The sequence below is a fragment of the Streptomyces shenzhenensis genome (assembly GCF_003688995.1).
GTDB classification, from domain to species: Bacteria; Actinomycetota; Actinomycetes; order Streptomycetales; family Streptomycetaceae; genus Streptomyces; species Streptomyces shenzhenensis_A.
Genome location: NZ_PENI01000007.1, coordinates 226645 through 284144 on the forward strand (window position 1 = coordinate 226645; position 57500 = coordinate 284144).

At 73.4% G+C, this 57500-nt stretch carries 43 protein-coding genes and 5 pseudogenes (2 of these 48 only partly in view); 24 read left to right on the plus strand and 24 right to left on the minus strand.

The window, feature by feature from the left end:
* The 3 genes from CTZ28_RS14535 to CTZ28_RS14545 form a co-directional block, all read left to right on the plus strand.
* A protein-coding gene (locus tag CTZ28_RS14535) for a glycoside hydrolase 5 family protein (RefSeq protein WP_121889772.1) crosses the window boundary here: on the plus strand, nucleotides 1-460 show its end. The gene continues 1475 nt to the left of window position 1, outside the view; the window shows 460 of its 1935 coding nt (coding positions 1476-1935); its start codon lies beyond the left edge, outside the window; it ends in the stop codon at nucleotides 458-460.
* Nucleotides 457-2799: a glycoside hydrolase family 3 N-terminal domain-containing protein gene (locus CTZ28_RS14540; protein ID WP_259471612.1), complete on the plus strand. Its 2343-nt coding sequence runs from the start codon at nucleotides 457-459 to the stop codon at nucleotides 2797-2799. Before CTZ28_RS14535 ends, CTZ28_RS14540 begins: the two co-directional genes overlap by 4 nt.
* Nucleotides 2800-2917: 118 nt before the next feature.
* Nucleotides 2918-3364 (plus strand): universal stress protein, encoded by a 447-nt coding sequence (locus tag CTZ28_RS14545; protein WP_121889773.1) that lies wholly within the window; start codon nucleotides 2918-2920, stop codon nucleotides 3362-3364.
* A gap of 84 nt (nucleotides 3365-3448) precedes the next feature.
* On the opposite strand, the pseudogene CTZ28_RS14550 reads toward CTZ28_RS14545, so the two are convergent.
* From CTZ28_RS14550 to CTZ28_RS14595, 10 genes and pseudogenes are all read right to left on the minus strand, one after another.
* A pseudogene (locus CTZ28_RS14550) lies at nucleotides 3449-3936 on the minus strand (fumarylacetoacetate hydrolase family protein); the annotation flags it as partial.
* Between the two features lie 78 nt (nucleotides 3937-4014).
* Complete coding sequence (locus tag CTZ28_RS14555; RefSeq protein ID WP_121889774.1) at nucleotides 4015-5055, minus strand: hydroxyacid dehydrogenase; 1041 nt, start codon at nucleotides 5053-5055, stop codon at nucleotides 4015-4017.
* On the minus strand, nucleotides 5039-6115 hold the full coding sequence (locus CTZ28_RS14560; RefSeq protein ID WP_259471614.1) for a dihydrodipicolinate synthase family protein: 1077 nt from the start codon (nucleotides 6113-6115) through the stop codon (nucleotides 5039-5041). The genes CTZ28_RS14555 and CTZ28_RS14560 overlap by 17 nt, the downstream gene beginning before the upstream one ends.
* 4 nt (nucleotides 6116-6119) lie before the next feature.
* On the minus strand, nucleotides 6120-7193 hold the full coding sequence (locus tag CTZ28_RS14565; protein WP_259471615.1) for an NAD-dependent epimerase/dehydratase family protein: 1074 nt from the start codon (nucleotides 7191-7193) through the stop codon (nucleotides 6120-6122).
* A 177-nt stretch (nucleotides 7194-7370) separates the two neighbouring features.
* A complete protein-coding gene (locus CTZ28_RS14570) occupies nucleotides 7371-8306 on the minus strand; it encodes a carbohydrate ABC transporter permease (protein WP_121889775.1) in 936 nt (311 codons plus the stop codon).
* Between the two features lies 1 nt (nucleotide 8307).
* Nucleotides 8308-9216: a carbohydrate ABC transporter permease gene (locus CTZ28_RS14575; protein ID WP_121889776.1), complete on the minus strand. Its 909-nt coding sequence runs from the start codon at nucleotides 9214-9216 to the stop codon at nucleotides 8308-8310.
* A gap of 121 nt (nucleotides 9217-9337) precedes the next feature.
* On the minus strand, nucleotides 9338-10588 hold the full coding sequence (locus CTZ28_RS14580; protein WP_121889777.1) for an ABC transporter substrate-binding protein: 1251 nt from the start codon (nucleotides 10586-10588) through the stop codon (nucleotides 9338-9340).
* A gap of 73 nt (nucleotides 10589-10661) precedes the next feature.
* Complete coding sequence (locus CTZ28_RS14585; RefSeq protein ID WP_121889778.1) at nucleotides 10662-11972, minus strand: Gfo/Idh/MocA family protein; 1311 nt, start codon at nucleotides 11970-11972, stop codon at nucleotides 10662-10664.
* Nucleotides 11973-12037: 65 nt separating this feature from the next.
* Nucleotides 12038-13840 (minus strand): peptidase C14, encoded by a 1803-nt coding sequence (locus tag CTZ28_RS14590; RefSeq protein WP_121889869.1) that lies wholly within the window; start codon nucleotides 13838-13840, stop codon nucleotides 12038-12040.
* Between the two features lie 1005 nt (nucleotides 13841-14845).
* Nucleotides 14846-15697 carry an IclR family transcriptional regulator gene (locus CTZ28_RS14595; protein WP_121889779.1) on the minus strand — a complete coding sequence of 284 codons (852 nt, stop codon included), beginning with the start codon at nucleotides 15695-15697 and terminating at the stop codon, nucleotides 14846-14848.
* A gap of 200 nt (nucleotides 15698-15897) precedes the next feature.
* On the opposite strand from CTZ28_RS14595, the gene CTZ28_RS14600 reads away from it, so the two are divergent.
* From CTZ28_RS14600 to CTZ28_RS14640, 9 genes and pseudogenes are all read left to right on the plus strand, one after another.
* Nucleotides 15898-17235 carry an aspartate aminotransferase family protein gene (locus tag CTZ28_RS14600; protein ID WP_121889780.1) on the plus strand — a complete coding sequence of 446 codons (1338 nt, stop codon included), beginning with the start codon at nucleotides 15898-15900 and terminating at the stop codon, nucleotides 17233-17235.
* Nucleotides 17235-18422, plus strand: a complete 1188-nt coding sequence (locus tag CTZ28_RS14605) for a mandelate racemase/muconate lactonizing enzyme family protein (protein WP_121889781.1) — start codon at nucleotides 17235-17237, stop codon at nucleotides 18420-18422. Before CTZ28_RS14600 ends, CTZ28_RS14605 begins: the two co-directional genes overlap by 1 nt.
* A complete protein-coding gene (locus CTZ28_RS14610; RefSeq protein ID WP_121889782.1) occupies nucleotides 18419-19261 on the plus strand; it encodes an amidohydrolase family protein in 843 nt (280 codons plus the stop codon). The genes CTZ28_RS14605 and CTZ28_RS14610 overlap by 4 nt, the downstream gene beginning before the upstream one ends.
* Before the next feature lie 38 nt (nucleotides 19262-19299).
* A complete protein-coding gene (locus tag CTZ28_RS14615; RefSeq protein ID WP_121889783.1) occupies nucleotides 19300-20130 on the plus strand; it encodes an SDR family NAD(P)-dependent oxidoreductase in 831 nt (276 codons plus the stop codon).
* 45 nt (nucleotides 20131-20175) lie between these two features.
* Nucleotides 20176-22428: a peptidase C14 gene (locus tag CTZ28_RS14620; RefSeq protein ID WP_259471617.1), complete on the plus strand. Its 2253-nt coding sequence runs from the start codon at nucleotides 20176-20178 to the stop codon at nucleotides 22426-22428.
* 41 nt (nucleotides 22429-22469) lie between these two features.
* Nucleotides 22470-23414 (plus strand): GNAT family N-acetyltransferase, encoded by a 945-nt coding sequence (locus tag CTZ28_RS14625; protein WP_121889784.1) that lies wholly within the window; start codon nucleotides 22470-22472, stop codon nucleotides 23412-23414.
* Nucleotides 23415-23602: 188 nt separating this feature from the next.
* A pseudogene (locus CTZ28_RS14630) lies at nucleotides 23603-23848 on the plus strand (acetylxylan esterase); the annotation flags it as partial.
* 63 nt (nucleotides 23849-23911) lie between these two features.
* On the plus strand, nucleotides 23912-24550 hold the full coding sequence (locus tag CTZ28_RS14635) for a LysE family translocator (RefSeq protein WP_121889871.1): 639 nt from the start codon (nucleotides 23912-23914) through the stop codon (nucleotides 24548-24550).
* A 413-nt stretch (nucleotides 24551-24963) separates the two neighbouring features.
* The gene (locus tag CTZ28_RS14640; protein ID WP_121889785.1) at nucleotides 24964-25848 is read left to right on the plus strand and encodes a CAP domain-containing protein; all 885 of its coding nucleotides are present in this window, start codon (nucleotides 24964-24966) and stop codon (nucleotides 25846-25848) included.
* Nucleotides 25849-25932: 84 nt separating this feature from the next.
* Here CTZ28_RS14640 and CTZ28_RS14645 read toward each other — a convergent pair whose 3' ends face one another.
* The 3 genes from CTZ28_RS14645 to CTZ28_RS14655 all read right to left on the minus strand — a co-directional run bounded on the left by CTZ28_RS14645 (nucleotide 25933) and on the right by CTZ28_RS14655 (nucleotide 31192).
* Complete coding sequence (locus CTZ28_RS14645; protein WP_121889786.1) at nucleotides 25933-28200, minus strand: M4 family metallopeptidase; 2268 nt, start codon at nucleotides 28198-28200, stop codon at nucleotides 25933-25935.
* Between the two features lie 539 nt (nucleotides 28201-28739).
* Nucleotides 28740-29828: an NAD(+)/NADH kinase gene (locus tag CTZ28_RS14650; protein WP_121889787.1), complete on the minus strand. Its 1089-nt coding sequence runs from the start codon at nucleotides 29826-29828 to the stop codon at nucleotides 28740-28742.
* Nucleotides 29829-29986: 158 nt separating this feature from the next.
* The gene (locus CTZ28_RS14655; protein ID WP_121889788.1) at nucleotides 29987-31192 is read right to left on the minus strand and encodes a cysteine desulfurase-like protein; all 1206 of its coding nucleotides are present in this window, start codon (nucleotides 31190-31192) and stop codon (nucleotides 29987-29989) included.
* Between the two features lie 358 nt (nucleotides 31193-31550).
* On the opposite strand from CTZ28_RS14655, the gene CTZ28_RS14660 reads away from it, so the two are divergent.
* Nucleotides 31551-33836 (plus strand): FUSC family protein, encoded by a 2286-nt coding sequence (locus CTZ28_RS14660; protein ID WP_121889789.1) that lies wholly within the window; start codon nucleotides 31551-31553, stop codon nucleotides 33834-33836.
* A gap of 21 nt (nucleotides 33837-33857) precedes the next feature.
* Here CTZ28_RS14660 and CTZ28_RS14665 read toward each other — a convergent pair whose 3' ends face one another.
* Nucleotides 33858-35006 (minus strand): acyl-CoA dehydrogenase family protein, encoded by a 1149-nt coding sequence (locus tag CTZ28_RS14665; protein WP_121889790.1) that lies wholly within the window; start codon nucleotides 35004-35006, stop codon nucleotides 33858-33860.
* 82 nt (nucleotides 35007-35088) lie between these two features.
* Between CTZ28_RS14665 and CTZ28_RS14670 the strand changes: the two genes are divergently transcribed.
* Nucleotides 35089-35823, plus strand: a complete 735-nt coding sequence (locus CTZ28_RS14670) for a TetR family transcriptional regulator (RefSeq protein WP_121889791.1) — start codon at nucleotides 35089-35091, stop codon at nucleotides 35821-35823.
* A gap of 37 nt (nucleotides 35824-35860) precedes the next feature.
* Here CTZ28_RS14670 and CTZ28_RS14675 read toward each other — a convergent pair whose 3' ends face one another.
* Nucleotides 35861-36697 carry a chitosanase gene (locus CTZ28_RS14675; RefSeq protein ID WP_121889792.1) on the minus strand — a complete coding sequence of 279 codons (837 nt, stop codon included), beginning with the start codon at nucleotides 36695-36697 and terminating at the stop codon, nucleotides 35861-35863.
* A 154-nt stretch (nucleotides 36698-36851) separates the two neighbouring features.
* Between CTZ28_RS14675 and CTZ28_RS14680 the strand changes: the two genes are divergently transcribed.
* Nucleotides 36852-38042, plus strand: a complete 1191-nt coding sequence (locus tag CTZ28_RS14680; protein ID WP_121889793.1) for an AI-2E family transporter — start codon at nucleotides 36852-36854, stop codon at nucleotides 38040-38042.
* Between the two features lie 117 nt (nucleotides 38043-38159).
* On the opposite strand, the gene CTZ28_RS14685 is transcribed toward CTZ28_RS14680, so the two are convergent.
* From CTZ28_RS14685 to CTZ28_RS14695, 3 genes are all read right to left on the minus strand, one after another.
* Nucleotides 38160-38906 (minus strand): polysaccharide deacetylase family protein, encoded by a 747-nt coding sequence (locus tag CTZ28_RS14685; protein ID WP_259471618.1) that lies wholly within the window; start codon nucleotides 38904-38906, stop codon nucleotides 38160-38162.
* A gap of 140 nt (nucleotides 38907-39046) precedes the next feature.
* Entirely contained in the window at nucleotides 39047-39739 is a 693-nt protein-coding gene (locus CTZ28_RS14690) for a response regulator transcription factor (protein WP_259471619.1), read from the minus strand.
* Nucleotides 39736-40998, minus strand: coding sequence for a sensor histidine kinase (locus tag CTZ28_RS14695; RefSeq protein ID WP_472926668.1), 1263 nt, complete (start codon nucleotides 40996-40998; stop codon nucleotides 39736-39738). Before CTZ28_RS14695 ends, CTZ28_RS14690 begins: the two co-directional genes overlap by 4 nt.
* 135 nt (nucleotides 40999-41133) lie before the next feature.
* Between CTZ28_RS14695 and CTZ28_RS14700 the strand changes: the two genes are divergently transcribed.
* From CTZ28_RS14700 to CTZ28_RS14720, 5 genes and pseudogenes are all read left to right on the plus strand, one after another.
* Nucleotides 41134-41796, plus strand: a complete 663-nt coding sequence (locus tag CTZ28_RS14700; protein WP_121889796.1) for a class I SAM-dependent methyltransferase — start codon at nucleotides 41134-41136, stop codon at nucleotides 41794-41796.
* A gap of 65 nt (nucleotides 41797-41861) precedes the next feature.
* Nucleotides 41862-42071: pseudogene (locus CTZ28_RS14705) on the plus strand (GNAT family N-acetyltransferase); the annotation flags it as partial.
* A gap of 72 nt (nucleotides 42072-42143) precedes the next feature.
* On the plus strand, nucleotides 42144-43301 hold the full coding sequence (locus CTZ28_RS14710) for an FAD-dependent oxidoreductase (RefSeq protein ID WP_121889797.1): 1158 nt from the start codon (nucleotides 42144-42146) through the stop codon (nucleotides 43299-43301).
* A gap of 106 nt (nucleotides 43302-43407) precedes the next feature.
* Nucleotides 43408-43623 (plus strand): annotated as a pseudogene (locus CTZ28_RS14715) (GNAT family N-acetyltransferase); the annotation flags it as partial.
* Nucleotides 43624-43846: 223 nt separating this feature from the next.
* A complete protein-coding gene (locus tag CTZ28_RS14720) occupies nucleotides 43847-45013 on the plus strand; it encodes a S1 family peptidase (protein WP_121889799.1) in 1167 nt (388 codons plus the stop codon).
* A gap of 94 nt (nucleotides 45014-45107) precedes the next feature.
* Here CTZ28_RS14720 and CTZ28_RS14725 read toward each other — a convergent pair whose 3' ends face one another.
* Nucleotides 45108-46001, minus strand: a complete 894-nt coding sequence (locus CTZ28_RS14725; protein WP_121889800.1) for a serine hydrolase — start codon at nucleotides 45999-46001, stop codon at nucleotides 45108-45110.
* A gap of 237 nt (nucleotides 46002-46238) precedes the next feature.
* Here CTZ28_RS14725 and CTZ28_RS48245 point away from each other — a divergent pair.
* Nucleotides 46239-46478 (plus strand): annotated as a pseudogene (locus CTZ28_RS48245) (enoyl-CoA hydratase-related protein); the annotation flags it as partial.
* On the opposite strand, the gene CTZ28_RS48250 reads toward CTZ28_RS48245, so the two are convergent.
* From CTZ28_RS48250 to CTZ28_RS14745, 4 genes are all read right to left on the minus strand, one after another.
* Nucleotides 46470-47411: a carbohydrate ABC transporter permease gene (locus CTZ28_RS48250; RefSeq protein ID WP_259471620.1), complete on the minus strand. Its 942-nt coding sequence runs from the start codon at nucleotides 47409-47411 to the stop codon at nucleotides 46470-46472. The pseudogene CTZ28_RS48245 and the gene CTZ28_RS48250 sit on opposite strands and share 9 nt — an antisense overlap.
* A gap of 1 nt (nucleotide 47412) precedes the next feature.
* Nucleotides 47413-48318, minus strand: a complete 906-nt coding sequence (locus CTZ28_RS14735) for a carbohydrate ABC transporter permease (RefSeq protein WP_121889801.1) — start codon at nucleotides 48316-48318, stop codon at nucleotides 47413-47415.
* Between the two features lie 33 nt (nucleotides 48319-48351).
* Nucleotides 48352-49686 (minus strand): ABC transporter substrate-binding protein, encoded by a 1335-nt coding sequence (locus CTZ28_RS14740; RefSeq protein WP_121889802.1) that lies wholly within the window; start codon nucleotides 49684-49686, stop codon nucleotides 48352-48354.
* Nucleotides 49687-49826: 140 nt separating this feature from the next.
* Complete coding sequence (locus CTZ28_RS14745) at nucleotides 49827-51650, minus strand: glycoside hydrolase family 2 protein (RefSeq protein ID WP_121889803.1); 1824 nt, start codon at nucleotides 51648-51650, stop codon at nucleotides 49827-49829.
* A gap of 147 nt (nucleotides 51651-51797) precedes the next feature.
* On the opposite strand from CTZ28_RS14745, the gene CTZ28_RS14750 reads away from it, so the two are divergent.
* The 3 genes from CTZ28_RS14750 (at nucleotide 51798) to CTZ28_RS14760 (ending at nucleotide 55284) form a co-directional block, all read left to right on the plus strand.
* Nucleotides 51798-52811, plus strand: coding sequence for a LacI family DNA-binding transcriptional regulator (locus tag CTZ28_RS14750; protein ID WP_121889804.1), 1014 nt, complete (start codon nucleotides 51798-51800; stop codon nucleotides 52809-52811).
* Nucleotides 52812-53284: 473 nt separating this feature from the next.
* Nucleotides 53285-53950: an ArsR/SmtB family transcription factor gene (locus CTZ28_RS14755; RefSeq protein ID WP_121889805.1), complete on the plus strand. Its 666-nt coding sequence runs from the start codon at nucleotides 53285-53287 to the stop codon at nucleotides 53948-53950.
* Nucleotides 53947-55284: an MFS transporter gene (locus CTZ28_RS14760; RefSeq protein WP_259471621.1), complete on the plus strand. Its 1338-nt coding sequence runs from the start codon at nucleotides 53947-53949 to the stop codon at nucleotides 55282-55284. The genes CTZ28_RS14755 and CTZ28_RS14760 overlap by 4 nt, the downstream gene beginning before the upstream one ends.
* A 98-nt stretch (nucleotides 55285-55382) precedes the next feature.
* Here CTZ28_RS14760 and CTZ28_RS14765 read toward each other — a convergent pair whose 3' ends face one another.
* Nucleotides 55383-57500: the 3' portion of an amylo-alpha-1,6-glucosidase gene (locus CTZ28_RS14765; protein WP_121889806.1), read on the minus strand. Its footprint extends 21 nt past the window's final position; the window shows 2118 of its 2139 coding nt (coding positions 22-2139); the start codon falls outside the window, past its right edge — the gene reads right to left on this strand; the stop codon is at nucleotides 55383-55385.

Below are 57500 nucleotides of genomic sequence, written 5' to 3' on the forward strand. Positions count from 1 at the left end.
CGAGGTGCTGCGTTTCCCGGTCGCAGGCAACGCGGACAGCCGGGCCTATCTGCCGGTGGTCCCCAAGGAGGGCCGGGTGGTCGCGGTCGACGGGCGGGGCCGCCCGGCGCTGCTGGTCAACGAGAACGGCGCGGGCCGGACCGTGCTCGCCACCTACCCGCTGGAGCACATGGCCGCACGCACCCCGGGGGCCAACCCGGACCGGACACACCGGTTGTACGCCGCGCTCGCGGAGGTCGCGGGAGTGCGCCGGCCGGTGACGGTGGACGATCCGAACGTGGCGGCGGACCTGCTGGTCCACGCGGACGGCCGGCGCTTCGTCTGGCTGGTCAGCCAGTCGCCGCAGACGCTGCGGGTGACTCCGGTCAGCGACGGCACGCTGCATGTGCCGGACTCGGGTGCGCCGGTCACCGAGGTCACGCTGGAGCCGTACGGCGTCGCGGTCCTGGAGCTGCGGTGAGCGCGGCGGAGCCGGGCGTGGCCCGGCCGGAGACCGCGGGCCCGCGCTTCCAGGATCCCGCGGCGCCGGTGCCGGAGCGGGTGCGCGACCTGCTGTCCCGGATGACGCTGACGGAGAAGGTCGGGCAGGTCAACCAGCGGATGTACGGCTGGCACGCGTACGAGCGCACGGAGGGCGGGCACCGGCTGACCGAGGCGTTCGAGGCGGAGGTCGCCGCCTTCGGCGGGATGGGCGCGCTGTACGGGCTGCAGCGGGCCGACGCCTGGTCCGGGGTCGGCTTCGGCACCGGCATCGAGGCGGCGGACGGCGCCCACGTCTGCGACACGGTGCAGCGGTACGTCGTCGAGCACAGCAGGCTGGGCATCCCGGTGCTGCTGGTCGAGGAGATGCCGCACGGCCACCAGGCCCTGGACGGCACGGTCCTGCCGGTCAACCTGGCGGTCGGCGCGAGCTGGGACCCGGAGCTGTACGCCGAGGCCACCGAGGCCGCCGCCGCCGAACTGCGGGCCCGCGGCGGGCATGTGGCCCTGGTGTCGGCGCTGGACATGCTCCGCGACCCCAGGTGGGGGCGCGCCGAGGAGTGTTTCGGGGAGGACCCCTATCTGGCGGCGCGGCTGACCGAGGCGCTGGTCGAGGGGGCGGACCGGGCCGGGGTCGCCGTCGTCCTGAAGCACTTCGCGGGCCAGGGCGCCACCGCCGGCGGGCGCAACAGCGCCGCCACCGAACTCGGCGCCCGCGAGCTGCACGAGATCCATCTCATGGCGGCGCAGGCGGGCGTACGGGCCGGGGCGGCCGGTGTGATGGCGGCCTACAACGAGTTCGACGGCCTGCCCTGTGTCGCCAACCGCCCCCTGTTGTCCGGGCTGTTGCGGGAGCGCTGGGGTTTCGAGGGCATCGTGATGGCGGACGGCGATGCGGTGGACCGGCTGGTCCGGCTCACCGGCGATCCGGTGGCGGCGGGGGCGCTGGCCCTCGACGCGGGCTGCGACCTGAGCCTGTGGGACGCGTGCTTCCCCCGGCTCGGGGAGGCGGTCGAGCGGGGCCTGGTCGACGAGCGGACGCTCGACACCGCCGTGGCCCGGGTGCTCACCCTGAAGTTCCGCCTGGGTCTCTTCGACCGCACCGGCACCCCCGCCGCCGAGTCCTCCCGGCGCGGCCCCGATCCGGTCGAGCTGAGCGAACGGCTGGCCCGCGCCTCGATCACGCTGCTGGCGCACGAGGGCGACGTGCTCCCCCTGTCCCCGGCGGCGTCCCGCATCGCGGTGCTGGGTCCGAACGCCGACTCCGTCGCCCAGCAGATCGGCGACTACACGGCACCGCAGCGCCCCGGGACCGGCGTCACCGTCCTGGCCGGCATCCGCGCGGCGGCCGGCGCCGCCGAGGTGGTGTACGCCCCCGGCTGCGACCTGGTGGGCGGGGATGTCTCCGGGGTGCCCGAGGCGGTCCGGCTCGCGGCCTCCTGCGACGTCGCCGTGCTGGTCCTCGGCGGGTCCAGCGCACGCTCCGGGGACACCGTGTTCGACTCCAACGGGGCGGCGATCGTGACCGCCGGGCCACCGTCCGGTATGACCTGCGGGGAGGGCGTAGACCTGGCCGATCTGTCGCTTCCCGAGGGGCAGTCGGCGCTGTGGCGGGCGGTGGCGGCGACCGGCGTCCCGACGGTCGTGGTGCTCGTCCAGGGCCGCCCGCACGCCCTGCCGACACCGCCGGGTGCGGCGACGGCCGTGCTCAGCGCCTGGTATCCGGGGCCGTGGGGCGGCCGGGCCGTGGCCGACGTGCTGTTCGGCCGGGCCCAGCCGCGGGGCCGCCTTCCGGTCTCCGTGCCGCGCTCGGCGGCCCAGCTGCCCGTGTTCTACAACGCCAAGGACCACGGCTACCGGGGGTACGTCGACCAGCCCGCGACCGCCGCCTACCCGTTCGGCCACGGCCTGTCGTACACCACCGTCGTACACGGCCCGCCCCGGCTGTCCCGTGACCGGGTCACCGCGGACGACCCGGCGCTGACCTGCCGGGTCACCGTCCGCAACACCGGCCGCCATCCGGTGCGCGAGACGGTCCAGCTGTATGTGCGCCGGGTGTCGGGCAGCACGTCGTGGCCACGGATCCGGGAACTGCGCGGCTTCGCCGCTCTCGATCTGCCCCCGGGCGCGAGCGCGGAGGCCGTCTTCAGGGTCGACGCCGGCACCCTGGCCTCGCCGGGCCGGGATCTGGAACCGGTCGTGGAGCCGGGCGAAGTGCTCCTGGAGACGGGCCCCTCGGCCGACCGCACCCAGGGGTCGGCGCTGCGCATCGACCAGCCCGCGGGGAACTCCGGGCCGGCCACCCCGGGAAGGAAGTGAACCTCGGGCCAAGATCGGGGAAACCGGCCGGCCGGGCGGAACACTTCCGAGCCGTTGCGTTGTTGAGGCGCATGATCGGTCACGCCACCCGGTGTCCGGAAAAGGAAAAGAGAGATCCATGTTCCAGCGCATCCTTGTCGCCGTCGACTCCAGCCCCGCCCGCCACGCCGCCGTGCGGCTGGCCGGTGACATGGCCCGGCTGACCGGTGCCAAGGTCAAGGTCCTGCACGTCGCCGCGTCCGCGGCGACGCTCGCCGCCGTCGTCCCCCTGGAGGACGACGCGGAGGCCAGGGGTGTCCTCGACGAGGCCGTCGGCGCCCTGCGGGACGCCGGCGTCGAGGCCGAGGGCACCCTCGCCGAGGGTCTGACCACCCAGATCGCCGCCACCATCGCCGACACCGCCGAGGAGTTCCAGGCGGACCTCCTCGTCCTCATCCCGCACCACCGCGGCTCGCTCGAGGCGCTGTTCAACCCCCGTGTCAGCGACGCCGTCGCGCACACCAGCCGGACAGCGGTTCTCCTCGTGCCCGAGAACCCCGAGAGCGCCGGCAGCGACAAGGCCTGATCCGGTCGGGGCCGGGCGGGGCGGGGCGGTGACTCCGGCCCGCCCCGCCCGGCCCGTGCGCTCCCGGGCCGGCACCACGACTCAGCGCGCGGCGACTCGCTGCGGGTCGGGGATCTCGTCCGCGGTGACCAGCCAGGGGCCGAGCGGGTTGAACGTCTCGCAGCTCTTGCCCTTGGACCACTGACCGCCGGAGCGCTCCAGCTGGTAGGCGCGTTCGGAGACGTCGTTGCTGAGCGCGTAGCCCGCCACGTACGCCAGTGGGTCGTCGGCCTCGGTCAGGTAGCGGGCCGTGCGGCCGATGACGACGGCGAGTTCCACCTCCCAGTCGGTCTTCCGCGAGCCGGGCGGAATCAGCACATCGTCCTCGGGGCCGACGACCGTGCGCGGCGTAGTTCTGGCCGATGCAGAGCAGTGCGCCGGGCCAGGCGATCGGCGGTCCCACGCGCTCGCCCTCGACGCGGGCGGCGGGCAGGGCGCCCGCGGCCAGGGCCGCGGCGGTGCGGGCGATGCCGTCGGCGGCGAGGAACCCCGGGTCGATGTCCGGAGTGAGCGGGGACAGATCGAAGTCGCATGTGTCGGCTCCGTTCAGGTGGTCGTGGGGGTGGGACGGTGCCGGGACGAAGGGGTTCCGCCCGGCCCGGTACGGGAGTTCACTCCACGCGGGCGAGGGCGGTGCGGTCGACGGTGTGCCGCAGCGGCCGCCCGGTCACGTACCGCACGATCTCGTCCACGGTGCTGTCGCCCAGCGCCTGACGGCACTCCACCGTGGCCGCCGCCTGATGGGGTGTCAGCAGTACGTTGGGCAGCCCCCGCAGGGGGTGTCCGGCCGGCAGCGGCTCGGCGTCGTACACGTCGAGGGCGGCGTCGATGCGGCCGGTGCGCACCGCGGCGACCAGGGCCTCCTCGTCCACCAGCCAGGAGCGGGCGGTGTTCACCAGTCCCGCGCCGTCCGGCAGCAGCGCCAGTTCCCGGGCGCCGATGAGGTGGTGGGTCTCGGGCAGCGCCGGGGCGTGCACGGCCACGATGCGGCTCGTCGCCAGCAGGTCGGCCAACGCGGCCTTGCGCACCCCGAGTTCCGCGGCCTCCGCCTCGGTGAGCAGCGGGTCGTGGACGCTGACCCGGGCGCCGAGCGCTCGGGCGAGCGCGATGTAGGCGCGTCCGGTGCGGGAGGCGCCGATCACGCCGACCGGGCAGCCGAGGATCTCGTGCCGGGGCGGGGCCGCCGCGGCCCGGTCCCAGTCGGCGCCGCCGCGCAGCGCGTGGTCGAAGCGGTGGACGCGGTGCAGCAGGGCGAGGGTGAAGGCCAGCGCGACCTCGGCGACCGAGCGCGCCATGGCGGCGCCGGCCTGGGTGACCCGGATACCGCGCGCGAAGACCTCCTCGTCGGCGTAGGGGCTGACCGCGCCGCCGGTGTGCGCCAGCAGCTCCAGGTGCGGTGCCGCGGCGAGCAGGTCGGCGTCCATGCGGGCGGTGCCCCAGGCGGTGACCAGGATGCGGGCGGCCGGCAGGACGGCCGCGAGGGCGTCCCGGTCCGTGTGCTCCTCCAGCACGGTCACGTCCGCCACGGAGCGCAGCCGGTCCCAGGCGGCGGGCGTGAACAGCTGCTCGCGCAGCGCCGCGGGCACCGCCACCACGGTCGGCGGCCGCCCGCCGGGACCCGGTCCGGCCGCGGGGTCAGCGGAGCCAGTCATCGAGGTGCTCCGCCACGAAGGTGTCGTCGGTGACGCAGGGGTGGGCCTTGCATACCCGGGTCAGCTCCTCGGCCTGTCCGGGCGACAGCTGCTCGGCCGGGTCCAGGCACCAGGTGCCGTCGAGCAGGCCCTGGCGGCGCAGCACCTCGTGCACCCCGGCGATGCAGCCGCGGAAGGCGCCGCGCACGTCGAAGACCGCCGCGTTGGCCTCCGTGAGCTGCGGGGCGCGGCGCAGCAGCTCCACGGTGAGGTCGTGGTCGCCCGCCCGGGCCCGGCGCACCTCCGCCAGCAGCCGGACCGCGGTGTGCGTCCACACCGCCCACTGGCCGAGCAGCCCGCCGGCGAACCAGCGCAGTGTGCCGCCGCGGGTCCGGTAGGGGGTCAGCAGGTCGGTGATGATGGCGTCGTCGTTGCCGGTGTAGAGGGCGACGTCCGCGGCCCGGTCGGCGTTGGCCACGGCGTCGACGACCTCGGCGGTGCGGTAGCGGTCGAACGGCGCGGTCTTGATGGCGACGACGGAGGGGATGTCGGCGAGGGCGCGCCAGAAGGACGGTGACAGATAGCGGCCGCCGACCGCCTCCTGGAGGTAGAAGCCGATGACCGGCAAGACCTCGCCGACGGCGCGGGCCCGGTCCAGCAGTCCCGCCTCGTCGGCGCCGGGCACCTGGGGGCTCAGCAGCACGGCGTCGTAGCCGAGTCCGGCGGCCAGTTCCGCCTCGGCGACGGCCTGCGCGGTGTAGCCGCAGGCGCCGGCCACCCGGACGACGGGCCGGCCGGCCTCGCGGTCGACGGTCTCGGCCGCGAGTTCCAGTACGGGGCGGAGCAGTCCGACGGACGGTTCACGGATCGCGAACTGCGTGGTGTGCACGCCCACGGCGATGCCGCCGGCGCCGGCGGCGAGGTAGTAGCGGGTCAGTGCCCGCTGACGGCGTTCGTCGAGCCGGCGTTCGGCGTCCAGGGCCAGCGGATGCGCGGGGACGACCGTTCCCCGGGCGAGCAGGTCGAGCGGGGTGGGGGCGGGGTGTGTCTCGGGGTGGGTCACGGGGTCGGGGTGGGTCACCGGGTCAGAACCTTCCGTCGCGTACGTCGAACTTCGTGGGCTTGCCGGACAGCGGCAGCCCGTCGCGTATCCAGCCCGCCTGCCACGCCACCAGGGTGGCCAGCGGCACGGCGGGATAGCCGAACTCCGCGTGGCAGAGGGTGGCGTCGGAGAGCAGGCCGGTGCCGGTCTCCTCGCCCGTGAAGTGCGCCGTGGTGCCGAACTCGGCGGCGAACCGGTGCGCGAGGCGCCGCACCGAGGCGGTCTCGGGTCCGGTGACGTTGACGACGAAGGGATCGGCCGCGGCCCGGGTGAGCGAGCGCAGCGCGACCTCGTTGGCGTAGCCCTGCCAGACCAGGTTGACATGGCCGGTGGCGAGGGAGACGGGAGCGCCGGAGCGGACGGCGGTGGCGATGTCGGCGAGGACGCCGTAGCGCAGGTCGACGGCGTAGTTGAGCCGGATCAGGGCGACCGGGGTGCCGCTGCGCCGCGCGTGGTGCCCGAAGACCCGTTCGCGGCCCAGGCAGGACATCGCGTACTCGCCGACGGGGCCCGTCGGGTCGTCCTCGGTGCTGCCGGAGCCGAGGACGGAGACCAGTGGGTAGACGTTGCCGGTGGAGAACGCCGCGATGCGGGCGTGCGGGTAGCGGCGGGCGATGCGGTCGGGCAGTGCGGCGTTGACCGCCCAGGCCGTGGTGGGGTCGGCGGCGCTGCCGAACTTGGCGCCGACCATGAAGACGACGTTCCCGGCGTCGGGCAGCCCCGCGGGGTCGCCGTCCATCAGGTCGAAGGGGACCGTGTCGATGCCGTCCGCGGTGAGCGCGGCGGCGGCCCGCGGGTCGGACCAGCGGGAGACCGCGCGCACGGCGAGGTCGCCGCGCCCGGCGGCGTCCAGGGCGCGCCGGGCGAGCCGGCACAGGCTGGGTCCCATCTTGCCGCCGGCGCCGAGGATCAGCAGGTCCCCGTCGAGGCCGCCCAGGTCGGCGACCAGGCCGGGTGAGGGTGTGGCCAGCAGGTCCTCCAACGCCGCCTCGTCGTGCGGCCGTTCGGGTGTGCTCAGGTGTCTGGGGGTGGTGGGTGCGGGGGGTGCGGAATGCATACGGCTCCTTGGTGCCTAGGGTCTTTCGTTTGGATCAGGCCGGATCAGGGAGCGGGGTCTGGTGCCGTGGATCGCAAGGCGGAGGAGGGCGGCAGGGCGGAGCCCTGACAACCGACGACAACGCCGCGAGGCGCGGTGCCAGGGCCCGCGAGCCCGGCATGATCCAAACGAGAGGCCCTAGCCCTTGACTGCGGATCCGACGACGCCCTCGGTGAAGTACCGCTGGCCCACCAGATAGGCGCTGAAGATCGGTACGAAGGCGATGACGGACCCGGCGAGGACCTGGTTGAGCGGGACCTGCTCCTGCTGGAGCGAGGCGATGCCGACGGTGAGGGTGCGCATCTCGGCGCTCTGGCCGACGATGAGCGGCCACAGGAAGTCGTTCCAGTGCCACAGGAAGACGAAGGTGCCCAGGGTGGCGAGGACCGGTTTGAGCAGCGGCAGCACGATGCGGAAGAAGATCTGCAGCTCGCCGCAGCCGTCGAGGCGGGCCGCCTCGAAGATCTCGTCGGGCAGCCCGAGGATGAACTGCCGCATCAGGAAGACCGCCTGGGCGTTGGCGAGGGTGGGCACGATCAGGCCCCAGTAGGTGTCGACGCCGCCGAGCTTCGAGATCAGGATGAAGGTCGGGATCATGGTGACGTGGTAGGGGACCATGACCATCGAAAGGAACGACCAGAACATGGTCTCCCGGCCGGGGAAGCGCTTCTTGGCGAAGGCGTATCCGGCGAGCGAGGCGAGCAGCAGCACGCCGACGACCGAGACCAGCGAGTAGACCACGGTGTTGAACAGCCAGCGCGGCACGTCGCGGGCGCCGAGCACCTCGGTGTAGGCCTCGCCGGTCAGCCGCCAGGGGAACAGGCTGCCGGGCAGCTCGACCGCGCCCTGCGGGTGCAGCGAGAGCACCACCATGGCGTAGAAGGGGAACAGGGTCGCCACCGAGGCCAGGGCGAGCAGGACGGCCCTCACGAGCTTGCCGGTCCGGGTGGGCCGCAGTCCGGCCGGTGCCTCGGGGGCGGTGGTGCGGCGGCGGCCGGGCCGCACCGGGGCGGGCCCGGTGGTCGCGGACGGCGGCTCGACGGGCGCGGCGGGTGCCTGTGTCGTGGGCGCCATGTCACTTCTCCTTGCCGAGGACGGCCCGTTGGACGAGGGCGACGACGACGGTGAGCACGAACAGCGCGCAGCCGATGGCGCTGGCGTAGCCGAGGTCGAAGTACTTGAAGCCGGTGTCGTAGAGCTGGAAGACCAGCGAGTAGCTGGCGTTGGCCGGGCCGCCGCCGGTCATCATGTAGACGGCGTCGAACACCTGGAAGCTGTTGGTGGTCTCGATGACGGCGAGGAAGAAGAAGGCCGGACGCAGCTGCGGCGCGACGATGTGGCGGAAGCGCTGGACGGGTCCTGCGCCGTCGACCAGCGCCGCCTCCTCCAGTTCCGCCGGTAGGTCCTGCAGCCGGGCCAGCAGGATGAGCATGCCGTATCCGCACCGGGACCAGATGCCGACCAGCGCGAGGGCGGGCAGCACCAGCACGGAGTCGCTGAGCCAGGACTGGTCGGGCAGCCCGAGGAAGCCCATCACCGCGGACCAGGGGCCCTCGGTGGAGAAGATCCACACGAAGACGGTGGAGGCGAGGACCAGGCTGGTGACGACGGGCAGGAAGAACACCGACCGGAACAGCTTGCTGCCGCGGAAGGCCCGCCGGGTGAGCAGGGCGAGTCCGAGGGAGGCGCCGATCCCGACGGGCACGGCCAGCACGGTGTAGACGACGGTCACCTTGAGCGCGGACCAGAACAGCGGGTCCGCCACCAGGCGGCGGAAGTTCTCCAGGCCGGTGAAGTGCGTGACGTCGCCCGGTACATAGTCGGTGAAGGCGAGCAGCAGGCCGCCGAGGCCGGGGCCGAACCGGAAGACGGCGAAGAGCACCAGGCAGGGCAGGACGAACAGCAGGCCGGCCCATGCCTCCTTGCGGCGCAGTGACCCGCGGACGGTCCGGTCGGGTCGGGGGTGTTCCGCGACTGCGGCCACGGGACCTCCTTGGGTGGGTGGCGCCGCGCCCGGTGCGCGGCGGGGGGTGGGGACGGCTGGGGCGTGCGGTCCCGGCGGGCCCGGTGCGGGCGGGCCGGCCGCCGGGGGGTCCGCCCGCCGGTCAGCGCTTGCGGGCGATGATCTGGTCGGCCGCGGCGGCGGCCTTGTCCAGCGCCTGCTTCGGGCTCGCCTTGCCGAGCAGCGCGGACTGGATCTCCGGGGCGAGGACGCCCATCACATCGCGGGCCGCGGTGTTCAGCGGGCCCACGTCGGTGCTGTCGAGCACCTTCTGGGTGGCCTGCTGCAGGGCATCGCCCGGGTAGAGGTCCGTGCCGTCGGTGCGGGCGCCGAAGTAGCCGCCGGGCTCGACCAGTCCGGCGACGTTCTCCGGCTGGGCCACGAACGAGATCCACTTGCCGGCCGCGCCGGTGTCGCCGCCCTTGAACAGGGCGAGGGTGCCGACGGTGCCGTAGGCCACCGGCTTCTGCTGGGTGAGGGCGGAGCCGATGACGATGTTCTCCTTGCCCCAGAAGCCCGCCACCTCAGCGGGGGTGTTCTGCCAGGTGCAGGCGACCTTGCCCTTGGCGAGGTCGGTCTGTTCGATCGACGGGGTCTTGGTGATCAGGTCCTTCGGCGTCCAGCCCCGGTCCGTGACGTTCTTCAGCCAGGTCAGGGCGGTGACCCCGGCGTCGCTGTTGAACGCGGCCTGCTTCCCGTCGGCGGAGAACACCTCACCGCCGGCCTGCCACAGCAGCGGGTAGTAGGTCATGTTGAGGGTGGCGGTGGTGTCCCCGCTGTAGGTGATGGCGTAGTAGCCCTTCTTCTTCAACCGCGGGGCCAGTGCGGCCAGTTCGTCCCAGCTGGTGGGCGCGGTGTCCGCGCCGACCGCGGCGAGCACCTTCTTGTTGCACATCAGCGGGTACGCCGACATCAGCACCGGAGTGGCCATCGTCCGCCCGTCGACGGTGACGGCCTTCAGGGCGCTGGGCCGGTAGGCGGCCTTGGCGTCGGCGGGCATGTACTCGTCGGCGGGGACGAGGTTGCGCCGGTAGGCGGCCAGCTGGTCGGGGATCAGATAGGCCACGTCGGGTCCCTTGCCGGCGGCGAGGGCGGTGGTCAGTTTGGTGTCGCGGTCGGCCCAGGGGTAGGTGGAGACCTTGACGTCGACGTCCGGGTTGGCCTTCTCGAACTTCTTCTCCAGGCCGCTCCAGTAGGCGGCGTTGGCCTTCTCGTCGTTGATGACGGGGTAGACCCAGGTGGTGACGGTGGCCTTGCCGCCGGCCGCGTCGCTGCCGCCGCCGCAGGCGGCGAGGGTGAACGCGGACGCGACCGCGGTCGCCGCGGCGGTGAGCCGCGCGGTACGGGTTCTCATGGAGGACTCCTCGGGTGGTGGGATGCGGCGGGGTACGGAATGTCCTGGGCGGTCCGCGCGGCGGACCGCGGGTTCAGCGCGGCGGTACGGTCTCGACCGTCCCGTGGCGCCGGGAGCGCTCGGCGGCGAACGCGGCGAGATGGCTGCCCAGCGACTCGGCGGGCCCTGACCTGATGTGGCTCCGGTCGCCGGTGGCGAGGGCGGTGACGAACGCCTCGGTCAGCGCCATGTCACCGCCGCCGTGGCCGTCCGCGGCGTTGGAGCCACTGGGTCCGGTGGTGCGGACGGTCACCGTGTCGTCGCGGAAGTCGTGCACGACGACCTGTTCGCCGTCGCCGCGCAGCCAGCCGTGGCTGCCGAAGATCCGGGTCTGACGGTGGGTCTGCTCGGTGAACGCGGACATGGTGAGGGTGGCCGTCACACCGCCGCTCAGCCGCATCGCCACGACCTGGTGGTCGACCACGTCGTTGTCGCAGTGGTACACGCAGCGTCCGTACGGGCCGGTGCGCAGCGCCTCGGTGAGCGCCGGCTCGTCGGCGGGCCCGTGGGCCGCCGCGGTGACATGGCTGATCGGCCAGGCGCCGCCGGTGCTGCGCAGCGCGGGGTAGTACAGCTTGCCGGCCGAGTAGGGGCAGCCGGGTTCGACCGGGCAGGTCAGGCAGGTGCCGGTGGCTCCGGCCGGGGCGTTCTCCGGCCGGAAGTGGGTGAGTTCCCCGAAGCTGGCGACGGTCTCGATGCGGCGTCCGGTCACATAGGCGATCCAGTCCAGGTCATGGCTGGACTTGGCCAGGATGATGGGCGACGAGAGGTCCGCGCGCCGCCACGGTCCGCGGACATAGCTGTGGGCGAAGTGCCACCAGCCGACCGGCTCCAGGTGTTCCACCCCGGTGATCCGGCCGAGCACCCCGTCGGCGACGACCTCGCGCACCAGGTCGGTGTACGGGGTGTAGCGCATGACGTGGCAGACGGCGAACGGCACGCCCGTCGCTTCCACGCCCGCGACCAGGGTGCGGCACTCCTCCTCGGTGGGGGCGAGCGGCTTCTCGGTCATGACGGCGTATCCGGCGCGGGCGAGGGCGAGCACCGGCTCGACGTGCTCGCGGTCCTGGGTGGCCAGGACGACGCCGTCGGCGAGCCGGCCCGCGCGCTCGGTGGCCGCCAGCAGTTCCTGCCAGCCGGTGTACTGGGTGTCGGCCCGGGCCGCCGCCCGCGCCCCGGGGTCGGGGTCGGCGACGGCCACCAGGCGCGCCCGGTCGGGGTGCTCATGGATCCAGCCGGCGTACGTCAGACCGCGGTTGCCCGCGCCGACGAGCGCGATGCGCACGGGGCCGCCGGCTGTGCGCGGGTCCGGTGCGGCGGCTGCCGGGGAGTGGGTTTCGGGCATGGTGTCATCCAGGTTCGGGGTGGGTCCGGTGTTCCCGGGCGGTGGCGCCGGCGGGTCCGTACGGTTCAGATCAGCAGGTTGCCGGCGGTGTGCCGGACCTCGGCCCGTTCCTCGGGCAGCGCGGTCCGCTCGGTGCCGTCCTCGACGCATCCGCTGTGCAGCAGATGGCTGCCGGACGGGAACGCGCCGCCCTTGAGTTCGAGACGGCCGCCGGCGAAGGCGCAGCCCGTGGCCTGGTAGCGGTTGGGGCCGTCGGTGATCAGCAGGTGGGCGGTCGCGGCGTCGGCCGCCTCGGACACCAGGCCGTCCAGGTGCCAGGTGACGGTGCGCTCACCGCCGGTGCGGGTCAGCAGGGCGGCGGCGCCGTTGGTGCCGGTGATCCGGGTGCCCGAATCGATCCGCAGCCGCTGGTCGTGCGCGGAGTTCAGGCGCAGTCCGGTGTCGGCGAGGGTGCCGCCGCGCACGGTGATGTCGCGGTGCGAGACCGTGGTGGGGGCGGCCTCGGGGGCGCCGGTGAGCGTGCAGTCCGCCAGGACCAGGGTGCCGGTGCCGTTGAAGGCGCTGCCGTCCAGGCCGCCCAGCACGACGCGCTGGAGGTGCAGGTCCGACGCGACGGTGGCGGCGGTGACCGGGTAGGCGTTGCCCTGGGTGAAGCCGGAGTCGGCGATCACGTTGGGGCGCCGGGAGCGGCTGGAGGTCTGGCTGATCACCAGGGGTCCGGAGGCGGTGCAGCCGCGGATCTGCACGCCGTCGGCGTTCACCCAGAGCATGCCGGAGCCCGCCTGGGAGTTGCCGATGACGTGCATGTCCTCCAGCGTCAGGTCGGTGACGGCGACCCGGGCGACGAACCAGGAGCAGATGTGTTTGCGGACGGCGATCCGCTTGGCGGCCGAGCCCCAGGCAGCGCCGGAGTTGGCGAACGTCATCAGGCCCGAGTTGCCGGTGTAGACGAGGTCGTGCTCGAACTGGCCGTGGGTGACGAACGGGCCCTGGTCGTCGCCGTCGCCGTGGCAGTTGGTGACATGGCCGTAGGCGGACGCGGTCCAGTCGTTCAGATGGCGCGCGTTGGCGACGTGGCAGTCCTCGACATGGCCGTACAGGCAGTAGATCTGCTGCGTGAGATAGCCGGCGCCGCCCCAGGTGACCGAGGCCGGGTTCGTCAACTGGCACTGGTAGGTGTGGAAGTAGGTGCACCAGCGGCGCATGACGACGGGCCAGAACGTGCCGGTCGCGTCGATGCCGGAGACGTCGCAGGAGACGGCGTACTCGTAGGCCACCGGATGGGAGCCGGTGTAGGTGTCGCCGTCGGCCACCCCCTCGAAGACCATGTTGCGCACGTGGGCACGCTCGACGGGTTCGACCCTGGTCCAGGTGAAGGTGCGGCCCGCGGCCAGCTCCCAGCCGATCTTGTAGTTGACGCGGAGGTGTGTCGCGTCGACGATCTGTGTGACCTGGACGAGTTTCTGCACCTCCTTCTGGTACTTGCCGCCGCCGGCGGGGGCGTCGATCTCCACCGCCCACCACTGGCCCACCTGGAACCGGCCCGAGTCGGGCACCTCGAAGACGTCGGCGAGATCGGGCATGGCCGTGGACAGGGCCGACTTCACCACGGTGTCGGTGACCTCGCCGCGGAAGTACAGCACGGCGCCGAAGGGGTTGTCGTAGGAGTTCTTCTCGATGCCCTCGGTGCTGACCCGGTGGCCGCCGAAGTCCAGCTCGATGCGGGAGCGGCCGAATGTGTGCCGCTCGGTGAACAGCAGATCGGTGTGGGCCTCGACGCGGTGCACGGAGCCGTCGGCGACCATCGCGTCCAGCGCGGCGTCGGCGGGGGCGGAGTCGTCGAACACGCCGAACCTGCGGAAGTCCATGACGCCGTCGTGCACTTGCCGCCAGCGGCCCTTGCGGCCCGCGCCGGCGGGCGCGAGCACCGTGCCGCCGTTGTGGGCGGCGGTCGCGGCGGCGTCCCAGCGCACGACCATGCCGCCCCCGTCGCCGGGGGTGCGGTAGCCGGCGACGACGGCCACCGAGCCGTCGCGCAGCCTGTCCGGCTCGATGGCGCGCAGGCGGGCGACGGTGTCGACGGCGCGGACGCCGGACGCCGTGGACTCGGCGCCCGGTGCCGCCTCGGCGGTGCCGGCCGTGGCGGCGGTGACCGCGGCCAGCAGGCCGGTCACGCCGCCGGCCCGGAGCAGGGCGCGGCGGCCCGTCGCGGCAGGCGGCGCGGTGGGCGGGGTCGGGGACGAAGGGGGACAGGGCTCTGTACCGGGACGGGTGGAAACGCTCACGGGACCTCAGGCCTTCATCGGATGGGCGGTGAGGAGTTCCCGCGATGGCGTCGACCGGCGGCCGTCGGGCCGGCCGGTCGCGCACGGGCAATCGGTGCCGTGCGCCGGGCGGATGGCTGGGTGCGGGTCGTGGGGGATGCGCACCCCGGGCAGGGACGGCGGCGACCGCGGCGCCGGCGGCGCCTGCCACCGGACTTGTGCGAGGAAGCTATGTGCTCGACGCCATGCCGTCAAGGCGCTTCACAGATGAAACGGAGACGTAACGCAGGGCCAAGGCATTACGTCGGCAACGACGGCCTCCACGGGCCGACCCGGACACACACCCACGCCCCCTGGTCTGCGGCCACGGCGCCGGTGCCTACCCGCCCAGGGCACGCCCGGCACGCCACGGACCGGGGCGGCTGCCCACACCGGGCACGGCCCGGAACAACCCCCGCGCGAAACCGACAACGGCACCACGGACCGCCGACCACACCGCACCGCACCCGTACCCCGCATCTCGGGAACGACAGCCCCACGGGCAGCCCCGGACACACCCCGGTCTGCGGCCCACCGCACCGGTGCCGGCGCCCCGGAACTGCCCGGGGGTCAGGAGAGGGGATCCGTTGGTTCCGGTGTCTCCGCCCGCGCGCCGAGGGCGTGGCTGATGGCGGTGGCCGCGTCGCGCACCTGGCGGCCCAGTTCCTGGAAGCGCCAGCCCGGCAGGTCGAGCTTGAGCCCCGTGACACTGATCGCGCCGGCCGTGTGCCCCGCGTGGTCGCGGACGACGCTGCCGATGCAGAAGATCCCGTCGGCGTCCTCCTCGTCGTCGAGCGCGTAGCCGGCGGTGCGTACGTCCCGGAGGTGGGCGAAGAGCGTCTCCACGTCGGTGATGGTGCGGCTGGTGCGGCGGGGCAGCCCGGCGTGGGCGATCAGCGCGCGGGCCCGGTCCTCGGGCATCGCGGCGAGCAGCGCCTTGCCGAGCCCGGAGCAGTGCGGCAACTCCCGGGTGCCCATGCGCAGATCGAGCCGGGGCCCGGAGTCCAGGTCGACCTGGTCGATCACCACGGCATGGCCGCTCTCCAGCACGGCGACCCGGGAGGCGAGCCCGCACTCCGCGCTCAGCCTGCGCAGCACGGGCCGTGCGACATCGCGCAGCGACACCTGTTCCTGGGCGCGTTCGCCGAGCCGGGCGAGGCCCATGCCCAGGCGGTAGCGCCGGTTCATGCCCTCGCCCTCGTCGGCCACCAGGGCGTAGTGCCGCAGGGTCTGCAGGATCCCGAAGGCCGCGCTCTTGGAGATGCCGCACCGCTGGCCGATCTCGGTGACGCTCAGGCCCTGCCCGGGCGCTCCGGAGGCGAGGACCTGAAGGATCTCCGCCGCGCGACCGACGGTCTTGACCCAGTACTTCGGCTGGTGAGAGGCCTCCTCGGCGAGAGTCTCACCCACATTGTTCCGCATAGCAGAACAGTCTATCGACCCATTGACCCTTGACGGACATGGATCACGAGAACTACCATCAGCGCCTGTTCTGCTATACAGAACAGCGTTCTGAAAAACGAAGAACCTGCGATGACTGCCGGGCGGATGGCGCACCGGGAACAGCGGCCGGGCAGGGCCCTGTCCCACTTCACCCGCATTCAACGCATAGGAGCAGTGACATGACGCTCGCCGAGCGCGCCCGCCGGGTCATCCCCGGAGGGGTCAACAGCGGCCAGCGCAGCATCCCCGGACTCACCGACCTGGTGATCGCCCGCACCGAGGGCTCCCGCTTCTGGGACACCACGGGCCGGGAGTTCACCGACTACCACGCCGCCTTCGGTCCTCCCCTGCTCGGTCACAACGACCCCGATGTGGCCGCCGCGGTCTCGGCCGCCCGCGCCTCGATCGGGCTGACCGGCGTGGCCGTCACGGAGGGCGAGGTCACCCTGGCCGAGCAGCTCGTGGAACTCGTCCCCTCCATGGAGAAGGTGCTGCTCACCAGCACCGGCAGCGAGGCGACGTTCCACGCGCTGCGGCTGGCGCGCGCGGCGACCGGACGCCGGCTGGTGGTCAAGTTCCAGGGCTGCTACCACGGTTGGCACGACTCGGTGAGCCTCAACGTGATCTCCGCGCCGGAGCGGGTCGGCAGGCCGGACCCCACCTCCGCCGGCATCCTCCCCGAGGTGCTGGCCGCGACCTTGGTGCTGCGCTTCAACGACGTCGCGGCGGTCCGCCAGGCCTTCGCCGACCACGGGCCCGACATCGCCGCGGTCATCCTGGAGCCCGTTCCGCACAACGTGGGCGCCCTGCTGCCCACCGACGCGTTCCTGCGCGCCCTGCGCGAGGAGTGCACCAAGGCCGGCAGCGTCCTGGTCTTCGACGAGGTCATCACCGGTTTCCGGCACGCGCTCGGCGGCTACCAGTCCCTCGCCGGCGTCACCCCCGACCTCACCACCCTGGGCAAGGCGATCGCCAACGGCGCCCCGGTCGGCGCGATCGGCGGCCGGGCCGACCTCATGGACCTGTTCAGTTCGCGGCCCGGCGGCCCGGTCTTCTTCGCCGGCACCTACAACGGCCATCCGGACGTGGTGGCCGCCGCGCTGGCCACCGTGCGCAAGCTCCGCGAGGAACCGGTGCACGAGCATGTGTTCCGGCTCGGCGACCGGGTGCGGGCCGGACTCGCCGAGCTGTACCGCACGCTGGACGTGCCGGCCGTGGTCACCGGCTACGGGTCGGTGTTCGTCAGCTACTTCATGTCCGGCCCGCAGCCGCGCAGTTACGACGACCTGCTCGCCAACGACACCGCCCTCTTCGTCGGCTACCGGCGCCGCCTCGTCGACCAGGGCGTGTTCGAGCTGCCGCTGAACCTCAAGCGCAGCCACCTGTCGTACGCCCACACCGACGCGGACGTGGACCGGCTGCTGGAGGCGACCGAGACCGCCGTGCGGCACACCCTCGCCGAGGGCGGCGCCGAGGACCTGGAGAACGCCACCACCATGGGCGGAGCGGTGCGCTGATGCTGACCGTGAACACCAGCCGTCCGGCCGGTCCCGCGGGCCGCATCACCCGGGTGGAGACCCTGGCCCTGGGCACCGCGTGGCGCGACTTCGGCTATGTGCGCCTGCACACCGACGAGGGGCTGACCGGCGTCGGCGAGATCACCCATCCCTACCGGGTGCGGGAGACCTGCGCCCTGGCCGAGGCGATGGGCCGCCGTCACCTCGTCGGCGCCGACCCCTTCGACGTGGAGGAGCTGTGGCTGCGCCTGTACCAGGGCGACTTCCTGCGCGGCGGCGACATCGGCGGGATCGTCGTCTCGGGCGTCGACCAGGCGCTGTACGACCTGATGGGCAAGGCCCTCGGGGTGCCCGCGTACCGCCTCACCGGCGGCGCGGCCCGGGACCGGGTGCGGGTGTACGCCAACGGCTGGTACACCGGCGAGCGCGCGCCCGAGGTGTTCGCCGCCAAGGCCAGGGCCACCGTCGCCCAGGGCTACACCGGCCTCAAGCTGGACCCGTTCGGGGCCGGGCTGCACGAGCTCGACCGGTTCGAACTGCGCCGTTCGCTGGCGCTCGTCGAGGCGGTCCGCGAGGCCGTCGGACCGGACGTGGACCTCTACATCGAGGGGCACGCCCGGTTCGCGATGGGCACCGCCCGCCGGCTGGTGCACGAGCTGGCGCCGTACGACATCGGCTGGTTCGAGGAGCCCCTGCCGTGGACCCACATCGAGCGGTACGCCGAACTGCGCGCCCTGGCCCCGTTCCCCATCGCCGGCGGGGAGCACTTCCACAACCGCTACGAGTACAAACCGCTGTTCGCGGCGAACGCCGTCGACATCGTCCAGCCGGACCTGTCCATGGCGGGCGGCTTCACGGAACTCCGCAAGATCGCCGCGCAGGCGGACGCGCACGGCATGACGGTCGCGCCGCACAACTCCAACTCCCCGCTGTGCACCACCGCCTCGGTGCACGCCGCGCTCGGCATCACCAACCTCACCGTCCTGGAGACCTTCGACGGCCTGCTGGAGCCGTACGTCTTCGACGCGGTCAAGGGCGCCCTGCCCGTCGTGGACGGGCACATCGAGCTGCCCGACCGCCCCGGTCTGGGCGTGGAGCTGGCCGACGAGGTGTTCGCGGAGCACCCGCCCACCCAGCTGTTCTGGAACATGTTCGCCGAGGGCTGGGAGAAGAGGAACCGCACGTGATCACCGACGTCCACTCGCATCTGTTCCGCCACAGCCACGACTTCGACGACACCTTCCGCGCCGAGTCGGCACGGGCCCACGCGGGCGAGGTGGACCTCACCGTGCGCTGGGCGGACTACGCGGCGACCGCGCCGCCCGGCACCCGCACCATCGTGGTCGGCGGCAAGGCGCGGCGCAGCGGACTGTGGGTGGACGACGCGGCCGTCGCCGCCTACGTCGCGAGCCGGCCCGACCGGCTCATCGGCTACCTCGCCCTGGACCCGACCCAGCCCGGCTGGCAGGACGAACTGCGCCACGGCCACCAGGAACTGGGCCTGCGGGGCATCAAACTCATGCCGATGTACGCCGGTTTCGACCCGGCCGCCGAGGAGTACGACCCGCTGTACGCGTACGCCGAGCGGCACGGGCTGCCGCTGCTGGTGCACACCGGCACCACCTTCGTCTCGCAGGCCCGGCTGGCGTACGCGATGCCCCGCCACCTGGACGAAGTGGCCATCCGGCACCCGGAGTTGCGGATGGTCCTCGCTCATCTCGGCCACCCCTTCGAGGGCGAGTGCATCGCGGTGATCCGCAAGCACCGGCATGTGTACGCCGACATCAGCGCGCTGCACTACCGCCCCTTCCAGCTCTGGCACAGCCTGCGGCTGGTCCAGGACTACGGAGTGTGGGAGAAGCTCCTGTTCGGCAGCGACTACCCGTTCACCACCGTCGACGCCTCCGTCGAGGGCCTGCGCCGGATCGCCGCCGTCCCCGGCATCCCCGGGCTCGATCCGCTGGACCGCGACGCGGTGGAGGCCCTGATCCACCGCCCCTCGCTCGACCTGCTGGGCCTCGGCTGACCGGACGCGCCCCGCCCCCGCACGACAGGAGACCGATCATGGACCGCTTCGCTCTGACCGGCCGCACCGCGCTGGTCACCGGCGCCGCCCGCGGCCTCGGCCGGGCCTTCGCCACCGCCCTCGCCGAAGCGGGCGCCGACCTGGTGCTCACCGACCTGCCCGGTGACTCGGAGCTGACCGCGACGGCGGCGCGGATCGAGGCGCTGGGCCGCTCGGTCCACGTCCTCACCCAGGACCTGAGCCGCACCGACGAGCTGCACGGCTTCGCCGACCGGGTGCGCGCGGCGGCGGGGCCGGTGCACATCCTCGTCAACAACGCCGGCGTCGCCGCCCTGGAGCGCTTCAACGAGATCACACCGGAGAGCTGGTACCGGGTGATGCGGGTCAATCTCGACGCCGTCTTCTTCCTCACCCAGCGGATCGCCGAGCACATGGTGGCCGACCGGGTCACCGGCCGCATCATCAGCGTCACCTCGAAGAACGCCCTGGTCGCCGAGGCGGGGCTGGCGCACTACAACGCCTCGAAGGCGGCCGTCGACCTGCTCACCCAGACCCTCGCCGTGGAACTGGCGCCCCACGGCATCACCGTCAACAGCATCGCGCCCGGCATGGTGGACACCCCCATCGACGGCGCGTTCCCCTTCGACCGCGCGGCGTTCGAGGCCGCGTACCGGGAGCGCATCCCGCTGGGCCGGTACGCCGAGCCCGAGGAGTGCACCGGGGCGCTGCTGCTGCTCGCCTCGGACGCCGGCGCCTATCTCACCGGCACCCGCGTCGTCGTCGACGGCGGCGTGCTCGCCGACCAGATGCCCCGCACCCGTTTCATGCCGCCCTACCGCAACACCCTCACCCCCGAGACAGCCGAGTAGCGCTTCCGCGCGGGCACGGCACCGGACAGGAAGGCACCCTCCGCGATGAGACCCGACGGCACGGCCCACGAACCCGCAGACCCGGCTCCGGCGGGAGCCGTACCGGCCGCCCGGCCACGCCCCCGACCCGGCTCGCGCCGCAGCCTGTTGAGCGCGGGCGGGCTGGGCGCCGCCCTCGCCGCGACCGCGGTGCTCGCGGCGCCCGGCACCGCGCACGCGGGCCGCGGCACGGCGGGGACGGCCGGGGTGACCTGCGCGGACACCGTGCCGGGCCTGCTCGCCCTGCCCTCCCGGGCCCGCGCCGACGGCGAACTGGCCGTGGTCGCCGGCTACCGCACGGCGGGCGACGGCGGCGGCATGGCACTGCGCTGGCACGCCCGCTCCACCGCCGCGCACAACGGCGGGACCGTGCTGCTCCCCGACGACCGTCCGGCCCGCGGCCGCTGGCGCCAACTGCACGACGGAGTCCTGGACTTCCGCCGCTTCGGGCACTTCGACGCGTCGCGCCCGGCCGACGACGCGCTCGACGCGATGATCCGCGATAACACGGTGCACCGGATCGAGGCCTACACGGACCTGCTGTTCCGGCGCCGGCACACGGTCGGCCGGTCCCGGCTGGAGTTCGACTTCGGCGGCCACGAGGTGCACACCGGCGGCATGGAGAGGAACACCCACGACAATCCGTTCGGGGCGCTGCTGTACTGCGCGGGCACCCCGACGGACACCGTCGTCCGGTACGCCCTGGCCGCGAGGGTCGTGGAACTCACCGACTGCTTCCCCGTCCCGGACTCGGCCGCGTTCGCGGTCGGCCAGTGGTGGTGCCTGCGCGGCGACGAGGTGGCCGGCGGCGGCGCCGACGAGCGCGAGCTGCAGAAGCTGGTGCAGATCACCGAGATCGTCGACGCCGCACATGTCCGGGTGAACTACCTCAACGGCTGGGAGCTGGCAGCGGGCCGCACCGTCAGCTGGACCCGGATCCGCCCGGTGGAGCGGGTGCACGTGCGCGACATGGTCTTCCTCGGCGCCGGCCAGGACACCGGCGCGGTGGACGACGAGTACTCCGGCTCCCATCCGGTCGCGTACGAGTACGCGGTGGACTGCGACGTGTCCGGGATCCACGCCACCGGCACCTTCTGGCCGGTGATCATGCGGCGCTGGTGCACCCGGTTCCGCACCGAGAGCTGCTCGCTGAAGAACCCGCCCACCGTCCTGTACGGCGGTGCCGGCTATCTCACCCAGCAGATCTCCTGTCTGTACGGGCGGGTCGCCGACTGCACCACGAGCAACGTCCGGCACCTCAACGACCTGACGGCGTCCGCCTACTGCCAGGTCGTCAACTGCCACGGCGACGGCGACGACGAGGGCGGCAACCCGTTCACCACCCATGGGCAGTACGAGCACGACCTGCTCTTCGAGGGCAACTCCGGGCTGATGGACATCGCCAACTCCGGCGCCCAGTGGGGCATCTCGGCGAAACGCATCACCGTGCGGGACCACGTCTGCTCCTGGTTCACCGCGAACACGAAGATCACCGACCTGACGCTGGAGAACGTCAGGGTCGTCCCCCGCCCGACCTTCGACACCGACGGCACCCTCGTCGTCAACGCCGACGGCGCGCAGCTCAAGGGGTGCAGCGCCAGGTTCTTCGCGATCGCCCAGCGCTCCAGCCGCTCGTCCCGCCCCACCACGGTGACGGACTGCGCCTTCGACCTGCCCGCCGGCAGCGTGCTGATACAGACCCCGGTGACCAGCCCGGTGCACTTCGTGCGGTGCGTCCTCAGCGGCCTGGACGGCAACGTGCTGCGCGGCTCGGGCCCGGTCGTGCTCACCGACTGCACCCTCACCGGGGCCGGCGGCGGTGGCGCGGCCCCGCTCCAGGTCGGCGCGTCGGAGCTGCGGATCGAGGGCGGCACGCTCACCGACACCGGCGTCGTGCTGACCGCCGTACGCGACCAGCGGATCAGTGTGAGCGGCGGGACCCGGCTGGCGGGCGGCAACTCGGGCGGTGCGCTGTTCGACCGGGCCGCCGGGCAGGACGCCGCCACCGTCGTCTGGGACCTCGACGGCATCCGCAGCGCCGCGTCCACGGGCGTCGCCCATGTGCGGATCGCGTCCGGCACCAACCACTACGCGGCGGTCGGCGCCCGCCTCACCGGCGGCACGCTGGAACTGCGTCCGGAGGCGTTCGGCGGCGGCTCGACGCTGCTGCACACCGCGTGCACCGAACGGGGCGTCACCCGCAGGGCGTTGCCCGGCGAAGGCGAGCGGATCCGGGTGGCGGACAACCTCGTCGCCTGAGCCCTGCCCCGTCCGTCCCCGTCACCCGAGAAAGGTCCCGTATGCAGTTCCGGACCGCGACCCCGGACGACGAGGCGTCGCTCGCGGACCTGTGGCACACCGCGTTCGGCGCCGCCCCGGTGGCCGCGCTGTGGCGCCGCGACCCGGGCCGGCACGGCCGCACGTTCGTCGCCGTGGAGGACGGCCGGGTCCTGTCGGTCGTGCACTGTCTGCCCCGGCCGATCCGGTCCGCCGCGGGCACGGTGGAGCGGGTCGGCTGTGTCGGCAGCGTCGCCACGCTCCCCCGGGCGCGCGGTCGCGGCCTGGTCAAGCGCCTGGCGGCGGACGCGGCCGAGGCCATGACCGCCGACGGGTGCGCCTGGTCGCTGCTGTTCACCGGGACGCCGGGGGTGTACCGGTCGGCCGGCTGGGAGACGTTCCCGGCGCCGTCCTGGCACGGGGCGCTCCCCGCTGCCGTACCCGCCGCGGAGCACGCCGGGGTCCGGGCCGCCGCCCCCGGCGACCTGCCCCGGCTCATGGCCCTGCGCGACCGGTTCGACCGGGACCGGCCGCTGACGACCGTCCGCACCGAGGAGGACTGGCGCCGCCGGCTCCCGCACTGGTACGACGGCTCGTGCGTCACCCTGGTCACCGAGCGCACAGGCCGGGGCGGGGCGGCGGAGCCGGGCGGCTTCGTGGTGGTGCGGCTGCTCCCGGAGCGGGCCGAGATCGTGGAGATCGCCCTCGCCGGGCCGGCTCCGTCCGCCACCGCCCGGGCCCTGCTGGCCACGGCCGCGGCGCGCGCCCGGGCCGCGGGCCGCACCGGGATCGTCGTACGGCTGCCCGACGTCCCGGCCGTGCGCGGCGCGGTGCGCCGGCTGCTGCCGTCGGCCGAAGCGGTCACCGAGCACACCGGCATGGCCCGCCCGCTGCTCGCCCCGCGCGAGGCGGTCCGCGCGACGGTCACCGCGCCCGGCGCGATGCACTGGTTCGGCGACTCCTTCTGACCGCGCCCCGGCCGCGGCGGACGCGGGGTAGAGAGCGGGCCCGAACCGCTGGCAACAGTCACCGCATGCCTCGCTTCGCCCACGACCTGCCACGTCCCCCAAGCTCTCGGCTCCGCTCGACCAGGGGGACCCCCACGACACCGCAGGGCCCGCCCTCCGGGCGGACGACGGGAAGTTGACGACAGGATCTGGCGCTCCCCTGGGACGAACGGTTCGCCGCCGCGCTGCTCACGGTGCCGACGTTCGGCAACCATCCGCTGCGGCTCACCCTGCCCAGCACGGCAAGCGGCGAGTCGGTGCGCCGGTACGCGCACGAGCACCCGGAGGTCGTGGACGTCCTCGACACCGGCCGCTTCGAGCACCCCGGCGAGTCCGAGGAACGCGACCGCCTGCGCGCAGCCACGCACACCTTCTTCGCCCGGCACCTGGACTGACGACAACGGGCGGGGCGAGAAAACCGCCTGACCGTCCGGGCCGCCCGTGCTTGCATGGGCGCCATGGTGTCTGCCGACCGCTTGCTCGCCTTCGCGGCGATGTCGTTCCTGCTGATCGTCGTGCCCGGACCCAGCGTGCTGTTCGTGATCGGGCGGGCACTGGCACACGGGCGGCGCGCCGCGCTGACCACGGTCGTCGGGAACACGCTCGGCGCCTATGTGCTCATCGTGGCCGTGGCACTGGGGATCGGGACCGTCGTGGAGCGCTCCGTCGTGGTCTTCACGGCGCTGAAGCTCGCGGGCGCCGCGTATCTGGTGTTTCTCGGCGTCAAGGCGTGGCGGCAGCGCGGTGCCCTCAAGGCGGCGTTCGCCGCGGACGAGGCGGACCGGGGCGGTCTGCGCACGCTGTGGGAGGGGTTCGCGGTCGGTGTGGCCAACCCCAAGACCATCGTGTTCTTCGCAGCCGTGCTGCCGCAGTTCGTCGATCCCGACCGGGGTCAGGTGCCGGCCCAGATGCTGCTGCTCGGGCTGGTCTTCAATGTGATCGCCATCGCCTCGGACAGCGTGTGGGGGCTGGCCGCGGCCACCGCCCGGGACTGGTTCGCCCGTTCGCCGCGACGGCTCTCGCTGGTCGGCGGCGTCGGCGGGCTCGCGATGATCGGCCTCGGCGTGACCGTCGCGGCGACGGGCCGCAAGGACTGACCGCACGGATGGTTCCGTGACATGTCTCACATCCGCCCGGGGAATTGGCCGGGCCGGATAGTAGAAACCCGCCAGGCGACATTCTGGATTTGTCCCTCTTGGCACCCGTGTGCGACCCACCGGAAGCGAGCGCCCGCCGCACGGACGACAGGGGCGCTGCATTCTTTGCAGCAAATGGTTTCTGACGGAGCGGCAACCGCCGCAGCCGACCGCTGAACCACGCCTGCACGCTCGCACTTTCCTGACAAGAGGCGGGTGGGCCTACGAGGCGCGATCGTACGAGAGCCCTTTGCGCCGCAAATGAAGCCTTCCTGAGAATCGACGCGCACGACGCCGCCGCGTTCGAGGGGCGGGGTCTTCGCAGCCGGCACACCGCACAAGGAGCGCTCGGCGATTACCGAGTGAGGTCACGCATGGGGAACCACCGCAAGAACAATCACCACCGGCGCATACTCGTCGCCGCCATCGCCGTGGGCGTCGTGGGCGTCCCGTCCGCCGCCATGGCGGCCTGCGTCGACTGGCAGGGGCCGGGCGGCGGAGGCCAGCGGCAGCTCAGCGGCGCGGGCGACACCGCGGCGACGGGCGGGTGGAACAACACCGACTGGCGTCAGGACCGGAACCGCGGCGCGGACCGGCAGTGGGTCCCCCGCGGGGGCGGAGCCCAGGCGGCGCCGGGCGCTCCGGACGCCGCGGCCGACTCGCCGCAGACCGGCGCGCCCGAGCCCACCGCCCCGCCGTCGTGGGCGGATCGGCACCACGGCCGTGGCCACTGGAGAACCACGCCGCCCAGCGCCCCGGCACCCAGCACCCCGACGCCCGCGCCCAGCACGTCCTCGGCCGCGCCCAGCGCCCCCGCCGAGGCGCCCGACACCTCCGCGGCCCCGGAGTCGCCGAGCGCTCCGGAGCCCACGGGGACCGCGTCCGAGACCACCAACCGCATCGTCGAACTCGTCAACGCCGAACGGGGCAAGGCCGGTTGCTCCGCGCTGACCCTGAACGACACCCTGGGCAAGGCCGCACAGGCGCACAGCGAGGACATGGCGTCCCACCGGAACATGTCGCACACGGGATCCGACGGGTCCGCCCCGGGCGACCGCATCACGAAGGCCGGCTACACCTGGACCGCCTACGGCGAGAACGTCGCGTACGGCTACGCCACGCCCGAGCAGGTCATGGCGGCCTGGATGTCCAGCCCCGGCCACAAGGCCAACATCCTCAACTGCTCGTTCAAGGAGATCGGCGTCGGTCTCGCGGAGCCCGGCCATTACTGGACCCAGGACTTCGGGACCGCCAGGTAACCGGCGGCCACGAGGAGTCATGGCGCACCGGTGCCCCGGGACGCGGTCCGCGTCCCGGGGCACCGGCCGAGCGTGCGGGGCAACTCAGGGGATGAGCTGCCACTGTTCGATGTAGCCCACGTCGATCGAGGCGCGGTCCTGGACCCGCAGCTTCCAGGTTCCGGCGATGGGCTGCGCGGACGCGTCGACGGTGAAGGTCTGGTCGACGTTGTCCGCCGAACCGCCGCTGCGGTTGAGCAGCGAGTAGACGGTTCCGCTCGGACCGACCAGGTCGACGGTCAGGTCGCCCCGGTAGGTGTGAATGATCTTGACGTAGACCTGGGTGGTGGCCGAGGCGTTGCCGGTCCGGCCGGTGACGGTGATCGGGGACTCCACCGCCGCGCCCGCGTCCGGGATGTCGACACGGGTGGCGTTGGCGTAGATGTTGGCCACGCGCCAGGTGAAGGAGGCGGTGGCGCTCGCGCCCGTGTCGTCGGTGACCGTCAGGGTCACCTCACTGGTGCCGGTCGTGGTCGGGATGCCGGAGATCAGACCCGTCGCGCCGAGGGTCAGGCCGTCCGGGAGCCCGGTCGCCGAATAGGTCAGGCCCGCGCCCGAGTTGGTGGTGTACGCGTCCGTCTGGAGCGACACCTCCTGCCCGACGCCGCTGATCTGGTCGCCGATGGGGGCCACGTTGACGCCCAGCGCGATCCGCTGGCCCACGTTGATCCCCGCCCAGGCGTCGGCCACGGCCAGGTAGGTGGGGCTGTAGGCGCCGAACAGGTCGGCCGCGGCCTGGAGCGTCGCGGTGCGGGCACCCGCGTAGTTGGTGCTCGACGTCATGTACGTGGTCAGCGCCCGGTACCAGATGCGCTGGGCGTTGTCGATGCCGATACCGGTCACCGGCCGGCCGTCGTAGGTCGGGCTGTCGTAGTCGACCCCGTTCACGGTCTTCGCCCCGCTGCCCTCGGACAGCAGGTAGAAGAAGTGGTTCGCCGGACCCGAGGAGTAGTGGACGTCGACGCTGCCGAGCGTGGAGCTCCAGTAGTCGCGGGACGCACCGTCCTTCGAGGGCTCGTCCATGTAGCGCAGCGGGGTGCCGTCGCCGTTGATGTCGATCTTCTCGCCGACCATGTAGTCGGGCACGTCGGCGGCCAGGTCGGCGTGGAACTCCACCGCGGCGGCGAAGATGTCCGAGGTCGCCTCGTTCAGGCCGCCTGACTCACCGGAGTAGGTGAGGTTGGCGGTGGCGCTGGTGACGCCGTGGCTCATCTCGTGCGCGGCCACGTCGAGCGCGGTCAGCGGGTTGGCGTTGCCCGAACCGTCGCCGTAGGTCATGCAGAAGCAGCTGTCGGACCAGAAGGCGTTGACGTAGTTGTTGCCGTAGTGGGCCCTGCTGTAGGCGGCCACCCCGTCGTTGCGTATGCCGTTGCGGCCGTAGACGTCCTTGTAGTAGTCCCATGTCGCGGCGGCCCCGAAGGCCACGTCCACGCCCGCGGTCTGACGGTTGCTCTGGGTGCCGTCACCCCAGACATCGTTGTCGTCCGTGAACAGGGTGCCGGTGCCGGAGGTGCCCTGGTTCAGGTCGTACGTGCGGTGTCCGGCACGGTCGCCGTCGACGAGCTGGTACGTCGAACCGGAGAGCGTGGTGCCGAGCGGCACCGTTCCGTTGTACTGCCCGGTGCCGGTGCCGGTCTGGACGCCTTCGAAGCTCGTCAGCTGCTTGCCCGAGGCGGCGTCGGTGACGACGTGCAGTTCGCTGGGCGTCCCGTCGTGCTGGACGCCCCCGACCACCGTCTCCCAGGCCAGCACGGGCTTGCCGGCGCCGGCCCAGACGACGAGCCGTGGGGCGCTGGAGACCTCGGGGCTCTCGGCGCGGGCCTTGTCGGCGGCCGCCAGTGCCTTCGTCCTGACCGTGGCCGACGAGACCTTCGGCGTGGTGGTGGGCACGGCGAGGTCGGCCCGCGTCGCCTTCGACACCGTCAGCCGGGCGCCGTCGGTGTGCACGACGAGGTCGCCGCCGAGGACGGGCAGCCCGGCGTAGGTGCGCTCGTAGCGGGTGTGGGTGGTGCCGTCGGCGTCCTGGGTGACGTCCTTGACGACGAGCTTCTCCTTCGCGCCGAGGTCCAGCGCCTGCGCCGTGCCCGCGGCGGCCGCGGCGGCGCTCTTGAGCAGGGCGGCACGCTTCGTCGCCGAGAGGCGGGCGGGTGCGGCGGCGGCCAGCGGGGTCGCCTCGATCTTCGCGGAGCGGCCGCGGTCGGCGGCCACGGCGGTACCGGTCTGGACGCCGGCCGCGAGCAGCGTGCCCACGGCGGTCAGCACGAGAGCAGCGGTGTATCTGGAACGGTGGGGGTAACGGTCCTGCCGGAACAAAGGCGTTCTCCTTCTGTGAGGCTCGGGCTCGGTGGAGACCGGGAGAGCGGGTGGGGCCGGGTACGGCCGTCCGGCGACGCGCGGGTGTACGGGGCACGCGTGGGGCGGCTGAGTGGCCCGCGCCCGGCGATGCCCCGTGGAGGGGGTGTGAAGGTGCGTTCAGCAGAGTGACACTTCAGTCGTTGAATTGTCATGCCTCGAACAACTCAACGGCTCAAATTGGCCGCTGTCGGCCGCCCCGGCGCACCGCGATGGCTGAACCTCTACCCCTGCCTCCCCCGTTCAAGTCACGGCAGGTTCCGCCATGCACGGCGGTAACCCCCGGGACAAGGTCTCGACGCATGGTGCGTGCCCGGCCCCGGCACCCGGCGGCGCCCCTGCCGAACCGGTGGACGGACGGTGTGCGGAGCGCGCGGGACGGCGGCAGCGGCGACGCGTCGGCGTGGCATCCGGTGCTCCGTGGACCGGGGCGTGAGCAGGCCGCCTGGGCAGGGGCGGCCTGGGGCGGCACGATGCCGCGGGCCGGGGCGCGCCCGCGGTCAGGACGCGGGCCGGCCCGGCAGGGTGCCGCCCGCGTCGGGAAGCGGCGGAAGCGCGAGGTGCGCGAGATCACCCGGGGGTGGGGACCTGACCGGCCACAGCGGTGCGGCGGTGCCGTCGGCGACCGCGGCCGGGGCGTCGGTGAGGTTCATCCGGTCGCGCAGCCTGCCGTAGAAGTCCATCGGCCCCAGGCGCACCGCGCGGAGCCGGTGCGGGGACGGATACACCCCGATCCAGTCCCCCGGGTCGAGGACGCCGCGGAGCTGGCCGTCGATGCTGACGGCGGCCCGGCCCGAGCGTTCCAGCACCCTGAGCGCGATGGGTTCGTCGGGAGCGGCGACGACCGACCGGTTGAACGTCATGTGCGGGGCGACCGGCGTGAAGATCAGTGCCTCCGCGCGCGGCGAGACGACGGGGCCGCCCGCGGCGAAGCTGTACGCGGTCGAGCCGGTGGGGGTGGCCACCAGCAGCGCGTCGGCGGAGTAGGACGCCAGCAGCCGGCCGGCCAGATACACACCCACCGACACCTGCCGGTCCCGGGCGAGCTTCTCCAGCACGACGTCGTTCAGCGCGGTGATGTTCAGGGCGACGCCCCACTCGTCCCCGGACTCGCAGTCGGTGCGCACCCGCGGGGGCGGCAGCAGGGGGCCGCGGCCGTACCGCAGCAGCGCCTCCATGCCGGAGGGCACCCGCAGGCGGCACGAGGCCCGCATGGTGAGCAGCATGCGGCTCTCGACATCGAGCCGCCCGTCCCGGACGGCGTCCAGCGCGGAGCGCACGGCCGGGGCGGGGACCTCGGTGAGGAAGCCGACCCGGCCGAGATCCACCCCGAGGACCAGCGCGTCGTGCTCCGCCGCCAGCCGGGCCCCGCGCAGAAACGTGCCGTCGCCGCCCAGCGTGACGATGAGGTCGGGGTCGCCCGCGGCCTCGATCTCGTCCTGCGCGCTGTGCCGCGCGCCGTCCTGCCACACGTCGATGTCCGCACAGCGCACGTCGTTCTGCGCGCTCCACTCGCGGACGGTCCGGGCGGCGTCCACGGCCTCCGCGCGTCCGCCGTGGACGACCAGGCCGATGCGACTCACGGTCATATCCGCCTCCAAGGACACGCGGGCCGGCGGCCCGCACCGGCGCGGCGCACAGGGCCACGGTCACCATCGAGCCTGCCACGGCAGCGCACGGCACGCCGCCGGACGGCGTCCGCACGCACCGCCCGTCCCGCGCGCCCTCGCCGGCCTCGCCGGCCGCCTCAGCGCGCCAGGTACGCGGTCAGCCCGGCCAGCAGCCGGTCGACGTCCTCCGTGTCGTTGTAGGGCGCGAGCCCGATCCGCAGGCCGCCCCGATCGCCGAGGCCGAGGCGGCGGGACGCCTCGACGGCGTAGAACGATCCCGCCGGTGCGTGGACGCCGCGCTGCGCGAGGGCGTGGTAGGCGTCCGCCGCGTCCCGCCCCTCGAAGGTCAGCAGCACCGTGGGGGTGCGGTCGGCGGCCCTGGAGTGGACCGTGACGCCGTCGAGCTGGGACAGGCCCTTGTCCATCCGGTCGCGCAGGGTGCGTTCATGGCCCTCCAGGGCGGCGAACGCGGCGGCAAGGCGCTCGCGCCGCGGTCCGGCGGCCCGGCCGCCGAGGCCGGCCAGAAAGTCGACCGCCGCCCTCGTGCCGGCGAGGAACTCATAGGGCAGCGTGCCCAGTTCGAACCGCTCCGGCACCACGTCGGTGGCGGGCACCAGCTTGTCGGGGCGCAGGGTCTCCAGCAGTTCCGGCCGGGCGGCGAGCACCCCGTGGTGGGGGCCGAGGAACTTGTAGGCGGAGCAGACGAAGAAATCCGCGCCGAGCCGCTCAAGGTCGACCAGCGTGTGCGCGGCGTAGTGGACACCGTCGACATAGGTGAGCGCCCCCGCGTCGTGCGCCAGAGCGCAGATCTCGGCGATCGCGGGGCGCGTCCCGATCAGGTTGGAGGCGGCGGTGACGGCGACCAGCCGGGTGCGCTCGGAGACGACGGCGCGGATGTCGTCCGCCGTGAGCTCGCCGGTGGCCGGGTCGAAGTCCGCCCAGCGCACGACGGCACCGGCCCGGTCGGCGGCCTGGAGCCACGGGCGGATGTTGGCGTCGTGATCGAGGCGGGTGACGACCACCTCGTCGCCGGGCGACCAGGTCGCGGCGAGCGTGCGGGAGAAGTCGTAGGTGAGCTGTGTGGCACTGCGGCCGAAGACGATCCCGGCCGGCTGCGCTCCCAGGAGGTCGGCCATGGCCCGGCGGGTCCCGGTGACGATGGCGTCCGCGTTGCGCTCCCCCGGTGTCTCGTGGCCCCGGTTGGACAGGGGCTGTGCCAGCGCGTCGCCGATGGCCCGGATGACGGCCCGGGGGGTCTGGGTGCCGCCGGGCCCGTCGAAGTGGGCGACCCCGGCGGCCAGCGCGGGGAACTCGGAGCGGATGGCGCTGATGTCGTACGTCACGGAGGGCTCCTGTGGGTGGCGGGCCGGGCGGTGCGCATCACGCCGACGGTACTCGCGCCCGCTTCGTCGCCGATGCCGCCGGTTCCGCCCGTTCCACCGGTTCCGCCGGTTCCGCCGGTTCCGCCGGGGAGCCCCTCCGCCCCTCTTCTTCGGCGTACCGCGCCGGCCCCGGCCCGCGACGCCGGCTCCCCGCGGTCCGGCCCACGGCCCGACCGGGGCAGCCGCGCCGCAACCGTGCGCCGGGCCCGCCCAGAGGCGGCCCGTCCGGCCCGGCGCACCGCGTGCGCGCGCCGGGTGTGGCCGATACTGGCGTCGTCGGGGCAGGTGGGCGGGCCGACCGCGGGAGGTGCGCGGGCCTATGGGACAACGGGGCGGCACCCGGTCGACGAGGGCCCTGGCATGGCTGCGCGGGCGCGACCCGGACCTCGCGGCGACCCGTCGGGCCGGGCGCACCGCGCTGGTCATGCCCGCCCTCTTCGCCCTGTGCGGTCAGGTGATCGGCTCGCCCGTCATGGCGACCTTCGCCGCGTACGGGTCCATCGCGATGCTGCTGCTGGTCGACTTCACCGGTCCGATGGTGCAGCGGCTGCGGGCGTACACGGGTCTGGCGGCGGCCTGGGCGGTGCTGATCTGCCTGGGCTCGCTGGTGGCCGGGGTGACCTGGCTGGCGGTCGCCGTCATGGTGGTGACCGGGTTCCTGGTCCTGTTCTCGGGTGTCGTCAGCTCCGTGCTGGCGGGCGCGACGACCTCGCTGCTGCTGGCGTTCATCCTCCCCGTGACCTCGCCCGCGCCGTTGACGCAGCTGCCGGTGCGGCTGGCCGGGGCGGGCCTCGCGGCGCTGGCGACGCTGCTCGCGATCTCCCTGCTGTGGCCCCGGCCGGTCGCGGACCCGCTCAGCGCGCCGGCCGCGCGGGTGTGCCGCGCGGCGGCGGCGCAGCTGCGGGCGCATGTGGCCCGGTTGGCGGGCGCGCCGGACGCGCCGACGGCCGTGCGCCGCGCCGAACTGGCCGCGCGGACCGGCTCGGCGGCGGCGGAGCTGCGCTCCGTCTTCGACGCCACTCCGAACCGGCCCACGGGGCTGTCCGCCGGCTCCCGTGCCCTCGTCCGGCTCGTCGACGAGCTGACCTGGCTGGCCGCCGTCGTGGCCGGGGCCGGACAGCCCGCGGCCGACTGCCGCACCTGCGACACGGACGCCCACGCCGTGCTGCGGGCCGCCGCCGCGGTCCTCGACCGGGCCGCCGACACGCTCGCCCGTCCGCCCACCGCGCCGGACACGCTCCCGGCCGCCGCGGCGGATCTCCGCAAGGCCGTGGCCGGCCTGGAGCGGGGGGCCACCACCCGGTTGCCGGTGCACCACCGGCCCGGCACCGCGGCGGAGGCGCACGCCTTCCTCGGCACCCTGGACGTGTCCTTCCGGGCCCAGGAGCTGGGGTTCGCGACCCTCCAGGTCGCGGACAACGTGCAGCTGGCCGCGGCGGCGGAGCGGCGCAGCTGGCCGGAGCGGCTGCTGGGCCATGACCCCGGGGCGCTGACCGAGCCGTTCGCCGCCGCCCGCGAGCGGGCCGCGGCCCATCTCCAGCGGCACTCGGTGTGGCTGCACAACAGCCTGCGCGGCGCCCTGGGGCTGGGCATCGCCGTCGCCCTGGCCGACCTGACCGGTGTCCAGCGCTCCTTCTGGGTGCTGCTCGGCACGCTGTCGGTGCTGCGTTCGAACGCGCTCAGCACCGGGCAGAACGCCGTGCGCGCGCTCGGCGGCACCATCGCGGGCTCGCTCGTCGGCGCGGGGCTGCTGCACCTCATCGGCCAGCACGGCGTCGCGCTCTGGTTCCTGCTGCCGCTCGCCGTGCTCGTCGCCGGCATCGCGCCGGCCGCGGTCTCGTTCATGGCGGGTCAGGCGGCCTTCACCGTCACGCTGGTCGTGCTGTTCAACATCGGCCAGAACCCGAACTGGCACATCGTGCTGCTGCGGGTCCAGGACATCGGCCTCGGCGTCGCGGTGAGCGTGCTGGTGGGCCTGTTCTTCTGGCCGCGCGGCGCCACGGCCGCGGTGGACCGGGCGCTGGCCGCCGCGTACACCGACAGCGCCCGTTATCTGGCGGGTGCGGTGGAGTACGCCATCGGCAGGTGCGGCAGGCCGCCGACGAGGTCCGACGCCCCGCTGGAGCAGGGCCGTGAGGCGGCCGCGGCCGCGCGACGGCTGGACGACGCCTTCCGCAGCTATCTGGCCGAGCGCGGCTCCAAGCCCGTGCCGCTGGCCGATGTGACCACGCTGGTCACGGGCGTCGTCGGGCTGCGTCAGGCCGCGGACGCCGTGCTGGGGCTGTGGCAGCGGGCCGGTGATCTGTCCGCCGAGGCCGACCGGGCCGCCGCCCGGCTGGTCCTGCTCTCGGCGGCCGGTCAGGTGACCGGCTGGTACCGGGATCTGGCCGGGTGCCTCGACGGGCCGCGGTCCGTGCCCGATCCGCTGCCGCCCGATCCGCACGGCGCGGCGGGGCTGGTCGAGTCCGTCCGCCGCGATCTGCTGGACGAGCACGGGCGGGCCTCGGACACGGCGGTCCGCATCATCTGGACCGCCGACCATCTGAACGCGGCCCGCCGTCTCCAGCCCGAACTGGCCGCCGCGGCGCAACGGTACGGCGGCTGACGGCCGGGCCGCAGGGGTGCGTCAGGGCAGATTGCGAGCCATGACGACGCGCTGGACCTGGTTCGTGCCTTCGTAGATCTGTGTGATCTTCGCGTCGCGCATCATCCGCTCCACCGGATAATCCCGCGTGTACCCGTACCCACCCAGCAACTGCACCGCGTCCGTGGTCACCTCCATCGCCACATCCGACGCGAAACACTTCGCCGCGGCCCCCTGGAACGTCAGGTCCCCGTCCCCCCGCTCCGACTTCGCCGCCGCCGCATACGTCAGCTGCCGCGCCGCCTCGATCTTCATCGCCATGTCCGCCAGCATGAACTGCACGCCCTGGAAGTCCGCCACCGGCCGCCCGAACTGCCGCCGCTCCCGCACATACCCCTTCGCGTAGTCGAACGCCCCCTGCGCCACTCCCAGCGCCTGCGCCGCGATCGTGACCCGCGTGTGGTCCAACGTCCGCATCGCCGTCGCGAATCCCGTCCCCTCCGCGCCGATCATCCGCTCCGCCGGAATCCGGACCCCGTCGAAGTACACCTCACGCGTCGGCGACCCCTTGATCCCCAGCTTCCGCTCCGGCGCGCCGAACGACACCCCCGGGTCCGACTTCTCCACCACGAACGCCGAGATCCCCCGCGACCGCGCCTCCGGGTCCGTCACCGCCATCACCGTGTAGAACTCCGACACCCCCGCATTCGTGATCCACCGCTTCACCCCGTCCAGCACCCAGTGGTCACCGTCACGCACCGCCCGCGTCCGCATCCCCGCCGCGTCCGAACCCGCCTCCGGCTCGGACAAGCAGTACGAGAACATCGCCTCACCCCGCGCCAACGGCCTCAGATACCGCTGCTTCAACTCCGCCGAACCCGCCAGCATCACCGGCAACGACCCCAGCTTGTTCACCGCCGGAATCAGCGACGAGGACACACACGCCCGCGCCACTTCCTCGATCACGATCACCGTCGCCAGCGCGTCCGCACCCGCGCCCCCGAACTCCTCCGGCACATGCACCGCGTGCAGGTCGTTCGCCACCAGTGCTTCCAACGCCTCCTGCGGGAAGCGGGCCTCCTCGTCCACCGCAGCCGCGAACGGAGCGATCTTCGCCTCCACCAGCGAACGCACGGACGCGCGGAGCATCCCGTGCTCCTCGGACGGACGGTACAGGTCGAAGTCCGACATCAGCTCTCCTACGGTATGGCACTCAGTACCCTCATTATGCACCCTGAGTGCCATACCGAAAGGGAGGAGGTACGTTCGGGCCATGGACGAGCAGCACGACCACACGACGCACGGCGGTGCGGGCGGCGCCGGGGGCGCGGACGACCAGGAGAGGGCTCCCATCAGGGAACTCCTCGTCTCCGCCGCATTCGAGCTCTTCACCGAGCACGGCTACGACAGCACGACCGTCGACGACATCGTGCGCCGGGCCGGTGTGGGCCGCCGGTCCTTCTTCCGGTACTTCCCGACGAAGGAGAAGGTCGTCTTCCCCGACCACGAACGGGCGCTCGCCGACATGGTCGCGTACCTGGAGGACGGGGCCCGGGACCCCGACCCGGTCGCGCGCGCCTGCGGTGCAGCCCGGCTGGTCATGCGCATGTACGCGGAGAACGCCGAGTTCTCGGTGAAGCGGTATGCGCTCACCCGCAAGGTGCCGGCCCTCAAGGCCCACGAGACCTCTGTGGTGTGGCGCTACGAGCGGGCCCTCGCCGACTATCTCAAGGGGCGGTTCGCGACGCTGCCGGACGGTGATGTCCGGGCGTACACCGTCGCCGCGAGCGTGGTGGCCGCGCACAACTACGGGCTGCGCGCCTGGCTGCGCTCCGGCGCGCGCGGCGATGCCGCGGCGGGCATCGACCGGGCCCTCGATCTCGTCCACCGCACCTGGGGCGGCACGGGCGAGACCCTCGTCGTGGTCACCCGGAGCAGCACGCCCATGTGGCAGATCGTGCAGCAGTTGGAGGGGTTCCGGGACGGAGGCACCTCGGGAGGGAACTGAGTGCCTGATCGAGGGGCACTCAGTTCCCTCTCCGGAGTCAGTCGATGTGGTAGCTGTCGCCGTAGACCCGCCAGTCCAGCGGCGGGTTCAGATCGAGGTTGCCGTTGCGCAGGAAGACGCGCTGCGCGGTGTCGACCCGGCTGGTGTCGCTGTGCGCCTCCTCCTGTTTCATGGCCCACACCCGGGCATCGAGGAAGGCGTCGAGGTAGACCGTCTCGTCGCCGCCCCGCGCCGGCGGCTCGGCCGACCACAGGGCCCGCTCGCGGATGGCGCGGAAGCCGGTGACGTCGGTGCCGTCGCCGTGCATGACGATCGCGTCGTAGTAGGCGAACTGGCCGAGCGCGCGCAGCCCGTCGGCCTTGCCCCGGCGCACCGCGGGGTCGAAGTAGACGCGGTCCCGCTCGTCGTTCTGGGCCTGCTGGAACACCGCGTCCTGGGCGGCGGTGCGCCAGTTCCGGGGGAAGTCCGGGTCGAGGCCGGCGTGCGAGTCGGTGCCGTTGACCCGGCGCAGCGCGGGCAGGTACGGGGCGAGGACGTTGCCCGGCCCGCGGTCGGCGTAGAGCTGTACGAGGTCGAGCATGTCGCCGGTGCCCGAGCAGAAGCCGATGATGCCGGCGGTGTATCCGCGGCCGTCGCCGATGTCCTCGATGTACGCGTACTGGGCCTTCCAGTCGAGCGAGGAGTTCTCCGCGCTCGACACGAGCTTCATGGCCGTCTCCTTCTTCGCCGGGTCGTCGAGGCCCGGTGCCACCGCCGGCGCCGCGGCGGCGCGGGGTACGGCGACGAGGGCGCCGAGGGCCGCCGCGCCGGTCAGTGCGGCGAAGGTCCGGCGGGACACACCGGACGGGACTGCCGCGTCATGGCCGAGATGCATCAGGGGCTCCAACCAGAGGTGGGGGATGGGGAGTCGGTCCGGACCGCATCGATAGGAAGGTTTCCTATCAGACGTCGGGAGGGAACCCCGGGGGCGGGAAGTTCGTAGGATCGGACGAGGCCGAGTCATGACACAAGCGGGCAGGACTCTAGATATGACCGGTCATCAGAGACGGCGGGGAGGCGCGGGCCGCGGGCGCGGGGCGCACGGTGCGGTTCTGGGCAGCAGACCCGCCCACTCCGTACGGCTGCCGCCGCCCGCCCGACCCGGCCCGCGCGGCGTCCCGGCCGTGGCGTACACCGCGCCCGAGCGGACGGTGCCGTGGCTGCGGGTCGGCGCGGCCTACGCCTGGCGGCTCATCCTCGTCGGCATCGTCGTCTACGGCCTGTTCACGATCCTGGGGCGCTTCCAGCTCGTCGCCGTGGCCCTGTTCCTCGCGTTCGTCCTCACCGCGATCCTGCGTCCCGTCGCCGATCTGCTGAACCGCGTGCTCCCCCGGCCGCTGAGCGTGGCCGTCGCGCTCGTCGGCAGCATTCTGCTCCTGCTCGGCCTGCTCGCCCTCGTGGGGAACGCGGTGGCCGGCGAGTCGGCGAAACTGGCGGGCGAGTTCCGCGGCGGCATCCACCAGATCGAACAGTGGCTCCAGCGGCCCCCGTTCCGGCTCGGGCCCGGCCGGCTCGCCGAACTGCAGCGGCAGGTGATGCACTACCTCAGCACCCACGGGTCGAGCCTGCTCGGCAGCGCCGTCAGCGGTCTCGGCCGGGTCGTCGAGGTGGTGACCGGGATCGCCCTCGCGCTCTTCTCCGCCGTCTTCTTCATCCACTCGGGCGAGCGGCTGTGGGGCTGGGCGCGCGACCAGCTGCTGCCCGCGCGTGCTCGCGAGGGGTGGGACCGGGCGGGTCGTGCCGCCTGGCACACGTTCGCCGGATACACGCGCGGCATCATCATCGTGGCCGCCACCAACGCGGTCCTCGTGGGGATCGCCCTGCTGCTGCTCCGGGTGCCGCTCGCGCTGCCGCTGGCCCTCCTGGAGTTCTTCGCCGCGTTCGTGCCGCTGGTGGGCTCGCCGGTCGCGCTCGGCGTCGCCACCGTCGTCGCCCTCGCCGGGCGCGGTCCCGTCACGGCGGCGCTGGTCCTGGCGCTCATCGTCGTCATCGGCCAGCTGGAGGGCCATGTGCTGCACCCGCTGGTGATGAGCTGGGCGGTCCGGCTCCATCCGCTGGCCGTCGCCGTGTCCGTCATCGCGGGCAGCATCGTCGCGGGCGTGATCGGCGCCGTCGTGGCGGTCCCGCTCATCTCCGTCGTCTGGGCGGTGCTGCGCGCACTGCGAGCGGTACCCCCGTAGCCGCGTCGCCGGTGGCCCGGAAGCGCAGGGCGGGGCCGAGCGGCGGTTCGTCCGTCCCGTCGTACGCCTCGGGGTGTTGCGACAGCGGTCGAGGTCCCCGCGAGGCAGGGGGCCGGGCTAGGAGACCGCGCCGTGTTCCACCCGGCCGTTCTCCGGTGTCGGGCCGTGGCGGTAGACCACGCCCGGTCGCATGCCGCCGCTCGTGGCGAAGAGCTGGGGGACCGTCACCAGGGCATAGCCGCGGGCCGTCAGCGCGCGCAGCAGATACGGGACGGCCGGCGGGGTGGTCGCGTACCGGTCGTGCAGGACCACGATGCCGCCCGGCCGCACCCGGGCGAGCACGCTCCGCTCGATGAGCCGGGTGTCGTGGTGCTGCCAGTCCCGGGGGTCGACGTTCCACGTCACCACCGCCAGCCCCGCGGCGGCGGCTGCCGCCCGCACCTTCGCGTTCCACGCGCCGAACGGCGGCCTGAAGATCGTCGGCCGGTGCCCGGTGACCGAGGCGATCTGCCGCGCCGCGGTCTCCAGTTCGTAGCGGACCCGGGCGGGCGGGACCAGGGTGAGGTGCGGGTGGGTGACCGTGTGGTCGCCGATCGCGTCGCCGTCCCGGCCCTCACGCAGCACGTCCGCGCGGAGGCGGAGCGCGTGCGGCCCGATGAGGAAGAAGGTGGCCACGGCGTGCTGCCGCTCCAGCGCGCCGAGCACGGCGGGGGTGTAGTCGCTGGGGCCGTCGTCGAAGGTGAGCGCGACGCACGGGGTGACCCGGCAGTCCACGGGCGGCGGCCGTGTCCCGCCCGCCGGGGTGGCGGACGCGGCCTGGAGCGGGGCGGTGGACGCGACGGCCGCGAGAACGGTGCCGGTCATCAGCGTCACCGTCCGCCGTCGTAGCGCCCTGGCTGCCATCGCGCCACCTCGGTCTCACGACCCCGGCTCCATTGTCGGCCCGCCGGCGGGCCGGGACGGTCGGAGTCGGGTAAGAGCGGGGGAAGGTCCGTACCGGCGTCCTACCCGCGGTCGGCGCCGGGTCGGTCACCCACCCGGACCAGGCCGCTCTCATAGGCGAAGATCACCGCGTGCACGCGGTCGCGCAGGTCCAGCTTGCCCAGGACGCGGCCCAGATGGGTCTTGACGGTCGTCTCCCCGAGGAAGAGCCGGGCGGCGATCTCCGTGTTGCTCAGGCCCCGGGCGACGAGGGCGAGGACGTCCCGTTCGCGGTCGGTCAGCCGGGCGAGGCGGCCACGTTCCGCGGCGGGGGCCGAGGGCAGGACGTACCGCTCCACGAGGCGGCGGAGGGCCGACGGCGCCATCATGACGTCGCCGCGCAGCACGGCCCGGACCGTCACCAGGATCTCCTCCCCGAGGGCGTCCTTGACCAGGAACCCGCTGGCCCCGGCCCGCAGCGCCCCGTAGGCGTACTCGTCGAGGTCGAAGGTGGTGACGACCAGCACCTTCGGCGGGGACGGCCGGGCGCACAGCTCCCGGGTCGCGGCCAGGCCGTCCACCTCGGGCATGCGTACGTCCATCAGGACGAGGTCCGGCCGAAGTTCGGCGCTGCGCTCCAGGGCGGCGCGCCCGTCGGCGGCCTCGCCCACCACGGTCAGATCGGGCTGGCTGTCGAGCACCATGCGCAGCCCCATCCGGATCAGTTCCTGGTCGTCGCAGAGCAGCACGCGGTGCGGGGCCGCCGTCCCGCTCACCGGGGCGCCGCCGCGAGCGGACCGGTCGTCAGCCACAGGGTGGCGGCCACCCGGTAGCCGCCGCCGGGCAGCGGACCGGCCTCGACGGTCCCGCCGTACAGTGCCGCCCGTTCCCGCATGCCGACGAGCCCGCGGCCGGCCGACGCCGGCAGGGCCGGGGGCGCGGTCCCGGTGCCCGCCGCGTTGTCGACGCGGATGCGGACCCGGCGCTCCGGTCCCGGGGTACCGAGATCGATCCGCACCCGGGTGGCCGCGTCGGGCGAGGCGTGCTTGACCACGTTGGTGAGCGCCTCCTGCACGATGCGGTACGTCTGCTCGGCCACCGCCGCGGACACCCCGTCGCGCTCGCCGGTCAGCTCCAGGCAGGAGTCGGCGTGGAGCCGGTCGACGAGCGGGCGCAGATCGTCGAGGGTGGGGCCGCGGGCGGTGAACTCGCCGTGCGTGTCGTGGAGTTCGCCGGTGCGTGGGGCGTCCGGGGCGCCGGCCGGCCCGTCGTCGGCGCGCAGCACGTCCAGGAGCTGGCGCAGTTCGAGCAGCGCGGCACGGCCGGTGCTGCCGATGGCCGACAGCGCGCGGTCCGGGGCCGTGGGGTCGGTGGCGCGGGCCAGCCTGGCGCCCTCGGCGTTGAGCACCATGACGGTGACGCCGTGCGCGAGGACGTCGTGGATCTCGCGGGCGATGCGGGCCCGTTCCTCGGCCACGGCGGCGCGGGCCAGCGCCAGCCGCCGGGACTCCGCCAGGTCGGCACGGCGCGCGAACTCGGCGAGATAGGCGCGGCGGGCGCGGACGTACGCGCCGAGGATCCAGGCCCCGGCGAGCCACAGGACCACCGAGAGGGGGGTGAGCCAGGCGTTGCCGCCGGTCCCGGCGCGCGGATAGTCCGTGACCCAGCCGGGAGTCCACAGGAGCACGCACGCGCCCGCGCACGCGGCGGTCACGGCGGCGGCGCGGCGCAGCCCGCGCACCGAGAGCGTGTAGAAGACCGTGGCCATGGCGAGGGCCCCGCGTCCGGGTTCGCGGCCCCACACGTCGCCCAGGTACTGCGCCCAGAAGGCGGCCGTGACGAGCGCGGCGACCGGCACCGGGTGCCGGCGCCGCCACAGCAGGGGCAGTACGAGCGCCGCGTGCACCGTGATCTGCACCCACACGGGCCGCCAGCCGGGCTGGTCCCGGATCACCGGTGGCGCGGCGACGAGCACGACGAGCAGGACGTCCATCAGCCGGGGGTGGCGCCCTCGCCATCTCGCCAGGCTCTCCATCAGGCGAAACACCACGTCACGCTACGGCGGGCCGTGGGGCGGGGGCGTCACCCCGTGGGCTGCACCGGGGTCCTACCGCAGGAGGACCCGGGCGGACCGGGAGTACGACGCCGGGCCACGGGGCGGGTGCCGAGCATGGCAGCCGTGTCGATCACCACCCAATTTCTCAGACGGCCCCTCATGACCGGCGCGGTGGCCGCCAGTTCCCGGCGGCTGGCCCGCGCCATGACCCAGCACATCGGCCCGGCGGACGCCCGGCTGGTCGTCGAACTCGGGCCGGGCACCGGTGTGTTCACGGACGCCCTGCTGCGGCTGCTGCCGGCGGACGCGCGGCTCGTGTCGATCGAGCTCAATGCGCGGCTCGCGGCGCAGTTGGCGGCCACCCGGCACGACCCGCGGCTGACGGTGGTGCACGGCGCGGCGGCCGACCTGGCCCAGGCCGCGGGCGGCCCGGTGGACGCGATCGTGTCCGGACTGCCGTGGACGGTCATGCCCGCCGGGGAGCGGGAGCGGACCCTGGACGCGGTCGCCGCCGGCCTCGTGCCCGGCGGCCCCTTCACCACCTTCGGCTATCTGCACGCCGCCTGGACCCCGCCGGGCCGCCGGCTCGCGGCCGGCCTGCGCGACCGCTTCGGCCTGGTCGAACGCGGGCCGGTGGTGTGGCCCAACGTGCCGCCCGCGTTCGTGTACCGGGCCTGCTCCCCGCGGCCCGCCGCGGGCGGCGCCCGCCGGGCGGACGCGGCCGAAGGCGCGCGGCTCGACGCCGGGAAATGGGGTGCGCCGCCCGCGCGGCCGTGACGGAGTCGACCGCCGTGGACCCGCTGGACACCCCCTTCGCCGGCCCGGCGGACCTGTCGGCCGGGATGGCACGCAACCTGGCCGAACACGCCTGCCATCTGCATCGCGGCCTGGCCGGTGCCACGGTCACCGAGGCCGGCGGTCTCCTCGTCGCGGACAGCGGCCCGGACGACGACACGTTCGACATCGTCGCCGCGGCCCGCTTCACCCCCGCCACCGCGCCGGTGCGCATCGCCGAGACCGTCCGTACGCCGGCCGCCACCGGCCGCGGCTTCGTGGCGGCGCTCGGTGCCGGGGGCTGGCGTCCCTGATCGAGGGCATGATCCATGGCTTGCTAGTCTTCGGCCATGTTGCGCTTGGATCAGGCGTCGCGGGCCCGCGTCGTAGTGGCGGGGATGGGCGATGCCGGGCTTTTGACCGCCATCAACCTGGTCCGGCATCGGCGCATCGTCGACGTCGTGGGTGTCTCCAGCAAGCCGGGCCTGATCAGTGGACAGAGTCTGGGGTGGCGACTGGCCCGGCCCGAAGAGTGGGTGACTCGGTTCAACATCTCCTACGACCGCTTTCGGGTCCTGGACCGCGCGCGCTTGGTGCATGGCTCGCTGACCGGCCTTGATACGGACGCCCGCACGGTCAGCGTGAGGTCGGCTGACGGCACTACGACACGCGAACCGTACGACGCGCTTGTGCTCGCCACAGGCGTGAGTAATGGGTTCTGGCGTCAGCCCGAGCTGCAGGACCAGAGTGAGATCGACAAGGGGCTGCGCGACATGCACGCCCGGTTCGCCGCCGCTGATTCCATCGCTGTCGTCGGTGGTGGGGCGACAGCGGTGGGCAGCGCCGCGCAGCTCGCCGAGGTGTTTCCCGCCGCACGGATCGACCTGTATTTCCCCGGAGACCGTGCCCTCACCAGCCATCATCCCGACGTCTGGAACGCGGTGAGGGCGCGGCTCGAACGGCTCCGCGTTCATCTGTACCCAGGTCACCGTGCAGAGCTGCCGGCCGATCTGTCACCGGCGGCGGGGCCCGTCACCTTCGTCACCGGCCAGCCCCCCGCCGAGGCAGGGCTCGTCCTCTGGGCAGTCGGCCGGGGCCGCCCGAACACCGCATGGCTGCCCGAGGACCTGCTCGACCCGCACGGATACGTCCGCGTGGGCGCAGACCTGCGAACGCCCGATCACGACCGCATCTGGGCCGTGGGCGACGTAGCAGCCAGCGATTCCCTGCGTGGTTCGGCCCGCAACGGAGGCCCCGCACTGGTCGCGCGCAACGTCGTGGCCGCACTGCGTGGAAAACCCGGCCGTGACCTGCGGATCCGGGGGCACGCACAAGGGACCGTTCTCGGGCCCCTGCAGGACGGTCTTGAGATCTTCTCCTACGCCGGCCGCCGCGTCCGCATACCTCGTCGACCCTATTTCGCCTTGGAGCGTTATCTGGAGGGCCCGTTCGTCTACGGCGGGATTCGCCCGGCTCCTTCGCAGGCAGCGGACTCCATGAAGCAATAGGTTCTCCGACCTGACGGTCGGTGGGGTCTGCGCTCTCCCGGTAGCGCCGTAGCCAGACGAAAGCGTCTGCTGAGCAGGGGAGTTGTTGATAGGCCCGGCACGGAAGTACGCGGGAGTCGCCGGGCTCTACGACCTCGCCACGCTCTGCGGCCATCGGCGGCGCGGGTACGGCACGGCCGTCACCCTCGCCGCGCTCCACACGGCCCGGGCCCACGGTCTGCGTGTCGCCGTCCTCCAGGCACCCGCCGACGGCGAGCCAGTCCACCGCCGGCTGGGCTTCCGCCCGTGCGGCCGGTTCACCGGACACGCCGTCAATCCGTGACCGCCGGGCGCCCCGAGAGCGCCGGCCGGGGCGGGCGATCACGCCCCGGCCCGCTCTCCCCCGGCGCCGAGAAAGTCCGACGCTCTGTCATGAACCACCCGGCATTGGCATGGACCTGTTCATGATCAACGGCTAGGCTCAGCTCCGCCACAGGACTGAGAGCGCTCTCAGTATCGCTGCTGTTCCACCCCCACCACCGTTGGAACGACGAAGGGCAACCCCCATGAGACGCACCAGATTCATGCATGCCGGCCTCGCCGTCCTGCTCATGCTCGGCGCCGGCGTGACGGCGGGCACCCTGCCCGCCGCCGCCAGCGACTCCCCCGCCGCCACCCGGTCCGCCGAGGCGCCCGCCTCGGCCGCGCTGCTCTCCGCGATGCAGCGCGACCTGCATCTGACGAAGGCCGAGGCGGAGTCGAGGCTCGCCGCCGAGGAGCGGGCCACGACCGTGGAGCCCACGGCGCGCCGGGCAGCGGGCGCCTCCTTCGGCGGGTCCTGGTTCGACGCCGCCAGCGGCACCCTCACCGTCGGCGTCACCGACGACACGTCCGCCACGACCCGCCGGGCGATCCGGGCGACCGGCGCCACCGTGACCACCGTCGAGCACAGCGCCCGCGAGCTGGACGCGACCGTCGCACGCCTCGACAAGCTCTCCGCACCCGCGGGCGTGACCAGTTGGCACGTCGACCCGCAGGCGAGCACCGTGGTCGTGAACATCGCCGAGGGCAAGCAGGATGACAACGATGTCCGGTCGTTCGTCTCCCGGGCCGCCAAGACCGGTCCTGTCACCGTCGAGGCGATCCCCGGCGCACCGGCGACCCTCGCCGCGGGCACCGTGGGCGGTGACCCGTACTACACCGGCAACGTCCGCTGTTCGATCGGCTTCTCCGTGTACGGCGGCTTCGTCACCGCCGGGCACTGCGGACAGCCCAGCGCCGGCGTCAGCGGCTGGGACGGCAGCTACATAGGCAACTTCCAGGGCTCGTCGTTCCCGGACAACGACTACGCCTGGGTCAACGTGGGCAGCGGCTGGTGGACGGTTCCGGTCGTGCTCGGCTGGGGCACCGTCTCCGACCAGCTCGTGCGCGGTTCGGCCGAGGCGCCCATCGGCGCGTCGATCTGCCGGTCCGGTTCGACGACGCACTGGCACTGCGGCACGGTGCTCGCCAAGAACGAGACCGTCAACTACAGCCAGGGCGCGGTGCACCAGATGACCAAGACCAACGTCTGCGCCGAAGGGGGCGACTCCGGCGGCTCGTTCATCAGCGGCGACCAGGCGCAGGGGGTCACCTCGGGCGGCTGGGGCAACTGCAGCAGCGGCGGCGAGACCTGGTTCCAGCCCGTCAACGAGATCCTCGGCCGGTACGGCCTGACCCTGCACACCGCCTGACCCACCCCGCACCGCAGCGGGCCCCGGCCGACAGCCGGGGCCCGTCCCGGCGAGCGGTACGTCCGGGAAGCCCCGGCGGGCCGGTGGCGTCGGGTCAGCGGGTGGCGGCCGAGGAGATCGCCGTGCGGGCCGCCCGTTCCACCAGCGAGACGCCGTCCTTCATCGACGTACTGCCGTCGGAGAGGACCGCGACGAGGTAGCGGTGTCCGCCCGCCGTGACACGGCCGATGCTGTTGACGTCCCACAGCCCCGTCGTCGTGCGCTGCAACCAGCCGTTCTTCAGCTCCACGGCCGTGCGGGCCGCCACCGAGACACCCCAGGACTGCTCGTCCACGACGCGGGACATCAGCGTACGGAGGTAGTTCCGGGACTGCGCGGTCAGCGCCCCGGCGCCCGCGGACGTGCCGGAGGCCGGCTCGAACACCGCGCGCAGCAGCCGTATCTGGTCGCTCGCCGTGGTCCGGGTGAGCCCCCACCGGGCGCCGGGGCCGCCCCGGGTCGAGGTCAGTCCCAGGCGCTTGTTCGCCGCCTCCAGGCCGGGGGCCAGACCGATGCTCCGCCACAGCGCGTCGGCCGCCGCGTTGTCGCTGCGCTCGATCATCGCCTCCGCGCGGGTGCGCTCCTGCGCGGTCAGGCCCCGCCCGGCGTCCTGCGCATCGAGCAGCAGCGCGGCGAGGATGTCGACCTTGATGATGCTCGCGGTGTCGTACGCGGTGTCGGCGCCGTACACCGCGGTCCCCCGGCCCGGGGCGTCCAGGTCGAGCACCGCGGCGGTGACCCGTTCCGCGCCCCGCGGCCGCACCTGGGCGAGGAAGTCCGCCGTGGCCGAGTCGGGCCGCGCCGCGGCCGTGGTGGCGGCGGCCGGCGGGGGGGTGAGGGCACCGGTCGACAGGAGGGTCGCCACCGAGGCCGCGAGGGCGGTGACGCCGACCGCCGCGCGCCTGTGGCCACGCGGCGGTCGGGACGAGGGTGACGACGGGTGCGGCATGGGGCGGGACCTCGGCAGTTCATCGGGGGGAGGGGGCACAGCACTGCGAACGTAAACAAATCACCCCGACGGCGAAGTGACGGCCGCCACCTCGGAACTGCTGTTCCCGGCGATTGTGGGCAAGGCCACAGCGTCGGGTGTGGGCGGCGTCACGCCCCCGGCCGTCACGATCGCGAAGATCAGCGAGCCGGCCGTGGGGCGCGCACGCCGCCCTGCGTCCGCGCCGCCCCGCTCGGCCCGCCCCGGCCCGACGTCGTCGCCGGCCCGCTCCGGCAGCTCCTCGCACTCGACAAACCCGGGTTCGCCCGGGTCACCGGGCACGTCCGCGCGGGCGGCCTCGGCCTGCCGGCCGCCTGCGACATCGCGGCCGCCGCCACCGCGGCCACGTTCGCCTTCACCGAGGTGCGGACCGGGGTGGCGCCGGCCGTCGTCCCACTGCCGGTGATCCCCGGCCGGTGCGGCCGGCGGTCACTGGCCGCCGAGTCCGGTCGTGGCCACGGACTTCACGATGTGCCGCTGGAAGATCATGAAGACCACGACGAGCGGGAGTGCGGCCAGCACGGCGGAGGCCATGGTCTGGGCGTACTGGATGCCGTAGGCGTCCTTCACGGAGGTGATGCCGACCGGCAGGGTCATCAGGGCCGGGTCGGAGGTGGCGACGAAGGGCCAGAGGAAGTTGTTCCACGCGCCGATGAAGACGAAGATCGCCACGGCAGCGAGCATCGGGCGGGACAGCGGCATCAGGACCGACCAGAAGATCCGCCAGTGGCCCGCGCCGTCGAGTCGGGCCGCCTCCTCCAGTTCCCGCGGCAGCGAGTCGAAGTGCTTCTTCAGGATGAACACCATCACCGGGGCGACCGTCTGCGGCAGGATCACCGCGGCGTAGGTGTCGAGCAGATGCAGGGTGAGCATCTGCCGGAACCACGGCACGATCAGCACCTGCGGCGGCACCAGGATCGCGGCCACCGAGACCGCGAACAGCCAGCGGCGGCCGGCGAAGCGGGTGCGCGAGAAGGCGTATCCGGCCATCGCGGAGACCAGCACGGTGATCACCGTGACGGCCGCCGAGATGAACAGGCTGTTCAGCATCCACAGCGGCAGGTCGCCGCGCTCCCACACGGTGCGGAACCCCTGGAGGGTGAAGCCGTGCCGGGGCCAGAGCCAGTGGGCCGGGTCGCTGGCGTCCCCCTCCGACTTGAACGCGGTCAGCAGCCCCCAGGCCATCGGCAGCAGCCATGCGGCGGCCGGCAGGGTCAGCGCGGTCAGGGCGAGCACCCGGGTGCGGCGGCCGTCGCCGAGGGTGAGGTTGGTGCCGCCGCGGGCGGCGCGGCGGCGGGCCGTCAGCTCCCGGACCGGGTGCGGGGCGCGGGCGCCGGGCGCGGGGCGGACGGACAGGTCGGTGGAGGTCATGTCACTTCTCCCGGCGGCGCAGAGCCGCGTACTGGGCGGCGGAGGCGATCAGGACGAGGGCGAAGAAGATGTAGCTGATCGCCGAGGCGTAACCGAGCCGGTAGCCGGTGAAGCCGACGTCGTAGACGTACTCGACGACGGGACGCGTGGAGCCGTTGGGGCCGCCCTTGGTGAGCAGGTACACCTGGTCGAAGACCTTCAGTGAGGCCAGGACCTGGAGCACCGTGATCACCACGGTGATGCGGCTCAGCTGGGGCAGCGTGACCGACCACAGCCGCCGCCAGGCGCCTGCGCCGTCGAGGGCCGCCGCCTCGTAGAGCTGATCCGGGACGGACTGCAACGCGGCAAGGCAGAGCAGGAAGTTGAAGCCGACCGTCCACCACAGGGTGGTCAGGACGACGGCCCACATCGCCACCGACTCGTCGCCGAGCCAGGCCAGTTGGCCGAGGCCGAGCGTGTCGAGGAGGTGGTTGGCCAGGCCGAGATCGGGTTGGTAGAGCCAGATCCACAGCAGGCTCACCACGCCGACCGGCAGCAGGTACGGGGCGAAGAAGGCCAGCCGCCACACCCATTGGCCGGGCAGCCCCGTGTGGACGAGCAGCGCCAGCCCGAGCGCCACCAGGACGAGCGGGACGGTCGACAGGACGGTGAACCAGGCCGTGTTGCCGAGGGAGCGCCACATGTCCGCGTCCCGCAGCGCCTCGGTGAAGTTGTCGAGGCCGACGAAGCCGGGGGCGTGGGCCGACAGCGAGGTGTCCGTCAGGCTCATCCACAGGCCCTGGGCGAGCGGCCACAGCAGGAAGAGGGCGAACAGGACGAGGAAGGGGAGCGCGAAGAGCAGGCCGGGCGCGAACAGCCGGCGGGCCGTGGGGGCCGCGGAGCGCGGCGCGGCTTGGGGAGAGGACATCGTTGTGCCTCCTGCGGGTGGTTCGCAGCCGGTTCAGGCCGGGCTGGGCTTGGCGAGGAAGGTGTTCAGGCGCCGCACCATGGCGCGCGCCGCGCGGTCGGGGGCGAGGCCGTCGAGGAGGGCCTGCTGCAGGACCTGGGACATGGCGTTCTGGAAGTCGGAGCCGGCGCCGGCGAACCACACCGCGGGGTCGAGGACCACATGGTCCTGGGCCACGGCGTAGTGGGCCTGGGGCTGCAGTCGGCGGTAGGCGGCGGTGCGGGTGACGGGGCCGTACGCGGGGATGTGGCCGGCGGTGGCCCAGATCTGGCCCGCCTTCAGCAGGGCCGCGACGGCGCGGTGGGCGCGGCGCCGGCGCACCGGGTCGGGGTCGGGGTGGTGGGGCAGCACGAACGAGTGCGAGTCGGCGTAGACGGCGGGGGTCCCGAAGACCGTGGGGAAGGGTGCCGCCCCCACCTTCTCGTCCGCCGTGCGGAACGTGCCCAGTTCCCACTCCCCGGAGAGGATCATCCCGGTCCGCCGGTTGGCGAAGGCGGCGATGGCCGAGGAGTAGTCGAGGTGTCCGGGGTTGGTGCGCCCGTCGACGATCTTCGCCATGAAGGCGATGACCTCGGTCATGCGGTCCACGTCGACCTCGGCCGGTCCGCCGTCGGGGAGCCGGAAGGCGCCGCCGGTCTGCCGGTACAGGCCGTAGAACAGCCGCCAGCCCTGGGCGGTGTCGGTGACGTAGCCGAACGCGATGCCCTGTTCGCCGGACGCCTTCGCCAGTTCCCGTCCGGCGGCCAGGAACCGGTCCGGGGAGGAGAAGGCCGCGGCGTCCAGGGTGCCGTCCGCGGTGAGCAGGCCCGCGTCGGCCGCGATGTCGGGGTGGTAGAAGACGATGAACGGGTGGGTGTCCAGGGGGATGGCGTAGGTGCGTCCCCGGTACTGGGTGGGGGTCCAGACCGCGTCGGTGAAGTCGTCGCGGCCGACGCCGTACGCGGCGAGCTGGTCCAGGTCCCACGGGTCGATGAGTCCGGTGGGCGCGTAGCCGGCCAGCCGGGACATATGGGCGATGGCGAGGTCGGGACCGCGGCCGCCGGCCGAGGCCATGGCGAGCTTGGTGTAGTAGGGGGTTCCCCATTCCAGGACGGTGCGTTCGACGCGGGTGCCCGGCATGTCCGGGCGCGCGGCGCGCACCATGTCGTTGAGGAGGCCCCCGTCGGCCCCGCTGAACAGGTCCCACAGGCGCACGGTCGAGGCGTCGGCCGCCTGCGCGGATCCGCAGCCGCTGAGCGTCCCGGCGCCCAGGACGGCGGCTCCGGAGGCCAGGGCGGTGGTGAGCGCGCGGCGCCGGGTGGGACCGACGGGTGCGGGTGTGCCGGTCATATGGCTCCTTCCTCACGGGCGGCGGGCCGGGAGCCGGACGCGGGCGCGTCCGGCTCCGGGCTCACCGCCACTCAGATGTACATCGTTGTAAATCCTGGGCGAGAGCAGCCCCGGTGCCGGGCCGGGGAGCGGGACGGCCGTTACGCGTCGCGTTCGTAGGCCGCCGGGCGGGTCTGGGCCGCCCGCAGCAGGGCGGTGTCGACCTTCTCGGAGCGGTCGAAGCGGTAGACGCCGTTGCGTTCCTGGAAGACGTCGGTGAGCTGGGTGTAGCAGTAGCCGAACATGTCCGGGTCGTCGAGCAGGACGGCCGTGAGGCCGCCGAAGCGGGCGACGAACTCCTCCTGGGTGCGCGGCCGTTCGCCGTAGCCCCAGGACGTGTCGCGCTCGTTGCCCGCCGCCGCGACGGCCTCGGGGTCCCACCAGATGCCGCCGAACTCGCTGCAGAAGTAGGGCTGTCCGCCGTACGGCAGCGACCAGGTCCGCCCCTCGGGGCCGGTGTTGACGTACGGGCTGTCCTGCGCGAGGCCGGACATCAGCTTGGCGAAGACGGCCGGGTCCTGCTCGTAGCAGTGCGAGTCGTAGACGTCGCTCTCCGGGACCCGGTGGGCGTATCCGGAGGCGTCGAGCACCGGGCGGGTGGCGTCCGCCTGCTTGGTGGCGAGGAACATGCCGCGGGTGACGTCGTCGAGCCGGGTGATGCGGTCGTGCAGCGGCTGGTACGTCTCGTTCAGCGGGCACCAGCCGACGATCGAGGGGTGTGAGTAGTCCCGTTCCAGCGCCTCCAGCCACTGGGTGATGTAGGAGGCGTCGGGGTGCTGGTTGTCGTCGCGGACGCCGACCTCGCAGCCCCAGTCGCCGAACTCGCCCCACACCAGGTAGCCGAGCCGGTCGGCGTGGTAGAGGTAGCGCTCCTCGAAGACCTTCTGGTGCAGCCGGGCGCCGTTGAAGCCGGCGTGCAGGCCGAGTTCGATGTCGCGGACCAGGTCCCGGTCGGTGGGGGCGGTCATCAGGCCGTCCGGGTAGTAGCCCTGGTCGAGCACCAGGCGCTGGAAGACGGGCTCGCCGTTGAGCAGCAGCTGCTTGCCGCGGGCGGAGACCGAGCGCAGGCCCGCGTAGGAGCGTGCGGTGTCGACGATCCCGCCGTCGGCGTCGAGGAGTTGGAGGGTCAGGTCGTACAGGTGCGGGTCCGCCGGGGACCAGGCGCGGCGCCGGCCGTCCGGGACGGGCAGCACCAGACGGGGCGCGAGATCGAGGTCGGCGCGGCTCTCCGCCACGGCCACCTCGCCGGCCTCGTCCCGGAGCGTGGCGCGCACCCGGTGGCCGGGGAGGTTCGCGGTGAGCGGCAGCTCCAGGAAGAAGGAGCCGGAGGCCAGGTCGGGGGTGATGCGGGGGCGCCGCAGGGCGGCCGCGCGCGGGACCGGCTCCAGCCACACCGTCTGCCAGATGCCGGTGGTACGGGTGTAGTGGCAGTGGGTGTTGGCGTACCAGGTGGCCTGCTTGCCGCGGGCCTGGGGGCCGTGGCGGCTATCCCGGGCGCGTACGACGATCGTCACCCGCTCGCCGGCCGCGGCGACCTTGTCGAGGTCGGCGGTGAAGGGCGTGAAGCCGCCGCGGTGGCGGGCGACCTCGACGCCGTTCGCCCACACCGTGGTGTCGTGGTCCACCGCGCCGAAGTGCAGCAGCACCCGGGCGTCCGCCCAGTCCGCGGGGACGGTGACCGTGCGCCGGTACCAGACGGCCTCCAGGAAGTCCGTCTCGCCGACACCGGACAGCGTCGACTCCGGGCAGAACGGGACGACGATGCGGCCGGTCAGCTCGCGCTCGCGCAGACCGCGCTCGAGACCCGTGTCGGACCGGTCGATCTCGAACTCCCACTCGCCGTTGAGGTTGAGCCAGGCCTCGCGGACGAACTGCGGCCTGGGGTGTTCCGGGCGGGGCGGATCCGAGGGGTGCGGGACGGACATGGTGCTCCTTGTCTCGGGAGTGCCGGTCGGTGCGGCCACATGGCATCATGAGATTTACATCGATGTAAATACGTCGGCGGACAGCGGACCGGCCCGAAACCGATTCGTGATGGTCGGTACGATCACGGCCGACGGAAGGACGGACAGGTGGCGGCCAGACCGAGGATCAAGGACGTGGCGGAGTACGCGGGCGTCTCCCCCAAGACCGTCTCCAACGTGATCAACAACTTCGAGCATGTGTCGGAGCGGACCCGCACCGCCGTCCAGGAGGCCATCGACGCCCTCGGTTACCGGGTCAACATCGCCGGCCGCCAGCTGCGGCAGGGGCGCACCGGCGTGATCACACTGGCGGTGCCGGAGCTGGACGTGGCGTACTTCGCCGAGCTGGCGAAACACGTCATGGCCGAGGCCGGACGGCAGGGGCGCACCGTCCTCATCCACCAGACCGGGGCCGTCCGGGAGGGCGAACTGGCCGCCCTGCACGGCTTTGACGCCCAGTTCTGCGACGGCGTCCTGCTGAGCCCGCTCTCCCTGCTGCCCCGCGACCTCGCCACCCGCGACCGGCGCATGCCGGTCGTGCTGCTCGGCGAGCGCTCCGCCGGGGCCGGCACCGACCATGTCGGCATCGACAACGTCCGGGCCGCGCGGGAGGCCACCGAGCATCTGCTGGCCCGGGGGCGGCGGCGGATCGCCGTCGTCGGCGGGGCGGTGCTCGGCCGTCAGGGCACCGACCGGCTGCGCACGGACGGCTACCGCGAGGCCGTCGAGGCGGCCGGACTGCCGTTCAGCACGGACCTCGTGGTGCCGGTGGACGCCTACCACTGGCGGGACGGCGCCCGGGCGACGGCGCGCCTGCTGGAGCGGGAGCCCGCCGCGGACGCGCTGCTCTGCCTCAACGACCATCTCGCGCTCGGCGCCCTGCGCGCGCTGCACGAGCACGGGCGGTCCGTGCCGGGCGACTTCGACGTGGTGGGCTTCGACGACATCGAGGCGTCCCGCTTCAGCGTGCCCACGCTGACCACGGTCGCCCCCGACAAGCAGGAGATCGCCCGCGCGGCCGTGTCGCTGCTGCTGCGACGCATCGACGAACCGGACGCGGACGCTCCGCGGGATCATGTGGCCGGGCATCGGCTCGTGATCCGGGAGAGCACGGGCGGCTGACAACACCCTCGGCCGTTCCGGCGGGGCGACACGACGGGCTGGACGCCACGGAGACCACCACGGCACACGGCAACAGCTTTCCCGCGGTCACCGAGCCGACCAGGCCGCAGCCCATGAGGAGCTCTCACGCCGGCGGCACACCGACGATCGCCGCCGCCCTGACCGTCGCTACAGGCCCACCAGCGCACCGACCGAGTGACGCGCAGGGACGTTCCCGGGACCGGCCCAGGCGGTGGGCTCGCCATACGCCGTTACGTCAGAGGCGTATCGGCTCCAGGTTCCTCCGGCCGCGGTGACCAGCCGGGTGCCTTGACGATGACGGGAGTTGGCGGCTGGAGGGCGAGTGCAGCGTCCAGAGCGCGGCGCGGGGAGCAGGTGCGGAAGCCGGAGGAGGCACAGCGCAGGGCAAACCGTAAAGAGTTCTTCGCGAAGGAGTCTTCGCGAAGAACTCTTTGCGGTCTAACGTGTGCGGCATGACCGATGCGTTGAAAAGGCCGGATGGCCCGAGGGTTGAAGAAGACTCGATCGTGCTGGATGCCAAGGGGCTGCGTGCCCTGGCGCATCCGGTGCGCGTGCAGTTGGTCGGGCTGCTGCGGAAGTACGGTCCGTCGACGGCCACCCGCCTCGCGGAGCGGCTGGGCGTGAACTCCGGTACGGCCAGCTACCACCTCCGGCAACTCGGCGCGGCCGGTTTCGTCGAGGAGGACACCGAGCGCGGCAACGCACGGGAGCGCTGGTGGCGTTCGGTGCACCGGACGACCTGGTTCAACGACCCGGAGCTGGCCGAGCGGGAGCCCGAGGCCGCACTGGCCTACCTGCAGTCCGTCGCCGCCATCTACACCCTGCGCACGCAGCAGACTCTGAACGCGCTTCAGACAATGCCCCGCAAGTGGCGGGACGCCTTCGACATGAGTGACTGGGCCCTGCGGCTCACACCCGAGGAAACCGCCGCCCTGTACGGGGAGTTGAAGGAAGTCATCATGCGCTACCGGCGAGATGTGCCGGAGACGGCGGCAAGTGCCCCGAAGGGAGCCGAACGGGTCGCCGTGATCACGCATCTTCTGCCCGAACTGGACGCGCCTGCCGTGTCGTCGCCCCCTTCCGGTCCTCAGGACGCGGAAGGAAGTCGGACGTCGTGACCGACGGCTCCTCGGCGGCCGGCGGCATACCCGGCAAGAGATCCTTACGGCCGCTGGGCGGGGTGCTGGCGGCCATGGCCGTGTCGCTCACCGGTACGCGGATCTCCGTCGTGGCGCTGCCCTGGTTCGTCCTCGTCACGACCGGCAGCGCCACCCGCACCGGACTGGTCGCCTTCTGCGAGATGACTCCCTACGTGCTGGTCAAGGCGTTCACCGGACCGCTGGTGGACCGGATCGGCCCGCGGGCCGTCTCCTGGACCACCGATCTGGCCAGCGCGACCGCCGCCGCCGCGGTTCCCCTGCTCCACGCCCTGCACCTGCTCTCCTTTCCCCCGCTGCTGGCCCTGGTCGCGCTGATCGGCGCGGCCCGCGGACCCGGCGACCTGACCAAGGAGGTGATGGTCCTGGAGGCTGCCGAGCGCGGCCGGATGCCGCTGGAACGAGCCACCGGTCTGGCCGGTGTGACCGAGCGGCTCGCCTCCACCGTCGGGCTGGCGGTCGGCGGATCCCTGGTGGCGCTGGTCGGTCCCCTGACGGGACTTGCCGTCAACGCGGGCTGCTTCGCTCTCGGATCGGTGATCATCGGGCTGGCGCTGCCTCGCGGCATGGGGCACGCAACCGTGGAAGCCTCGTCACAGGCCGACGAGACGGGACCGGGCTACTGGCGACGATTCGGCGAGGGCTTCACGTTCCTTCGTGGCGAGCCGCTGCTGCTCACCGTCATCGTCACGGTGGGGATCATCAACCTGCTGGACGCGGCCATCACCGCAGTGCTCATCCCCGTCTGGGCCAGGGAGTCCGGCAACGGGCCGACCGCGATCGGCCTGATGGGCAGTGTGATGGGAGCCGCGGCGGTTGCCGGGAGCCTGATCGCCGCAGCGGCCGCGCACAGGCTGCGGCGCAGGATGGTGGTTCTCACCGGACTCCTGTTGGCCGGGGCGCCGAGATTCCTGGTCCTCGCCTTCGATGCCCCGCTGGGGGCGGTACTGGCCGTCTTCGCCGTCAGCGGGTTCGGGGCCGGCTTCGTCAACCCGGTGCTGGGGGCGGTTCTCTTCGAACGGGTGCCGCGCCGGATGCTCGGCCGGGTCAACGCGCTCGGTGACTCGCTGGCCTGGGCCGGGATCCCGCTCGGGGGTCTGCTCGCCGGGGCGGCGGTGGCCGCTGTCGGACTCGCGCCGGTGCTGCTCGTCTGCGGGGCCGCGTACTTCCTCACCACGAACCTGGCGGGACTGCGGCCGGAGTGGCGCGAGATGGACCGTACCGGTGGGCGGAGCGGCCGGAAGCCGCATCCCGCGGAAGACGCTTCACAGGACAGTGCGAACGTGGCGAGATGACGCCCACGGGCGGGAGGAGAACCGCGGACCGGTCGGCGTGCGGATGGCCGTGGGCGCCCGGGGGCTCCGGGCGCCCTGTTGTGTTCTGTTCGACGGGTTCAGCCGGTGAGCACGCGCAGTCCCTCCGGTGCCCCGGTGCGTACCGTGCCGTCCGCGGCCAGCGTGATGTCGAGTCCTTCTCCGCCGACCTCCAGCCCGGTGACCGTCAACGGACCGAAGGAGCGGGCGAATCCGGGCGCCACGGTGATCGTGCCGCCCGGCACGTCCGCGTCAAGGCCCAGCGCGGCGCGCAGCACATGCACCGATGACGCCGCCGCCCAGGCCTGCGGGCGGCAGGACGCGGGATAGGGGGCGGGCCGTGCGCCGGCCTGGTCGCCGTGGCCGGCGAAGAGTTCGGGCAGGCGGGCGTCGAAGGCCGTCGACGCGGTCAGCAGGCCCGCCGCAAGGGGCGCAGCCGCCTCCGCGAAACCGGCCCTGACCAGGCCGTGTACGGCGATCGCCGTGTCGTGCGGCCAGATGGATCCGATGTGGTAGCCGTACGCGTTGAAGCCCGTCGCGGCGCTGCTGAGGGTGCGCAGACCGTGCCCGGAGTCGAGGTCGGGGCGGGTCAGCCGGGCGGCCAGCAGCGCGCTCTCCTCCTGGTTCAGCAGGCCCGTGCCGAGGAGGTGCCCGAATCCGGAGGTGACCGCGTCGACGGGCCTGCCGTCGCGGTCCAGCGCGAGCGCCGGGTACGGGCCGTCGGCGTCCTCGACCCAGAAGCGCTCGCGGAAGCGCGTGGCGAGGCGCTCGGCCCATTCCTCCCACGCGTCCGCGCCGGGCCGGCCGAACGCCCGGAGCAGGGCCGCGCCGCCGCGCGCGGCCTCGTACGCGTACGCCTGGACCTCGCACAGCGCGATGGGCGCCGAGGCGAGGCGGCCGTCCTGGTGCCGGACGGCGTCGCCGGAGTCCTTCCAGCCCTGGTTGGCGAGGCCGCGGCCGGTCAGGTCGACGTACTTCAGGAAGCCGTCGCCGCCGGCGTCGCCGTGGTCACGCATCCAGGCGAGCGCCGACTCGGTGTGCGGCAGGAGCCGTTCGACCTGCTCCGGGGGCAGCCCCCAGCGCCAGGCGTCGTGCAGCAGGGTGATCCACAGCGGGGTCGCGTCCACCGTGCCGTAGTAGACCGGCGGCAGCGCGAAGGTGTCCGCGAACTCCTGGGTGCCGCGCCGCACTTCGTGCAGGATCTTGCCCGGCTGCTCCTCGGTGGCCGGATCGACGACGGCGCCCTGGCGGCGGGCGAGGGTGCGCAGGGTGCCGGCGGCGAGTTCGGTGCCGAGCGGGAGCAGCATCCGGGCGGCCCACAGGGAGTCGCGCCCGAAGAGGGTGAGGAACCAGGGGGCGCCGGCGGCGAGGAACTGGTCCACGCGGCCGTCCGGCACCGCGCGGTCCTCGTCCGAGCGCGGGTCGGTCAGGCGCAGCCGGTCCAGGTCGGCCACCGACTGCCGCAGCCACTGGTCGAAGCGGTGGTCCGCGGAGCGCAGCGCGGGGATGCGCCACGGCAGGGGACCGGCCGGGGGTGCGGGGAACTGGTCGCCGTCCGTGTGGGCGGCCGTGCAGTGGAGCGTCGCCGTCCAGCCGGCGCCGGGGTCGAGTTCGATGTCGTAGGCGAGGCGGCCGGCCTCGGCATCGAGCCGGTCGGCGGCCGGCTCGGCGGCCAGGCGCACACTGACGGCGTCGCGGGACCAGGCCAGCGCGGCGCCGTCCGCGGCCCGCGCCGGGACGAGGGCCGACCGGTCGCCCGACTTGACCCGTTCCATGGGGGCCAGATCGGTTCCGGCGGTGATGGTGAGCCGGCAGGCCACGTGGCGCCGGCCGGCGTTGACGACCGTGAACTCCTCCGTCAGCCGGCCGGCTGTGACGGTGCGCCGCCGGTGCAGTTCCACGGCCGGGTCGGCGGTGCTCTCGCCGAGCCCGCGCAGGATCGCCCGGAAACCGGCCCGGTCGGCGCCGCCGAGGCCGCCCGTGACCGGCGCGAGCGGAACGCCGTCGACCGCGACGGTCAGCCGGGACAGGGCCCTGACGTCGCCGTGGAAGAAGCCGTCGACGCCGTGCTCGATCTGCCCGTCGGGACGGGAGAGCGCGAAGCTCGGCGCGCAGAGGGTGACGACCGCGTCGTGCAGGAACGGCTGCAGTCCCTGGGGGGTGTCCGCGGCCGCCGATTCCGGGTCGCCGGTGTCCTG

Bases quoted from the DNA above. Each gene is read 5' to 3' on its own strand.
- CTZ28_RS14700 (WP_121889796.1), top strand. From the start codon at position 41,134: ATGGCAGCCGTGTCGATCACCACCCAATTTCTCAGACGGCCCCTCATG.
- CTZ28_RS14670 (WP_121889791.1), top strand. From the start codon at position 35,089: ATGGACGAGCAGCACGACCACACGACGCACGGCGGTGCGGGCGGCGCC.
- CTZ28_RS14710 (WP_121889797.1), top strand. From the start codon at position 42,144: ATGTTGCGCTTGGATCAGGCGTCGCGGGCCCGCGTCGTAGTGGCGGGG.
- CTZ28_RS14755 (WP_121889805.1), top strand. From the start codon at position 53,285: ATGACCGATGCGTTGAAAAGGCCGGATGGCCCGAGGGTTGAAGAAGAC.
- CTZ28_RS14600 (WP_121889780.1), top strand. From the start codon at position 15,898: ATGACGCTCGCCGAGCGCGCCCGCCGGGTCATCCCCGGAGGGGTCAAC.
- CTZ28_RS14660 (WP_121889789.1), top strand. From the start codon at position 31,551: ATGGGACAACGGGGCGGCACCCGGTCGACGAGGGCCCTGGCATGGCTG.
- CTZ28_RS14585 (WP_121889778.1), bottom strand. From the start codon at position 11,972: ATGCCCGAAACCCACTCCCCGGCAGCCGCCGCACCGGACCCGCGCACA.
- CTZ28_RS14725 (WP_121889800.1), bottom strand. From the start codon at position 46,001: ATGCCGCACCCGTCGTCACCCTCGTCCCGACCGCCGCGTGGCCACAGG.
- CTZ28_RS14570 (WP_121889775.1), bottom strand. From the start codon at position 8,306: ATGGCGCCCACGACACAGGCACCCGCCGCGCCCGTCGAGCCGCCGTCC.
- CTZ28_RS14640 (WP_121889785.1), top strand. From the start codon at position 24,964: ATGGGGAACCACCGCAAGAACAATCACCACCGGCGCATACTCGTCGCC.
- CTZ28_RS14555 (WP_121889774.1), bottom strand. From the start codon at position 5,055: ATGACTGGCTCCGCTGACCCCGCGGCCGGACCGGGTCCCGGCGGGCGG.
- CTZ28_RS48250 (WP_259471620.1), bottom strand. From the start codon at position 47,411: ATGACCTCCACCGACCTGTCCGTCCGCCCCGCGCCCGGCGCCCGCGCC.
- CTZ28_RS14595 (WP_121889779.1), bottom strand. From the start codon at position 15,697: ATGCGGAACAATGTGGGTGAGACTCTCGCCGAGGAGGCCTCTCACCAG.
- CTZ28_RS14615 (WP_121889783.1), top strand. From the start codon at position 19,300: ATGGACCGCTTCGCTCTGACCGGCCGCACCGCGCTGGTCACCGGCGCC.
- CTZ28_RS14740 (WP_121889802.1), bottom strand. From the start codon at position 49,686: ATGACCGGCACACCCGCACCCGTCGGTCCCACCCGGCGCCGCGCGCTC.
- CTZ28_RS14565 (WP_259471615.1), bottom strand. From the start codon at position 7,193: ATGCATTCCGCACCCCCCGCACCCACCACCCCCAGACACCTGAGCACA.
- CTZ28_RS14695 (WP_472926668.1), bottom strand. From the start codon at position 40,998: ATGGAGAGCCTGGCGAGATGGCGAGGGCGCCACCCCCGGCTGATGGAC.
- CTZ28_RS14580 (WP_121889777.1), bottom strand. From the start codon at position 10,588: ATGAGAACCCGTACCGCGCGGCTCACCGCCGCGGCGACCGCGGTCGCG.
- CTZ28_RS14545 (WP_121889773.1), top strand. From the start codon at position 2,918: ATGTTCCAGCGCATCCTTGTCGCCGTCGACTCCAGCCCCGCCCGCCAC.
- CTZ28_RS14625 (WP_121889784.1), top strand. From the start codon at position 22,470: ATGCAGTTCCGGACCGCGACCCCGGACGACGAGGCGTCGCTCGCGGAC.
- CTZ28_RS14735 (WP_121889801.1), bottom strand. From the start codon at position 48,318: ATGTCCTCTCCCCAAGCCGCGCCGCGCTCCGCGGCCCCCACGGCCCGC.
- CTZ28_RS14675 (WP_121889792.1), bottom strand. From the start codon at position 36,697: ATGCATCTCGGCCATGACGCGGCAGTCCCGTCCGGTGTGTCCCGCCGG.
- CTZ28_RS14685 (WP_259471618.1), bottom strand. From the start codon at position 38,906: ATGACCGGCACCGTTCTCGCGGCCGTCGCGTCCACCGCCCCGCTCCAG.
- CTZ28_RS14650 (WP_121889787.1), bottom strand. From the start codon at position 29,828: ATGACCGTGAGTCGCATCGGCCTGGTCGTCCACGGCGGACGCGCGGAG.
- CTZ28_RS14665 (WP_121889790.1), bottom strand. From the start codon at position 35,006: ATGTCGGACTTCGACCTGTACCGTCCGTCCGAGGAGCACGGGATGCTC.
- CTZ28_RS14680 (WP_121889793.1), top strand. From the start codon at position 36,852: ATGACCGGTCATCAGAGACGGCGGGGAGGCGCGGGCCGCGGGCGCGGG.
- CTZ28_RS14620 (WP_259471617.1), top strand. From the start codon at position 20,176: ATGAGACCCGACGGCACGGCCCACGAACCCGCAGACCCGGCTCCGGCG.
- CTZ28_RS14635 (WP_121889871.1), top strand. From the start codon at position 23,912: ATGGTGTCTGCCGACCGCTTGCTCGCCTTCGCGGCGATGTCGTTCCTG.
- CTZ28_RS14590 (WP_121889869.1), bottom strand. From the start codon at position 13,840: ATGGACTTCCGCAGGTTCGGCGTGTTCGACGACTCCGCCCCCGCCGAC.
- CTZ28_RS14720 (WP_121889799.1), top strand. From the start codon at position 43,847: ATGAGACGCACCAGATTCATGCATGCCGGCCTCGCCGTCCTGCTCATG.
- CTZ28_RS14745 (WP_121889803.1), bottom strand. From the start codon at position 51,650: ATGTCCGTCCCGCACCCCTCGGATCCGCCCCGCCCGGAACACCCCAGG.
- CTZ28_RS14605 (WP_121889781.1), top strand. From the start codon at position 17,235: ATGCTGACCGTGAACACCAGCCGTCCGGCCGGTCCCGCGGGCCGCATC.